Source organism: Paenibacillus arenosi, assembly GCF_014841135.1.
Lineage (GTDB): Bacteria > Bacillota > Bacilli > Paenibacillales > Paenibacillaceae > Paenibacillus_B > Paenibacillus_B arenosi.
This window is the reverse complement of the sequence record NZ_JACYTN010000029.1, coordinates 1-53,341: the sequence shown is the minus strand read 5'-3', so window position 1 is coordinate 53,341 and position 53,341 is coordinate 1. Positions and strand designations below refer to the sequence as shown.

39 protein-coding genes and 1 riboswitch are annotated in these 53,341 nt (G+C 44.9%); of the genes, 4 read left to right on the top strand and 35 right to left on the bottom strand.

Annotated features, from left to right (window positions below):
* Positions 1-547: 547 nt before the first annotated feature.
* The 10 genes from hflX to IFO66_RS21365 form a co-directional block, all read right to left on the bottom strand.
* Positions 548-1,822 (bottom strand): GTPase HflX, encoded by a 1,275-nt coding sequence (gene hflX / locus IFO66_RS21410; protein ID WP_192027072.1) that lies wholly within the window; start codon positions 1,820-1,822, stop codon positions 548-550.
* A gap of 762 nt (positions 1,823-2,584) precedes the next feature.
* Positions 2,585-4,363, bottom strand: a complete 1,779-nt coding sequence (locus IFO66_RS21405) for an adenine deaminase C-terminal domain-containing protein (RefSeq protein WP_192027071.1) — start codon at positions 4,361-4,363, stop codon at positions 2,585-2,587.
* 397 nt (positions 4,364-4,760) lie between these two features.
* Positions 4,761-5,870, bottom strand: a complete 1,110-nt coding sequence (locus tag IFO66_RS21400; protein ID WP_192027069.1) for an ATP-binding cassette domain-containing protein — start codon at positions 5,868-5,870, stop codon at positions 4,761-4,763.
* A gap of 27 nt (positions 5,871-5,897) precedes the next feature.
* On the bottom strand, positions 5,898-6,686 hold the full coding sequence (locus IFO66_RS21395) for an ABC transporter permease (RefSeq protein WP_192027068.1): 789 nt from the start codon (positions 6,684-6,686) through the stop codon (positions 5,898-5,900).
* 6 nt (positions 6,687-6,692) lie between these two features.
* Positions 6,693-7,514 (bottom strand): ABC transporter permease, encoded by an 822-nt coding sequence (locus IFO66_RS21390; RefSeq protein ID WP_192027067.1) that lies wholly within the window; start codon positions 7,512-7,514, stop codon positions 6,693-6,695.
* Positions 7,515-7,698: 184 nt separating this feature from the next.
* Positions 7,699-8,739, bottom strand: coding sequence for a nucleoside hydrolase (locus IFO66_RS21385; protein WP_225445965.1), 1,041 nt, complete (start codon positions 8,737-8,739; stop codon positions 7,699-7,701).
* Between the two features lie 150 nt (positions 8,740-8,889).
* Positions 8,890-9,930: an ABC transporter substrate-binding protein gene (locus tag IFO66_RS21380; protein WP_192027066.1), complete on the bottom strand. Its 1,041-nt coding sequence runs from the start codon at positions 9,928-9,930 to the stop codon at positions 8,890-8,892.
* 141 nt (positions 9,931-10,071) lie between these two features.
* Positions 10,072-11,481 carry an NCS2 family permease gene (locus IFO66_RS21375; RefSeq protein ID WP_192027065.1) on the bottom strand — a complete coding sequence of 470 codons (1,410 nt, stop codon included), beginning with the start codon at positions 11,479-11,481 and terminating at the stop codon, positions 10,072-10,074.
* Between the two features lie 308 nt (positions 11,482-11,789).
* A riboswitch (purine riboswitch) is annotated at positions 11,790-11,890 on the bottom strand.
* Positions 11,891-12,141: 251 nt separating this feature from the next.
* Positions 12,142-13,683 (bottom strand): glutamine-hydrolyzing GMP synthase, encoded by a 1,542-nt coding sequence (guaA, locus tag IFO66_RS21370; RefSeq protein ID WP_192027064.1) that lies wholly within the window; start codon positions 13,681-13,683, stop codon positions 12,142-12,144.
* An 818-nt stretch (positions 13,684-14,501) separates the two neighbouring features.
* Complete coding sequence (locus tag IFO66_RS21365) at positions 14,502-15,278, bottom strand: Cof-type HAD-IIB family hydrolase (protein WP_192027063.1); 777 nt, start codon at positions 15,276-15,278, stop codon at positions 14,502-14,504.
* 335 nt (positions 15,279-15,613) lie between these two features.
* On the opposite strand from IFO66_RS21365, the gene IFO66_RS21360 reads away from it, so the two are divergent.
* Positions 15,614-16,606: a LacI family DNA-binding transcriptional regulator gene (locus IFO66_RS21360; RefSeq protein ID WP_192027062.1), complete on the top strand. Its 993-nt coding sequence runs from the start codon at positions 15,614-15,616 to the stop codon at positions 16,604-16,606.
* A 54-nt stretch (positions 16,607-16,660) separates the two neighbouring features.
* Here the strand turns inward: IFO66_RS21360 and IFO66_RS21355 are convergent, their stop codons facing one another.
* The 4 genes from IFO66_RS21355 to IFO66_RS21340 form a co-directional block, all read right to left on the bottom strand.
* On the bottom strand, positions 16,661-19,279 hold the full coding sequence (locus IFO66_RS21355; RefSeq protein WP_192027061.1) for a transglutaminase-like domain-containing protein: 2,619 nt from the start codon (positions 19,277-19,279) through the stop codon (positions 16,661-16,663).
* Complete coding sequence (locus tag IFO66_RS21350; RefSeq protein WP_192027060.1) at positions 19,260-20,807, bottom strand: DUF58 domain-containing protein; 1,548 nt, start codon at positions 20,805-20,807, stop codon at positions 19,260-19,262. The genes IFO66_RS21355 and IFO66_RS21350 overlap by 20 nt, the downstream gene beginning before the upstream one ends.
* The gene (locus IFO66_RS21345) at positions 20,804-21,976 is read right to left on the bottom strand and encodes an AAA family ATPase (protein WP_192027059.1); all 1,173 of its coding nucleotides are present in this window, start codon (positions 21,974-21,976) and stop codon (positions 20,804-20,806) included. Before IFO66_RS21345 ends, IFO66_RS21350 begins: the two co-directional genes overlap by 4 nt.
* A gap of 308 nt (positions 21,977-22,284) precedes the next feature.
* Entirely contained in the window at positions 22,285-23,742 is a 1,458-nt protein-coding gene (locus tag IFO66_RS21340; protein ID WP_225445964.1) for a polysaccharide deacetylase family protein, read from the bottom strand.
* Positions 23,743-24,120: 378 nt separating this feature from the next.
* Between IFO66_RS21340 and modA the strand changes: the two genes are divergently transcribed.
* Positions 24,121-24,945: a molybdate ABC transporter substrate-binding protein gene (gene modA, locus IFO66_RS21335; RefSeq protein ID WP_192027057.1), complete on the top strand. Its 825-nt coding sequence runs from the start codon at positions 24,121-24,123 to the stop codon at positions 24,943-24,945.
* Positions 24,946-25,069: 124 nt separating this feature from the next.
* Here the strand turns inward: modA and IFO66_RS21330 are convergent, their stop codons facing one another.
* The 11 genes from IFO66_RS21330 to IFO66_RS21280 form a co-directional block, all read right to left on the bottom strand.
* A complete protein-coding gene (locus IFO66_RS21330; protein WP_192027056.1) occupies positions 25,070-25,942 on the bottom strand; it encodes a GNAT family N-acetyltransferase in 873 nt (290 codons plus the stop codon).
* Positions 25,943-25,983: 41 nt separating this feature from the next.
* Positions 25,984-26,931, bottom strand: coding sequence for a bile acid:sodium symporter family protein (locus IFO66_RS21325; RefSeq protein WP_192027055.1), 948 nt, complete (start codon positions 26,929-26,931; stop codon positions 25,984-25,986).
* A 220-nt stretch (positions 26,932-27,151) separates the two neighbouring features.
* Positions 27,152-27,418: a YqkE family protein gene (locus IFO66_RS21320; protein ID WP_192027054.1), complete on the bottom strand. Its 267-nt coding sequence runs from the start codon at positions 27,416-27,418 to the stop codon at positions 27,152-27,154.
* A gap of 122 nt (positions 27,419-27,540) precedes the next feature.
* On the bottom strand, positions 27,541-29,505 hold the full coding sequence (locus IFO66_RS21315) for a methyl-accepting chemotaxis protein (RefSeq protein ID WP_192027053.1): 1,965 nt from the start codon (positions 29,503-29,505) through the stop codon (positions 27,541-27,543).
* 174 nt (positions 29,506-29,679) lie between these two features.
* Positions 29,680-31,644, bottom strand: coding sequence for a methyl-accepting chemotaxis protein (locus tag IFO66_RS21310; RefSeq protein WP_192027052.1), 1,965 nt, complete (start codon positions 31,642-31,644; stop codon positions 29,680-29,682).
* A gap of 312 nt (positions 31,645-31,956) precedes the next feature.
* Positions 31,957-33,924 carry a methyl-accepting chemotaxis protein gene (locus tag IFO66_RS21305; RefSeq protein WP_192027051.1) on the bottom strand — a complete coding sequence of 656 codons (1,968 nt, stop codon included), beginning with the start codon at positions 33,922-33,924 and terminating at the stop codon, positions 31,957-31,959.
* A gap of 684 nt (positions 33,925-34,608) precedes the next feature.
* Positions 34,609-35,082, bottom strand: coding sequence for a thioredoxin-dependent thiol peroxidase (gene bcp / locus IFO66_RS21300; RefSeq protein ID WP_192027050.1), 474 nt, complete (start codon positions 35,080-35,082; stop codon positions 34,609-34,611).
* 93 nt (positions 35,083-35,175) lie between these two features.
* A complete protein-coding gene (locus IFO66_RS21295; protein ID WP_192027049.1) occupies positions 35,176-35,682 on the bottom strand; it encodes a DinB family protein in 507 nt (168 codons plus the stop codon).
* A 184-nt stretch (positions 35,683-35,866) separates the two neighbouring features.
* Positions 35,867-36,652 carry an ABC transporter permease gene (locus IFO66_RS21290; protein ID WP_192027048.1) on the bottom strand — a complete coding sequence of 262 codons (786 nt, stop codon included), beginning with the start codon at positions 36,650-36,652 and terminating at the stop codon, positions 35,867-35,869.
* 3 nt (positions 36,653-36,655) lie between these two features.
* Complete coding sequence (locus IFO66_RS21285) at positions 36,656-37,453, bottom strand: ABC transporter permease (RefSeq protein ID WP_192027047.1); 798 nt, start codon at positions 37,451-37,453, stop codon at positions 36,656-36,658.
* Between the two features lies 1 nt (position 37,454).
* On the bottom strand, positions 37,455-38,480 hold the full coding sequence (locus tag IFO66_RS21280) for an ABC transporter ATP-binding protein (protein WP_192027046.1): 1,026 nt from the start codon (positions 38,478-38,480) through the stop codon (positions 37,455-37,457).
* 208 nt (positions 38,481-38,688) lie between these two features.
* Here IFO66_RS21280 and IFO66_RS21275 point away from each other — a divergent pair, with 208 nt between their 5' ends.
* Together IFO66_RS21275 and IFO66_RS21270 are read left to right on the top strand one after the other, a co-directional pair.
* Positions 38,689-39,702, top strand: a complete 1,014-nt coding sequence (locus tag IFO66_RS21275; RefSeq protein WP_192027045.1) for an LCP family protein — start codon at positions 38,689-38,691, stop codon at positions 39,700-39,702.
* A 102-nt stretch (positions 39,703-39,804) separates the two neighbouring features.
* On the top strand, positions 39,805-41,124 hold the full coding sequence (locus IFO66_RS21270) for a glutamate-1-semialdehyde 2,1-aminomutase (RefSeq protein ID WP_192027044.1): 1,320 nt from the start codon (positions 39,805-39,807) through the stop codon (positions 41,122-41,124).
* A 521-nt stretch (positions 41,125-41,645) separates the two neighbouring features.
* Here IFO66_RS21270 and IFO66_RS21265 read toward each other — a convergent pair.
* The 10 genes from IFO66_RS21265 to bioD all read right to left on the bottom strand — a co-directional run bounded on the left by IFO66_RS21265 (position 41,646) and on the right by bioD (position 52,760).
* A complete protein-coding gene (locus tag IFO66_RS21265) occupies positions 41,646-43,091 on the bottom strand; it encodes a PTS transporter subunit EIIC (protein ID WP_028594734.1) in 1,446 nt (481 codons plus the stop codon).
* Positions 43,092-43,307: 216 nt separating this feature from the next.
* Positions 43,308-44,165 (bottom strand): glucose PTS transporter transcription antiterminator GlcT, encoded by an 858-nt coding sequence (gene glcT, locus IFO66_RS21260; protein WP_192027043.1) that lies wholly within the window; start codon positions 44,163-44,165, stop codon positions 43,308-43,310.
* Between the two features lie 227 nt (positions 44,166-44,392).
* A complete protein-coding gene (ptsP, locus tag IFO66_RS21255) occupies positions 44,393-46,132 on the bottom strand; it encodes a phosphoenolpyruvate--protein phosphotransferase (RefSeq protein ID WP_192027042.1) in 1,740 nt (579 codons plus the stop codon).
* A 56-nt stretch (positions 46,133-46,188) separates the two neighbouring features.
* A complete protein-coding gene (locus IFO66_RS21250; protein ID WP_028594731.1) occupies positions 46,189-46,449 on the bottom strand; it encodes an HPr family phosphocarrier protein in 261 nt (86 codons plus the stop codon).
* 48 nt (positions 46,450-46,497) lie between these two features.
* Positions 46,498-46,983 (bottom strand): PTS sugar transporter subunit IIA, encoded by a 486-nt coding sequence (locus IFO66_RS21245; RefSeq protein ID WP_192027041.1) that lies wholly within the window; start codon positions 46,981-46,983, stop codon positions 46,498-46,500.
* A 449-nt stretch (positions 46,984-47,432) separates the two neighbouring features.
* Positions 47,433-48,440: a methyltransferase gene (locus IFO66_RS21240; protein ID WP_192027040.1), complete on the bottom strand. Its 1,008-nt coding sequence runs from the start codon at positions 48,438-48,440 to the stop codon at positions 47,433-47,435.
* Positions 48,421-49,491, bottom strand: a complete 1,071-nt coding sequence (locus IFO66_RS21235) for an alpha/beta hydrolase (RefSeq protein ID WP_192027039.1) — start codon at positions 49,489-49,491, stop codon at positions 48,421-48,423. Before IFO66_RS21235 ends, IFO66_RS21240 begins: the two co-directional genes overlap by 20 nt.
* A gap of 123 nt (positions 49,492-49,614) precedes the next feature.
* Positions 49,615-50,823, bottom strand: a complete 1,209-nt coding sequence (locus IFO66_RS21230) for an aminotransferase class I/II-fold pyridoxal phosphate-dependent enzyme (protein ID WP_192027038.1) — start codon at positions 50,821-50,823, stop codon at positions 49,615-49,617.
* Positions 50,824-50,929: 106 nt separating this feature from the next.
* Positions 50,930-51,928, bottom strand: coding sequence for a biotin synthase BioB (gene bioB, locus IFO66_RS21225; protein ID WP_225445963.1), 999 nt, complete (start codon positions 51,926-51,928; stop codon positions 50,930-50,932).
* A gap of 49 nt (positions 51,929-51,977) precedes the next feature.
* On the bottom strand, positions 51,978-52,760 hold the full coding sequence (gene bioD, locus IFO66_RS21220) for a dethiobiotin synthase (protein WP_192027036.1): 783 nt from the start codon (positions 52,758-52,760) through the stop codon (positions 51,978-51,980).
* Between the last annotated feature and the right edge of the window lie 581 nt (positions 52,761-53,341).

The window sequence follows — 53,341 nt, the reverse complement described above, 5'->3', positions numbered from 1 at the left end:
CTGAGCCAGGATCAAACTCTCCATAAAAGTGTTTGACTTGCTCATTTGTAATGCTGACGAAATTCATTGCTGAATTTCTTATATCAAACGTTTCACTCGTTGTTCAGTTTTCAAAGAACAATTTCGCTCAGATCACTCATCTTATCGACTCGTTTTCTTTCGCTCTCGTTCGCCGCGTTTCTCAGCAGCAACTCTTATAATATATCATGTTGTTTATTTCGAGTCAAGCTTTTTTAAAAAATTTTTTTGAAGTTTAGTTTCGAACTTAACTTCAGCTTGTTTCTATTAGGCTTGTCTCAACCGCACCTCTCAGTGGCGGAATATAAATATATCACGCTCCCAACAGAAAGGCAACATCTTTTATTAAACCAGATTATTACATTTTGTATAAAAGTAATGAAATAGCCGCATCAGCTAGAGTGTGTTCGCGAGCATTCGAGATACATCTCTTATTCTGCAACATCACCTCTACACTAGAGCGGCCATAATCACTTACCTATTTTCCTTCAATAGATACATTATGCTTTTCAACTATAATGGACCTTATTTATTCACTAACAATAAAGTCCTGAAACTTATTGTAATCACTTTGTCTGCATTCCAACGTCAGTTTCGTACCTTCCTCTTCATAACTTGTCTCGATGACAGTAGCATTTTGATTCAAGTAAGATACCGCGCTGCCCTGATCATAAGGGATAAGCATTTCACAACGTACGTAGTCTTTGAATACATTTTGGCGTATCGCTCGAATTAACTCTTCAACACCCAGCTTCTTTTTCGCAGACATATAGATGTTGCTTTCACTTGTGCTTGGCGTATCTCCTTCATGAAGATCGATTTTATTGTAAGCATAGATCATTGGAAGATCTTCAATACCGATCGCTTGCAGGGTTTCATTAGTAATACGGATATGCTGCTCGTACTCAGGATTGGAGAAATCAACAACATGGATGAGCAAATCCGCTTCTTTTACTTCTTCTAATGTAGAACGGAAAGCCTTCACTAGATGATGCGGCAGCTTGCTTACGAATCCAACTGTGTCCGTCAACAAAAATGACTTATTGTCCTCAAGCTCAATATTGCGGACAGAGGTTTCGAGCGTTGCAAATAGCATATCTTTTTCAAATACAAACTTATCTTTCGTTTCCGTGAATAGTTCCACCATCGTATTCATAACCGTAGATTTACCGGCATTCGTATAACCGACAAGCGCCACAACCGGAACTTCGCTCTTTCTACGCTTTTTGCGCTGCGTCTGACGGTGAGCAACCAACACTTCTAGCTCTTTACTTAAAATACTGATCTTTTCTTCAATTCTACGACGGTCCAGCTCCAGCTTCTTCTCACCAGCACCTTTGTTCTTTGTGCCTACTCCGCCGCCTTGGCGTCCAAGCGACTCACGCAAACCAACCAATCGAGGAAGCATATATTGCAGTTGAGCTACTTCGACTTGAAGCTGTGCTTCTCTCGTCCGCGCACGTTCACCGAAAATATCTAAAATAAGAATCGTTCTATCGATGACTTTACAGTCCAGATCTGCTTCCAGGTTACGAATTTGGGATGGAGACAATTCATCATTGAAAATGACGAGATTTCCATCTTGTTGTTCCATGAGAGCCCGCACTTCTTCTAGCTTACCTGTTCCAATATAATGAGACGTATTTACTCGGCTTAAATTTTGAATGATGCTGCCTACAATTTCGACATTACATGCCGCTGCTAAGTTAGCGAGTTCTTCCATGGAATATTCAAAATCCGCTTGGTGGTTCAGGTTCACACCGACGATCACTGCTTTTTGCTGCTGTTCTATAAGTTCTTTCATATAATCATCTCCCGTTACTTTCAATATAAGTAGCTGTACAAAAGCCATTACTTTTTGAATAACCACAATTATGGAGTAGTTCAAAACAAGCTTTCCCAACTACTCACGCTTTATGAGCAAATAAAAAACACAGGCATATGCCTGTGATCGGAGTAAACGGAATATATACGACAACGCAGACAAGCTCCCCTGTCTCACACTCTGATCATGAGTGGACAGCAAGAAATCGCCTAGCGAAGACGCTGGTCTTCTAGGGAGAACATACGAGTCTCATTGTATATGGTTCACACGCACACACAATAGATCCACTTCACCATACATGAATTCTTCATAGTAATCTATAAAGACATGCAGGCAAGAGGCGGTATGCTCAACACCAGATATTCAATCTATAGTTAAGGGTATAGAAAAAGAGAGTGCATTCGTCCCCACCCTCTTCTTGCGTTAAAGCGATTAGGGTTCCTTAAAAATAGGCAGACCAATCCCGATTACTCTGCATCTAGGCAGAGCCATTGAGCACTATTCAGTTAGTGTCACAAACGTTCAATCGAGTTCTTCCAAATTGGAAGCCTGCCTTGTTAATCATCAGGAACCCTCCGTTCTCTAAAAGTTAAACTTATATTAGCATACCAAGATACGGAAGAGCAAGTGCACTGTTCCATTCCTATTATATGCGCCAGGAAATAAGCACGTGATTAATGATAGGTGGCTTTGGCTAAAGGTCAATGAAACTTGAGCCATTACACCTCATCGTGACGCTTACTACGATTCGACGAGCAAGGGTACAATCGTGCCGGCATGCACATCGATCAGTCCCAAGTCAGTCAGCTTCAAGGCCGGGCTGACCGGCAGCGAATGCGTGCTGATGGACATGATCGGATTGTAGTGTTCGTAGCCGAGCGATTCCATCGCCTCGCGAAGGCGTTTGACCGCTGGGCCGAACGTTTCGAGCGGCTCCTCGGAAAGGATGCCGCCAACCGGCAGCGGTACATGGGCCAAGACGTGGCCATCCGCCACGACGCAGAAGCCACCTTGGTCGGCGATAACGGTGTTGGCCGCAAGCACCATGTCTGCGGCATTATGTCCGACGACAAGCAAATTGTGATTGTCGTGCGAATAAGTCGTCGCGATAGCGCCGCGCTTAATGGTGCTACCTGTAATCAAACCATAGGCGCGATTGCCATTGCGACCGTAGCGCTCAAATGTAGCGACGAGTCCCAGCCCTTCAGCCCACTCCCATTGCAGCACACTATCTTGCACTTCAACTTCGCGATGCAGTTCCTTCGTTGTTGTCGTCCCGTTGGACACTTCCATAACACGGCACTTATGAACGCCATTAGACAGATGCTTAGCCTGAACTCCAGACACATCATCGGCAACATCACCATCACCGCCACTAGCTCCAGCTACAACTACTGTGAAATCATCCTCCAGCAAAGGAGATAGCTGTACACTTTGATAGAAGTGTGTTGGGAATTGACCTTCTACCCGCTTCTGCTTATTGGGTTGGTTCGCATCATATACACAGCAACCGCGTTTATAGACTGCATCAATCTGGAATGTGTTCAAATCAGACAACAGGACAAAGTCCGCTAACTTGTTCGGTGCAACTGTCCCACGATCATGAAGGCGCATACGCTGTGCGGGCGTATATGTCGTACAGTAAATAGCTCGCTCTGGACTCATTCCCATCGCTATCGCTTTACGAACGAGATGATTCAAATGCCCATCCTGCACGAACGAATCCGCCATCACATCATCCGTCACGAAGCAGAACAAATCTGCGACATCTTCTTCTATAAGAATGCGCATAATGTCTGGTCGCATTGCCTTCTCTTGAATTTCTACAAACATACCGTTCCTCATTCGATCAAGCATGCTATCAACTTCTTGCTCCGTATGGTCCGAATCAACCCCTGCAAACATAAAACGCGCCAGCTCTAAATCAACAAGCTTCTTCGGCGTATGCCCTTCGATTACGAGATGAGGATAGTGCGTCCGAACATGTGTTAAAATTTGATTCGTCTTACAATCTGGATCACGCAGCACATCTACGGAATTCATAATTTCACCTAGGCAGACAACACGTTCATCCTGCAAGAGTTTATCGATATCCGCAATCTCTATGGAACCACCTGTCGTTTCCAACGGTGTTGCTGGAACTGAGCTAGGAATGGCATAGAGAATATCAGCTGCGCATTCTTCACTCGCTCGAATCATTTCCTGTACCCCTTCAAGACCAAATACATTAGCCATCTCATGTGGTTCGGACACAACTGTCGTCACTCCATTTTGAATAATGCCATGAGAAAATGTTGCCGGGGTAATCATTGAGCTTTCAATGTGTAAATGAATATCAATGAGTCCGGGAATTAGATGCCGTCCATTGCCTGCTACAACTTCTTGCGCCGCGAATGTCTCTTCTCCTCGAGCACCTACATACAAAAAGCGTCCATCCAGCACAGCAACATTGCCTGCAATAAATTGCTTCATATATACATTGAATATGTGCACATCTGTAATCAACAAATCAATCTTTATTCGTTCCGACATCTTCTACGCTGCCTCCTGTTCACATGCATGAATCTTTGGACTAAACGCCTTTGAGAGTCTTCGAAAATCTATTAACTGAATGTTCTACAAAACTACAATTGAGTATAAAGGGATTCTATTTAGAAGTAATTTGATACAATCTCTCGAACTTAAGCTAAGAAAAAAGGGAAGAGCAAGCTCTCCCCTCGGTCTTCTGCGAGATTATTGCAGGAATGTAGCCCCAACAAAGCAGAATCATCCATTTTGAACTAATATGGATGCACATTTGCATCCTTTTCTCATGTAGCGCCACTATGGACCATAAAAGAATGCAATATTGCAGGTTTTTCATGATCGTCAATCTAAATCGTACATAATAATCGAGTGGTTCAACTAGTTATTAGGTCTATACCTTAGTACGAACAAGTACAACCTTCTCTTTCGGTAGTATGAGCTGAACAGCTGCATTCGTTTCGAACGGCGCTTCCATTTCACGATTTACCGTAAAGGTGCCTAGGGCAGTCTCTACTTCATATTGATAACTGCGACCTAAGAAGGTACTTACCTTAACACGACCGGCAACCACATTCCAACCCGTTTCAAGTTCCGCCGCCGTCAATCCACCAAGCCCGTTCGATAGCTCACTTTGTAAAGCAATCAGCAGATCATCTGGACGAATCGCTGCTTTCATTTGCTCTACTATCGGATGTCCCGAACGATGAACAAGACTGAGCTTCAACCCTTGCGGGCAATCTGCTGTCACTTGCTCCCCATTGACCTTCAGCCCATTAACATCAATAAAGTTATGGAAGCCGATAAAACGAGCAACAAACTCAGTCGTCGGATATTTATAAATTACAGCCGGCGCATCCAACTGCTCAATGACCCCTTGATTCATAATGGCGACTTTATCAGAGATCGAGAAGCATTCTTCTTGATCGTGTGAGACATATACCGTCGTTATGCCTAACTCTTTCTGGATACGGCGAATCTCTACGCGCATATTCACACGAAGATTCGCATCCAAGTTGCTGAGCGGTTCATCGAACAACAACAGGTCTGGTTGAATAACCAAAGCTCGCGCAATCGCAACACGTTGACGTTGTCCACCGGACAGTTCACCAGGGAAGCGCTTCTCGAAGCCTTCCAAGCTAACGACCTTCAACATATCCGTTACACGTTTAGCAATATCGTCCTTGCTCACCTTGCGCAGACGCAAGCCATAAGCGACATTATCGAATACGGTCATGTGCGGGAACAATGCATAGCTTTGAAATACAAATCCAAAGTTGCGCTTGTTCACCGGCACACGCGTGTAGTCTTTGCCTTCGAACATAAAGCGTCCGTCCTTCGCTTCCAGGAATCCTGCAATGAGACGCAGCGTCGTCGTCTTTCCGCACCCAGATGGACCGAGCAGCGAGATCAACTCGCCTTTTTCGATATGAAGATTGAAGTTTTTTAGAATGAGATTTTTTTCATAAGCAACTGAAATATCATTAAGCGATAACAATTCCACGTCCGTAGTCCCTCCGATGTTGAGCCGTTATTTGTTCGTAAAATAAGACAATCCCATCAAGCGCTCGATCATGACCATTAACAATCCTGTCAGCACCATGAGCAGTACCGATATCGCCGCTATCGTCGGGTCGAAATAATTTTCGACGTAAGTCAGCATCTGAATTGGCAAGGTACTCACACCCGGACCCGTCATAAATACGGAAATGTCCACGTTATTGAACGATTCCAAGAAAGCGAGCAGCACACCTGCAATTAGACCTGAGCGAATGTTCGGCAGCACGACCGTGAAAAACGTCTTCAAGCGGCTCGCGCCTAAGCTCATGGCTGCTTCCTCTACCGCGTAATCAAAGTTCGAAAGACTTGAACCGATGACGCGAATAATAAACGGTAGCATTAGCACAATATGTCCGATTAGCAAGCTTGTATAAATAGGAAGATTAAACTGTACGACCAAAAATTTCAGCATCGTGAAGCCCATGACTACACCCGGAATTAATATCGGGGAAATAAAGATCGAATTCAGAAACTCTTTACCACGAAATTGACCGCGGCTTAATGCATATGCTGCCGGAACCCCTAATAAGAGAGCGATTAAGTTACCAAGCAGGGCAACGCCCATCGTTACTTTGAACGTCTCCATAAACATGTCGACTTCGAAAATATTTTTATACCATTTCAGCGAGAACCCCTCTGGCGGAAACTTCAACACAGAGCTGTCTCCAAATGATGTTCCGATAATAATGACGAGCGGTCCGAGCAAAAAGATAAAGACGAGCGTCGTAAACAGAGCGAGACCGCGATGTTTGTCCTTCATGTTGCGCTACCCCTTCGGATTCAATTTGCGGGCAAGACGATTCATGAGCCCAATAATGATAAACGTTATCACGATCATAACGGTCGCTATAACCGAAGCCATGTACCAATCGTTTAGCGTCATCGCATTTTGATAAAGGAATGTCGCGATCACACGCTGCTTGCCGCCCAACAACTGCGGTGTCGTATATGCCGTCAAACTTCCTACAAATACGAGAATGCTGCCTACAATAAGGCCCGGTACACACAAAGGAACGATAATGCTCATGAAGCCTTTCCAACGCGAAGCTCCGAGTGATTCAGACGCTTGCAGCAGGTCGCCATCAATATTCTCCATTACACCAACGAGCGAAATAATCATTAATGGAAGGAACAAATGAATCATTCCTATCATCATCGCTGTCGGCGTGTACAAAATTTTGAGTGGATCATCGATAAGACCGATGCCAAGCAGGAACTGATTCACTAAGCCATTTTTCCCAAGGATAACCATCCAACTGAATGAACGCACAATCGCACTTGTTAAGAGTGGGAACAGTGCCAACATCAATAAGATGCCTTTCGTTCTCGCTTTCGTTTTCGAGATATAGTAAGCTGTCGGGAATCCTAGCAAAATACAAACAAGCGTCGTCACGAAGCTCACTTGCAAGGTTGTCCCAAGAATCTTCAGCATGTAGGGATCGCTGAGCAGCTTCACGTATCCATCAACCGTAAACTCGCCTTCATGATAGAAGGTGGAGCCAATCGTCATAAAGATTGGAATAATCATAAAGATTGTCAAAAATAACAGTCCTGGCAGTAGTAAGAGCCAGAGGTGTACTTTCTTCATCGCTGCTTATCTCCCATTTGCTATCATAGTAAGTTGCTTAAGATGACTTCTACCTCTTCTAATTCTTCTAACCTCATATCTCTTTCATATCGATATATTCTCTGTTCTATTCTTCTATTTTGTTATTCTATTATTAGTCGTGAACAATCGTTTCGAACAAAGCTTCACTGCGTTTCGATCTTCACTATCTCTTTAGTACATGTAAGAAACGCTCAATAAATGCTTCTTGGTTAAGGTCCATGCAGACATGCACGTTAGCTTCCTTGTTCCAGCGCCCTTGGAAATCCGCCACTGTCTGTCCATCACACAAGTTGCTGTTCACTTCCACATCAACATACAAATGCTCGGTAGTTGCTACAGTACGATCAATTGCTACAGCTACTGCAAATGGATCATGCATCGCGCAAGCAGGATGCCCGTAACGCTTCGCGTACATGTCCATATAATCGCGAGTACAGTCATACACCAGTGGAGCTAGCGGAGCATCGCCCATCGATTCAATATGCTCTCGAGTCAACAGCGCTCGCCGCGTTACATCAAGTCCAACCATCGTAATATTGAAGCCAGCTTGCAGAACGTTGCGTGCCGCTTCAGGATCAACGTAGATGTTGTACTCTGCCGTAGGTGTAACGTTACCGAATGAGGTAACAACGCCTCCCATGAAAATAACTTCCTTCACGAGCGTTGGCAGCTCAGGACATGCACGCAGTGCCAATGCTAGATTGGTCAACGGCCCTGTCATAATGAGCGTAATTTCGCCTGGACGTTCCTTAATCATTTCTACCATAATAAGTGCAGCCTGCTTCGAAGCACGCATTGGCGGCAGTTCTAGATCAGCCAACGCACCACCAATACCGTCATTACCATGCACGCGATGTTCGAAATATTGAGGGCGACGCAATGGACGATCCGCTCCCGGAATAACGGGAATGTTCGCAATGCTTTCTGCTTCTTCATCGCGCCCCTTCTGCTTCGCTTCCTCCGCTAGTACATGAAGCACTTTCCGCGTATTTAACGTCGCTTGAGATAGTGATACGTTGCCATTCACAGTCGTGATGCCGAGCATATCGAATGCTCCGCTTTTTACTGCCAACATAATCGCAAGCGCATCATCCACACCTGTATCTACATCAAGGAAAATCGGTGTACGCGGCTGTAAACTTCCTGTTTTAACAGCTCCTGTTGCGATTTCCTCTGCTCGTGTTTCCGTCATTTGTTCGTTCATTTTGTTTCGCCTCCTATGTCGTATCTCTATCGACAACTTTCGCTGCCATTCGACCATGCACGGTCGCGATGATTATACATGGAAAAGAGGCTCGTGACCAATGAATTGAAAATATTTACACTTTGTTCACTCTAGTACATACACCGATTGCTACTCTAATTCACGATTCCAACGATCAATCCAAGATGCCATCTGCTCGTTGACCATTTTCAAATCAAGTGTCTTCAAATTCTCAACAACTTCTGCCCCATATGTCATTCCAAATGCTTGCTCTTCAGTAAGCTTTACATTTTTATTAGAAGGAGCATCGACTTTATCGAGCGCATTTGCTTTTTGAACTTCCTCACTCATATGCCAATTGATGAACTTTTCAGCTAGCTCTTTATTTTTAGATCCCTTTACAACATTGACCGTGTTCAATAATGCATATGCGCCCTCTTTCGGTGTAATGAACGCTGCACTTGGCACAGCCTCCTTCGCACTACCGAAGAACGTATCCTGCATTGGAGCAATAATAACTTCACCCTGCGCAAACATATTAGACAAGTCCGCTGACTTCGAATAATACTTCACAACACCTGGGTTAATTTCTTTTAGTGCTTTGAACGCCGCATCTGCATTCATATCTGTGCTGCCTGCATGCTTGGACGCCATATCCATCAACATCGGCCCACTCGTAATCGTAATGTTCGGCAGTGCAATCTTGTTCTGGAATTCTGGCTTCCACATATCACTCCATGATTCTACTTTCATTTTCACTTCTTCCATGTTTATTACTAAACCTAACTGCGCTACAGTGTGTGCCGGTCCCCAGTCCTCACCAAGAGGTGCTTGGGCAATGTTGTACAGTTGATCAATATTCGGAATATTCTTACGATCGATCTTCTCAAAAAGTCCCTCTTCAATTCCTTGCATTGCATAGTAATCAGACAAATAAATGAGGTCTACTTTGGAGCTACCTTGACGAATTTTATTTAAACGGTCGGTGTTATTCCCCGTTTCCACAACGATTTTGACGTTATGTTCCTTCTCAAATGGCTCGTACACATTTTTCTTCATTACATCTTCTGAGAAGCCCCATGTCGAAATGACTAGCTCAGTCGGCTTATTCGCCGCAGAATCATTCGAACAAGCCATCAACATCGTGCTTAGCGCAAGTACAAGTACAAGAATAGAAGCGATTTTTTTCATAAGTAGAACCCCTCCTGGATGTAGTAAAATTTGTTAACGATATCATACATACGGAATGATAGATTATGTTATCGGTATCACACTAGAGAAAAAAGTGAGATTGCAGCTTTAGACCTAAAGTTGCAATCTCGCTTCCCGTTCTTAGTGACCACCTTGCATAAATACGTAACGCGCTAGTACGAGAACAAACAATACCCACATCAACCAGTGAATCTTGTATTTTTGCTCTCCTCTACCCGAAACGTTGGCAACGAATGCAAGCAGCACATAGGATAAAATACCGAACGAAATACCATTTGCAATGCTGTATGTGAAAGGCATAAACGTAACTGTCAAAAAGGCCGGAATACCAATAACCAAGTCTTTGAAGTTAATTTCATTTACAGACTGCATCATAAGTACACCGACAACGATCAATGCAGCAGCTGTAGCAGAACTCGGAATAATCGCAATTGCTGGTGCCAAGAACAAGGCTAGCAAGAAGCATACACCCGTAGATACTGCTGTTAAACCTGTACGTCCACCCTCAGCGATACCAGCCGAACTTTCTACATAAGCCGTTACCGTTGACGTGCCCAACATCGCACCACCACTTACTGCGATGGAATCTACGAACATCGCTTTACCGACACGTTTCTTTCCTTCTACTGGATTTTTCATAAAACCAGCACGGTTTGCTGTTCCAATCAAAGTTCCGAATGTATCGAACAATTCTACGAATGTGAATGTCAAAATGATAGACACGATACCTACACCCATAATGCCAGCGAAATCAAACTGGAACATTTGCAACTCTGCTAAGTTAGGAATCCATGGCGTCTGCGAAGTATCTGACAGACTGCTAAGGTTCACCTCACCCATGAAAATACCAACTACCGTTGTACCTAATATTCCGAAGAGAATAGCACCCGGTACACGAAGCACCATAAGAATCGAAATGAGAGCCAAACCAATTATCGTAAGTAGCACTGGACCCGATGTGAATTGACCAAGTCCGAATACTGTTTCAAATCCTAATACAGGAGTGAATGTTCCTGCCGGAATATCTTTCACCGATTCAACGGACACCGTTAGCAATCCGCTATTTTTCAAACCTACTATTGCAATAAATAATCCAATACCAACTGTAATTGCATGTTTCAAACCATCTGGTACTGCATCAATTAACATCTGTCTAATTTGCGTAATCGTTAATAAGAAGAAGATAATTCCCGAAATAAATACGGCGGTTAGCGCCATCTGCCACGTTACAGGTTGTCCCGTCGATGCGGTCGACACTACGATAGTAGCAAAGTAAGCGTTCAGGCCCATACCAGGTGCTACTGCTACTGGGAAGTTAACGAAAATACCCATCGCAATCGTAAATACTCCTGCAGCGATCGCTGTTGCCAAGAAGACTGGGTACCATTCCATACCTGTCTTACCGAATGCCGTTAAAATGTTTGGATTGACGACGAGTATATAAGCCATCGTCATAAACGTCGTAATACCTGCCATAATCTCGGTTCTAACCGTTGAGCCGTGCTCCTTGATCTTGAAGAAGCGTTCCATCCGAGTTACATCCTCCCCATAATACCCCTGTTTTGTGTACTGTCCCTCTTGTAATGCTCCCCTGACAAACAAAAAAGAACTTGAGATGAAGCTCTCAAGTTCTGACTACGCAACAGATACACTTATCCACTCCCATGCTGCGCAAATATATGAAAAACATACATTTGTGTGCACCCTGTACATGTATATATAGCTAGCACGCATGTACAGACAATTCGCCTATTCAAAATTGCAGGAATAGACAAAGGAGACAAAGAGTAAGGTGAGGTGAACTAACGCTGCATCCACATCATGTGAACCTGCATGACGCGTACACCTGTATCTTTCGTAGCCAGATCATTTACGGTAATCTTGTAGAAACTTCCGGGCCAATTCCCGAAATTATACGAAAAAACGATATGAAATTATCTACTCCTATTGTACGAGCGACTACGATTTATGTCAACGCAAAATCCGAACATTATCAAAATTTAAAATGTTTACGTTCGTGTTTTAGATTCACTTATCCGTTAAACTGACAAGTTTCTACACTTTTTCATCGCTTAAATATCTATGAATGGAATGCTGATAAGCCGTCCACATTCCGTGACATTTCTACAAAAAGACAAAAAAACCGCCGAATACCTACATAGGCATCCAGCGGTTCTATTGTTGTTATTCCTATTCCCACTCAATCGTTGCAGGTGGCTTGGACGTTACATCGTACACGATACGGTTGACGTTCTCAACTTCGTTAACGATACGTACGGAGATCTTCTCAAGAATATCCCACGGAATACGTGCCCAGTCAGCCGTCATACCGTCAATGGATGTTACTGCACGAATACCTACTGTGTAGGAATACGTACGGGAGTCACCCATAACGCCGACGCTCTTCATGTCAGGCAACGCCGTGAAGTACTGCCAAATCTCGTTATCAAGACCTGCTTTTGCGATTTCCTCACGAAGGATCGCATCAGATTCACGAACGATTACCAGCTTGTCCTCTGTTACTTCGCCCAATACGCGGATCGCAAGACCCGGACCTGGGAACGGCTGACGCCATACGATTTCACGAGGAAGACCAAGCTCTTCGCCCACTTTACGAACTTCGTCTTTGAAGAGTGCGTTAAGAGGCTCGATAAGTTGGAACTTCATGTCCTCTGGCAATCCACCTACGTTATGGTGAGACTTGATTGTCTCAGCAGTAGCTGTACCGCTCTCTACGATATCCGTGTACAACGTACCTTGTGCCAAGAAGTCGAATTCGCCAAGTTTCGCAGACTCTTCATCGAAACAGTAAATAAACTCGTTACCGATAATTTTACGTTTTTGTTCAGGGTCAGAAACGCCTGCCAATTTGCTCATAAAGCGTTCACGAGCGTCAATTTTGATAACATTCATATCAAACTTGCCTGTGAATGTCTCCATAACGCCTTCAGCTTCGCCTTTACGCAGCAAATTATGATCGATGAACATACAAGTAAGCTGATCGCCGATAGCACGGTGAATCAACGCAGCAACTACAGAGGAATCTACACCGCCGCTCAATGCGCAAAGTACTTTACGGTCGCCAACTGTATCACGGATTTCGCGGATTTTGTCCTCTACGAACGTTTCCATGCTCCAGTTGCCTTCACATTGACATACTTCGTATAAGAAGTTGCGGATCATTTCATTTCCGTACACAGAGTGACGCACTTCAGGATGGAATTGAACAGCATAGAAATTTTTCTCAGGATGACTCATCGCTGCGATTGGCGCATGCTCTGTGCTTGCGTCAACACGGAAACCTGTTGGCGTTTCCACAACGAGATCACTGTGGCTCATCCAAACTGTTTGGTTAGACTCCAAACCTTTAACAAGCGCGCTGTCCGGTTGGAACACGACATCTGCTTTACCATATTCGCGCTTCCCTGCACGCTGTACTTTACCTTCAAGCTGATGAGACATCAGTTGCATGCCGTAGCAAATCCCCATAATAGGAAGACCCAAGTCATAAATAGCCGTATCAACAACTGGGGAATTTTCTAAGTAAACGCTCGCCGGACCACCGGAGAATACGATACCTTTCGGATTCAATTCCTTGATTTTTTCTACTGGAGTGTTAAACGGCATCAACTCGCTATATACGCCTAGATCGCGGATACGACGAGCGATAAGTTGGTTGTACTGACCACCGAAGTCAAGAACGATAATCATCTCTTGTGGCTTGCTGCTCATTCATGTGCCCCCTCAAAAATAATGTTTACTATTATAATAAAATGCCGGTACCAGCGTCAATTGTTTGTCCTGTGACGCGATATGTTTCCAGTAGTTACTATGCCATAACTTACCCGTTCGCATTCCCTGCATTATGTTGATGGTACTCTTTCTTCCTTCATTCGTCAAAGATAAATGTCCTGTTGAAAAATGACAGATATACCTTTTCCATAAACAAGAAAATTCAATCATGAATGGAACCATCACATATTCAGTTAAAATTAGTTGAATGAGGAATTACGCAATCAAACATTACGAGGTTATCGATAACACCAAAAACTGCGACTGTACAAAATGACTATATCTTTCAAGCATACAAAAAATGATGACGTCAACTTCATTCTAACCTGTTGAATTACTACATGAATCATAGCACAATTTGTACACTCCAAAAAGACAATTATTATAATTGTCCATGCAAAGGTGGACATCAAACAGCCAATCAACAATGGTTCATACCCATTACAAAGCATACAATATATAGTGAAAAATTTTCACCAGCAACTATATATGCTAATCCCCCTTTGAAGAGTGTGTATATTCTTTTAAAAAAAGGTGTCCACTTTTGGAAGGACACTTTTCGTCATTTTCCTTCTTAAGAGGACACTCAGTATTGATTTAAAATGTAGCATGTAGAATAAAAAAGAAGAATATCCATCAATGTTTAGATTTAGATTTAGATTCAGACCCGGTCTATATGCTCATCGATAAAATGAAATGCGATAGGATGGTCGCCAACGCAACGCCCTATGCCATGCGCCATGCCACACTTCCTACGCCTACGCTTCGATAAGTTGTAAATCGATTAGCCCTTTGCGGATACCATCCTCATGGGCAGCTGCCGTAAGGCGATGCGCCACCTGCTTTACTTCATCCTTCGCATTCCCCATTGCAACGCCCGCTCCTACGAACTGAAGCATCTCCAAATCATTCAATCCATCACCGAAGGCAGCGGCTTGCTCAGGTTGTAATCCTGCTACTTGCAAATAGGCTGCGATGCCTGAGGCTTTCGAGCAGCCCTCATTCTGAATATCAACAGCTAGCGGATGCCAACGAATGAAGCGCAGCTGCGGGAATTCCTCTACATAGTCGCTCATTTCCCCTTCTTCACAAAATAACAATCCTTGATATACAGCATGCTCATGGTAGTATTCTGGCATGACTAAAGGGATCTCAATGCCGAATTCCGTAAACGAATCCGTTACTCGCTCATTAGCAAGTGATACTGCGGTATTATCGGTTCCAACCATACCAAGTGCATGTCCTCTTGCACCAGTAGAACGGCTTATTTTATCCAACATTTCAGCAGAGACTGGGTCATCAATAATAATGTCCCCATTTCGAACGACGTAACTTCCGTTCATGCTAACGTACGAATGAATATTCAGTTCTTCTCTTATCCATTTGAAAGCATATGGGGTCCGTCCCGTTGCGATAACCGTCTCTACTCCCTGTTGCTGTAAGCGCGCAATGCTTTCTTTGGCCGATTGTGGAATACTTCCTTCCGAATTCAACAGCGTTCCATCTATATCAAAAAATACAACTTTATACATCATTTATTCCTCCTTTATCTAACGACCACGAGCCAAGAGAAAAACAAGGCCGTCACGCCGATCTGAACTACAAACACGAACGTCCAAATCGTAACGCCAACCTCGCTCTTCTCGTCTTACATGTTCAAGATAAAGGATGAAACGCGTTTCAGAGCAAGCGTTTTTCATAATATTTTTTTAAAAACCGATGTTTAGCGATGGTTGCGATCACAATGTACAAACACTCATACTATGATAATTTGAGGCGTTAGCAGTACTTGGTATACAATGAGTAAAAGATTAATCATCGAACATAAAAGTAGTATAGTGTTTAACGATACATAGCAGAGGTGAATGAATTGGCTAACATTCGTCAAATTGCAAAAGAAGCAGGTGTTTCGGTGACGACGGTATCACGTGTACTTAATGGCCATCCCTATGTGCGAGAGGACAAGCGCCAAGCAGTCATAGAAGCGATGGATCAATTGCAATATACCCCGAACCGAAATGCTATTCATTTGGCGAAAGGACGAACTTTCATGGTCGCGGTTATGCTTCCTTTTGCAAATCACCCTTACTTCTCTGGACTTGTCGACGGGATTGCTTATGAAGCATTACAGCATCAATATCGGATTATCCTGTGCCAAACCGACTACAATATAAGTGAAGAAGAGCGTGCTCTTCAGTTGCTGCGCGATAAATTGGTAGATGGCGTTATTATTTGCTCACGTCAATCTTTTTGGCATGATATCGAACCCTATAAAACATACGGCCCTATCGTTGCTTGCGAATATACAGAAGTACCAAGTTTTTCGAGTATTTATATGGACCACTACCAGACAATGAAGCATGCGCTGGATGTTCTCATGGATTATGGGCATGAACGGATAGGGTACTGTTTAGGTCGCCCTGATAGCTACAACAGCGACAAACGCTTACTTGCTTATCGCGAAGCACTACAGCAACTTGGCGAACCATTTCGTCCTGAATGGGGATTCCACCATTGTTACAATGTTGAAGATGGCGCAGAGGTTATACGTACATTGTTGCAAATGGAAGAACGTCCAACTGCACTGCTCGTTGCAGGTGATCAGTCAGCAGCCGGCATGATGTTGGAACTGCGTAACCACAGCGAAGCAGACATACAGTCCTTTTCTATTATCGGGTTCGATAACTTGCCAATTGCCAAAGTGCTCGGCCTGACTACGTTTGATCTTTCAAGTTATGATATCGGACGGAAAGCTTTTGAACTGTTCAAGTATCAACTCGACCATCCAGATGATCCGCCTGAACATCATGAACTGCCGTTTCGCATGATTCATCGCTCCAGTATATATCGGGTGAATACATAAAATGCAAGCAGCCTATTTGGGCTTCCCATCATTAGAAAAGAGTAGCAGACACCATTAAAAGTCTGCTACTCTCCGCTTTTTAGTAGGAAATAATTCAGAGCAAATACGCCCTAGTTCATCATGGTGATTCAGACGCTTATCTACGGCCGCATACAACATTTCATTGCTGCATGAGATAAAGCGTTTTAATGCATCACGCTCACTGTGCGTAAGCTTATTGCCCAGTTTCTCACACCCCGCCTGTACATAACACTCCAATGTCATACTAGGCGCCCGTTCACCTAATCGGCTTTGCATGATAGACCAAGCCAGCTCACCTATACGCAGTGCACGACTTCTGCTGTAGTTTCGCTGCTGTTTGCGCAGCAAGAAGCGCAGCGTCCAAAGTGGGGATTTTCGCGAAATACTTACCGTAAGCCATCGGGCTAAACCTCCTATCGCAATCAGCAGCACAACTGCTGCGATGCTCACAGATATCGGATAAGCGCCCCATAGTCGTCCCCAGCTATTTCCTTGCAAAAACGTAATTATTGTTGCTAGCCAATCTGTCCAAAATGCTTGATGCTGCCAAGCTTCAAGCTCCGCCAACAGCTGTTGCCATAAAGCAGTAGTATTCATGAGCAGCTTCTCTCCGCCCGCTTTCATCGCTGAAAAAGTGGATTCCCATATCGGATTTAGCCACTTTTGAATATGTGTTAGTATAGAATCTACTGTCATTGCAGTACCTCCGAGCGCTCTATTGTACAACTGCGCATTCAGCTCGTACGATGCATTTTCACCTTGTATAACATCTGCTCTTGCAGGAACCGCCACAGCCTGCTCCACATCCTGAACGATACCTCTCGCAGGTGTTGGATCGAATGGTACCCAACCCACTTCAGGTATGAAAACTTCCACCCATGCATGTGCGTCTGAATGACGTACCGTATAGGTGCCATCTGCTTCTTGCTCTCCTGGTGCAAAACCTTTGACCCATCGAGTAGGAATGCCTTGTGTCCGCAGCATAACTGCCATCGCAGTGGAGAAATGTACACAGTAGCCTTGCCTCTGCTCAAACAAGAAATGGTCAACAAAATCAGCTTCCTCTTCTGGAACAGATGTGGCTTCCGTTGTATAGACGTAATTCTCCAACAAGTAGCGTTGAACACGCTGCACTCGTTCATATCGGTTAGAGGCACCTACCATCAGTTTTGCTGTAAGTTCCTCAATTCTACTCGGCAAGTGCGCAGGCAGTTCTGTATATTTTCGCTGCAATTGTTCTGGATCATCCGCATCTATTAATCCAGCAAACAACGCTGGTGTTCCAATAAAATGACTTACTTTGACGGTGTAATCCATCACTTTAGTATCGCTTATGTTGACTGGTTCCCGATTCACTTGAATGAGCCGTCCACCATGCAGTACAGGCATGCCTGCAGGAATTTGTTCAAACCGTACATGCTGTTCAAATGGTTCTGTCCATGCATCTGCCATGAAGTTAGATGAACTGCTGTTATTCGACGAAACCAATTGAATCATTTCTTCTTGCTCCCTATCATCGAGAGCATCCCAGCCTTGTCCCGTATATATTCGCTTAGATTCAGCTCGCCAATAAGTCGGGTACGGGGTCGTTGCACGAAACAACACTGCTTTGTTCAGCCGAATTGGCATACCAAGCTGACGATCATCCTGTCCGTATCCTGTCATGCCAACCGAAGCGATAGGGCGGCCGTCTTTGTTTGCCTGAGCTTGCATTCGATCATCATTGTCTATCAGCTTCTCGAACTTTTCTTGCACCCATGCCTCAAGGGCAGGCCATACAACAGGGCTTCTACTAGTAAAGGTCATCGCCCATAGTGTGTAAGCCACTACTAACACAACAGCCAGTGATATCGTTGCCAGCCACCAACGAGCAGGCCATGACGCTGTGCTCTGATCGCTTCCCTCACGCTGGCGCTGCAATTGCAGCCATGAGATAGCAATCATCGTCCAAATGAATGCTCGAACAAGTCCATCGCCTGTGTCGAGTCCCATGATTTTTTCCATCAGCAGCAAATATACGATGGTCGCGGTACTGAACAAACTGACCGAATAAGAAGAAGTCATCAACGACTGGACGAGCAAGCTTAACAGCATAATAAACACCAAAATTACTGCCATCTCACCTGCATCTGAATAGCGAAAGTGCTCTCCTGTTATGAAATACATGGCCATCCCTTCTACATCTATAGCCCAAGAATGAATCGTCACCACGAGCTGTCGTGGCATGGAAAGTACATTTGTTAGCCACGTTTCTTCTCCTAAACTTGCCCATGCACTGACGAATAGAACGGTTAAGCAAACAAGCCCACCCCGCAACCATTTGGAAGAACAGCATAGACCGATCATCAGAGCAGCACCCATAGGTATGAGCCATGTGCTTAAATGAATGGACATACTTAAATAGGTTGATTGATAGAAAGGAAGGAGCCATTCTACAAACAATCCCATCAACAGCAAGTTGCAGCCTAGCCAACTCCACCAATGAATTAGTGATGTAGTACGTTTGTCACTTAATCGAGTAGCCTGCATGCCGCCATTGAAGGGAGCACTCCGGCTTGTAGATACATCGATTGCTTCTATGGCTATCTGTCCACTCCGCTCTCCATTTGCGAGAGGCGATAACCGTTGTCGTTCAGTTGTGAAAAGAAACATCGCCGTTTCCTCCCGCATGTTTATTCAAGGGATCTCCCATCCGTATTCGTTCTGACAGCTGCTGGGCCGCAGCGTCTGTCTGCATGTCCAAATTCGGCGCCTGATCCAGTGTAAGTATCTTCTGCTGGATCGAGGCTTGAATCCAACACGAAATGCTGGATATTTGATAGTCAGACTGAATCGATGCTAAACGAGAGGACGCTTCATAAGGACTAATAACGATTACTGACGCCTGAGTAGAAAAAAAGCGATGCGCTGCTAATGATGACTGAACTGTACTTCCTACGCCCGTGCCTTCCTCCCCTAGCCTCCTACCTGCTGCAAGATGAACGATGACCGATTCATAGCCACGAACCCATGTTTCTGTGCATGTTCGAAATAGCTGTATTGGTCCACGATAGCCGCTCTTTTGTAGTCTCCATACCCACTCTAGTGTTGTGTCAATTAACGCTGCAAAGGGTTCCTTACTCAACGGATTCCCTCGTACTGAACAATCATCGAACAATATAATCATCTCTGTCTCATCCATAGCTTGATGAGGGCGAACAACTAACTGGCGATTTTTTGCATAGTTTCGCCACTGAATGGAACGCCAAGCATCCCCCTTCTGATAGGGACGAAGCTCCATCGAGGCTATCATCGCTTGAGATGTATGCCGCGGCTTCAAATTATCTATAGATTCCATATAAGCCTCCGTACCATCTGCTCCCTTGGACATCGTTTCTGCCCGTAACATTTGCATAAGCAGTTGCTGCAAGCCGTCATCGTTAATCCATCGAACAGCAGAAGGAACGACAATCGCGTGACTTGGATCTATTGCCTTGTGTCCGACTGCATGTGGTTGTAATGCAGCGTCAGCATGCTGGCAATGTTGTAAAACTAACGCCTGTTCTAAGGGTTGGATGAACCGCCCTCTGCGCCACCATCCAAGCAAATCGCCTGTTACGATATGCGTGCCTCCATGGCGATACATGCCTAGTGTCACGGCAGGCAAGCTCATCTTACAGATAAGGCGGCGCTGGCTGCCTGGGTAGAGCATGCGGGTGCAGGACAACTGCTCCAGCACCTCACCTTGCTCGTCTACCCGCAGCCACACTTCTGTGACTTGCAGCCACATTCGCGGCAGGCGTGACCGCGAATGTATAGTTGTTGTCCAGACGAGCTCTGTCTCGACAGGACCGATCTTGTGACCGCACCGCGTTGTGGCTGTGCGAATAAGCCGCAGCGGTGCGGTCAGGCAGCTCCACGCGGCGAAGAGCCAATAGCCGAGCAGCGCGGAGCCCATGAAGCTGAGCGCTCCATGTCGCTCAGCTATGCCCCATGCGAGCAGGACTAGCGCTAGCAGTCCGGCTGCCGTTGGGCGCAGCCATGCAGCGCCAAGGTCTGTTCCGCTTGCCTCAAGCGGCTGCGGCTTCGTATGCTCTACGCGAAGCTGCTCGTGGTGAAGCTGCGGGTTCGCACGCTTCAGGTGGAACTGCTTATGATGAAGTTGCCCCTTCGGGCACGGCTGCAATAGCGGCGGCTTCATCGGAACAGACCCCCGAGCCACGAGTGGTTGGCTCGGCGCTGCTTGCGCAGCATAGCAGGCAGCTGCTCAGGCACGCTGCTGCCTGCATAGGCCGGGCGTCGGAGCAGCTTAGCTGCTCTGCGCGCCTTGCGGCCCCCTTGACTGCCGCTACCGCCCGCACTCGCATGCGTGCGCGGCAGCTTATGGCCGAATGTCGGCACCGGTGCGCTCAGCAGCAGTTCCTGGATTATGGACGCCTGCCGCTCAGCGGCATCCTCCCCACCACGGAGCTGCAGCCGATGCGCCAGCACCGGCACCGCCACGGCCTGCACGTCCGCAGGTATAACATAGTCCCGGCCGTGCAGAAACGCTTCCGCTTGGCTCGCTCGCAGCAATGCTGCTGAGCCGCGCGGACTAACACCAAGACGTACGTCGGCGTGGCTTCGCGTCGCCTGTACCAACTCTACGATATAGCGACAAATGGCCGCATCCACATGCTGCTTGCGAATCCGCTTTCGTATTAAAAGCCACTCCTCTGGCGTTAAGACAGCACGCACTTTTCGAGTGTAGCCTTCGTAAGCCAACTGCTGAATAAGCATATCCGATTCCATTTCTGGATCTGGATATTCAATCGTTAATCTCATCAGAAAGCGATCCAGCTCTGCTTCTAGCAAACGGTACGTACCTTCAAACGATAACGGATTTTGAGTCGCGATAAGCATAAATGGCTCTGGCAGTTTACGTGTAATCCCATCAACCGAAATCGTCCCTTCCTCCATCGCCTCCAGCAAAGCTGCCTGTGTACGCGTCGATGCTCGATTCAACTCATCCGCAAGCACAATATGTGCATCCAATGGACTTCCGCTGTAACGCAGTTCGCCTCCCTTTGGATCAAATACCATACTCCCTGTTACATCAGCTGGCAGCATATCAGGCGTCATCTGTAAACGACGATAATCGGCGGCAGTGACTTGCGCTAACGTACGCGCAAACAGAGTCTTCCCTACACCTGGGGCACCTTCCAGCAGCAAATGACCGCCGCACAGCATCGTAATGCAAGCAAGTCGAAATACCTCTGGCTTGCCAACTACAATCTGCTGAAGCTGTTCCAGCAACTGTGGAAAATCATGCTGCACAAAGCTCGACGTCCAATCCGGCTTGTCCTTTATATTTTCATAACAATCTATCATTGCAGTGATACCTCCATCCCTTACATGCTTGTCGCACAACACTAGATATTGATGTAACATCGCCTACTAGCTTACTAGTCTCAGTCTCGCCCAATTCTATGATTTGTAAACAAATAGACAGCTAGACTAGAGCATGAAAATAACAAAAAAACCTTCTACCTCACGAGGAAACACAGCCTTAGAACAAGATGCCTATTTTTAAGCATCTCTATCAGTTAGTGTCCCTTGTTTGTGAAATAGAAGGTTTTACATTGGCACGTATTTATGCGTAATCAAGTTTCAATAAATCCATTACTACTACATTATAGTTAAGCATCGATCTTCCCCAATTCTAGAGGAATAAACTCATGCTTTAACAATGGAATGGTTATTGTATCTAGCACTGGACGAAGCGGTATCCACAGCACCCCACTTTCTTCGATCCCTTTCCAAGTTAAGCGCTCACGTTCATTCTTACCAACCTGCCAAACAGCATCACCTGTCGTCCGATTAACAGTAATGGTTCCTTGTTTAAAATGAAGCTCAATTGGGCTCGAATGATCGTTGATGATAATTTCTCCATCTAAATGGGTAGTCAATATACGCGCAGGAATATACGTATTTTGTTGGATACGTTTGTACTGTCCCGGCTGCAAATTGAGCATTCCTACTTCTGTTGTTGCCTTAAAACGCATCGAGCTTTCTTTTTGATTGTCGAAATGTTTTTGTGGCTGTTTTTCCGGTCGCTTCTCTGGACGTTGTTCACCTTGGCGTTCTGGCTGCTTCTCACCTCGTACATCTACTGCCTTTACGTGCTGGTCAATCCAGGCCTGTGAAACAGCCTTACGTTCCCAACGCTTGCGTGTCGCTACTTTAAATTGCACGGGCTCTAAGTCTGAAGTCATGATCTCAAAGGTATAGCCTTTATCACGATAAAAGTTAATAATATCTGGCAGCGCCTTAACCGTCTCACCATGCCCTGCACTATCATGCATAAGCACAACCGTATGTGGCAATCTAGCACCAGCTCGGATCGACTTCATAATCTCGCTTTTTGGTACATTTGCCCGCTTGGAATCCCCACTATCCACATGCCAATCATGTACGATATAACCAGCTTGACTTAACAGTTCAAAATACTGTTTATCAAAATTCAAATATGTTCCTCCTGGAGCACGTACAAGGCGCGGCTCATAGCCAACTACCTCTTTGATCGCTTGTCCCGTATCTCGGATTTGCTGCCAAAAATTCCGGAAGTCGCTGTACAGCTTTTTATATGCATGATTATAGGAGTGATTCCCAATCGCATGACCTTCTGCATCAATCCGCTTCAACAGCTCTGGATTCTCCTTTACTTGCTTACCCAGCACGAAAAATGTGGCTTTTACCTTTTCACGCTTCAATATATCCAACACATCAGCGGTATGCTTACTAGGACCGTCATCAAATGTTAAATAGACAACTTTGCTAGAAGATGGAACAGATTCCTTAACAGCAATAGCTGGATTAGCAAATTCATTAGTGATAGAACGAGTAGGTATTGGTGCAGATTCTTGCTCACTTAGATGGAATTGCTTGTCCAGCAAATCCTTAGCGTCTCTAGTATCACCCATGTGCTCCATCCACGATTGAAGCCTGCTTCCCCCTGCTTTATTGGCATCAATAGGATCAAGCCCTGTCCCAAATAAGAAGACGACTGTTAACACTAGCACCAGCATTTTGCTTACTATATTGGACCATCTCTTTCTTCGTGCGTGTGGACTCCTTCTCACAAACACTTTCATCATTAGCATCCTCCTTCAGCAGTACATCTGATCGGATTTAAGAATCCGCAAGCTTACATATTCTCTATCAGTTACATCAGGAACCTAGCTGTTAGAGCTAAAATAATGTTGCGCACTTTAATTGGGTAGGGGCAACTTCCTTGCATGGACATCAATCTAAATCTGTAGTTCAGCTTATGATAGATTGCTATGATTCATGACGGTTTCTAAGATAAATAGAATAAGATCCGCTTGTATTTATTTTCAAGGGATATTTAATAATTCCATTTCATCTATACTTCTTAAATTGAAAGTATGAACCGATCCTTCTATAATAAAATGGATATGCTTGGGCATCAATTCGAATCTACTATGATTAAGGATGAGTGAGGAAATAAACGAATGAAGGAATCGATTCTGAAGCGCAGCAAAGTCCGCGCGCTAATCGCATATGTATTACTGCCTGTGTTATTGCTGCATTCCTGCAATCTGTTACCCTCAACACCGCCTAATGAGAACGATCCTGCACAAGGAACATTAGTCGTCTCGGCAGATACTAGCTTGCAAACCGTGCTAGTAGAGATACAAGATAACTTCGAGCGAAAATACCCGCATGTAGAGGTGCAGCTCAATTTCGGAGCTTCTGGAACTTTACAGAACCAGATTGAACAAGGCACAGCAACGGATATATTTATGCCTGCTAGCAGCAAGCACATGAACAGTCTGATCAAGTCAGGATTCGTCACTGCCGACCAACAGCAACATTTACTAAGCAATGAGCTTGTTGTTATCGTAAACACAACGAACAAACAAACTTGGTCAAGCTTGAAGAAGCTAACTTCAAGCGACATGGAGCGGATTGCGATCGGCGCTCCTGAGACCGATTCCGCAGGTATGTATGCGGAACAAACGTTACAACGCTTACATTTTTGGAATGACATTAAAAATAAAGCGGTATTCACAAAAGATGTTCGCCAAGTTCTCTCTTATGTAGATACCGGCAATGTCGACGCTGGCTTTGTTTATCGTACGGATGCGTTAGTAGCGAAAAACTCCAAAATCGTTCACTTTGTAAGTCCAAAGCATCATGATCCAGTCGTCTATCCGATTGGTATCATTCAGCAAACACGTAATGTAGAAGCTGCACAGCTATGGATGGCATATGTGCAACAGCCCGAGGCACAACAAATTTTCAAGCGTTATGGATTTAAAATAGCGGGCGAATAACCGTTTACATGAAAAGGTAGCTGCTTGTAAACAGCACAATTAAGTTCATGGATAAAATAAAGGGATCTGCATATGGTTCATCCCCAAGATGCAGATCCCTTTATTGTTTAGTAAACGATGTTCATCATTCTTTGTAATAGAAACATAAGTCATGGACATGCTGGAAACCGACCTTTTTGTACAACGGAATAGCTTTATCATTGTTGGCATTTACACACAACGTAATCGCTTCAATCGTTTCAAAAGCAAACAACCAAGTTAGTGCAGCCGTCAATAAGCGATTGCCTATGCCTTTCCCTCGCTCGGATTCAGTCACTCCAAAAAACTCGATGCTAGCTTCTCCAAACTCTGGTTCAGCTTCAACATAAATATACCCCGATAATTCCGCTCCATTTGTAATGATGAACACTTTTCTATGTTCATTTACACGCTCTACAATTTGTTGACCGCTGTAATACGTATTCGGAAATACACGATTATGTAGTTCAATCATTTCAGTATAATAGGATTCTGTTAATTCGACAGCTCCTGCTTCTGTTAACTTGCAACGATCCGCCCGTTGAAACTTAAGAATGGCTTGTTCGCTTTCTTTAGAGAAATCAAAATATTCGGCTAGTTGAATAACAGGTGCATTCTTTTTATTTGGAAATAAGCTTAGCGAGTGGATTTCTTTAGGAAGCAGATCAACCATTTGACTCCACAACTTATCAACATGTTCCCACTTGTCTACCTTCACAAATGGTCCCCATATTTCAGCGCAATGTTGCTCTAGATCTGCATCGAAACCCAGCACGCCAATCAATTCATCATTCTCATAAGCGAGTACGAAACCTTCATTGTATGGAACATCGGTTACATCCTCTATAAATGAATGTGCAATCACTTGATACTCTTTGCCACAATAGCCAATATGTGACTCTTCGATCTGATTTAACGCCGCGATAAAGCGAGAAACCTGGTCTACATCGGCTGCATTCATACTGCGAATCTGTACCATGCCTTGTACACCCCTATTTTAAAATGGATCGACTTATCGTTCTATTCCTTCATCTCCGACTTAGACTTCATTCGACTATAAATCATTGCTACGATCGGGCCAGATATATTGTGCCACACGCTAAAGATCGCACTTGGCACAGCAGCGAGTGGTGAGAAATGAGCTGTTGCTATGGCTGCACCTAGACCTGAATTTTGCATACCAACTTCGATCGAAACGGCTTTACATGCTGCAAGATCCAGCTTAAGCAGCTTCGCAAACAAGTAACCCATCAGAAGCCCTAAACAATTGTGAAGAATAACAACAGCAAAAATAACGAGCCCTGTCTCTGCTATCTTCTGCTGACTGCCTGCTACTACAGCAGCTACGATTGCTACGATTGCTACTGTGGAAACTAGCGGCAAAGCCTTAATTCCTACTTGTGCAGGCTTCTTAAGCAATGTTTTAAAAATAATACCGAGTATGATTGGGATAATGACGATCTGTACGATAGACCATAACAATGCTGATGCATGAACAGGAACCCATTCACTAGCTAAAAATAAAATAAGTGCTGGTGTGACGATAGGAGCTAATACGGTCGTAATCGATGTAACGGTTACGGATAACGGCACATCTCCTTTTGCCATATACGTCATAACATTGGATGCGGTACCTCCAGGGCAGCAGCCAACGAGAATAACACCTACTGCGATTTCCGGCGGAAGCTGAAGTCCCTTCGCAAGTAAGAAAGCAAGTGCCGGCATAATAAGAAACTGCCCAGCAACTCCAATGATAACGGCTACAGGACGGCGGAGCACCTCTTTGAAATCTCCTAAGGATACCGTTAGCCCCATACCGAACATAATAATACCGAGCAGAGGCGTAATGTATGCACCAATCCATTTAAATAAGTCTGGCCAGATAAATGCTAAGCATGCTGCGATCATCACCCAGACCGCAAATGTTTTTCCTACAAATTGTCCTAACTTCTCCATAATGTCCTCCATGTATGTACAAATGTTTTTATGTAAAACACATTATATATCCTAATTTAGGTATTTGCCACATAAAAATATGAAAATCGAACCAATTTATATGGACAAATTTTCAAGCATTGAAGTAACCTACGCTAAAATGAGCAAATAAAAAACAATGGATAGCGCATCATCAGGGCTTGCTGCCACTGATAACTCTATCCATTGTTTACGTTAGTGAAGCGTAAATGAATTAAGATTTATATTTACGCCAATCCATTTTGTCGTTGTTCAATAAATACTCAAAATCATTATCAAGACGTTTCTGTTCCGCCTTGCGTGCTTCTTCTTCCTTCTTGCGCTCCACTTCTTTGCGTTCAGCTTCAGCTGTCTTCAAATCTTCGCTTTGCGCCTTCAGTTTGCTTAGCACATCCGCACTCAATAAGTCTTTCAACGTAGCTGGCTTATCCGCGGATAGGTTGGAAGAAGGCGTTGGTTGCTGTTTTCTTTTCTTAGCCATCCTATTCACCTCGGTTTCTCCTTCTATTATAACAAGGATAACGCAGCAGGTGAACTGAGCCGCCAAAAGCAACTAGCATTCCGTTGGTAGCTAGCCATCTATCAGGCTATGCATGGTCATCGTTATAGCTTGAACTTCGAAATACTTTCCTCAAGACGCTCAGCCATGCGAGACAATTCTTCCGCTGAATTGCTAATTTCCTGCATGGAAGCCAACTGCTCTTCCGTTGTAGCAGATACCGTTTGCGTACCTTCTGCCATTTTGAGCGTGACAGACTTCACTTCTTGCATGTAGCCGGACATTTCTTCTGTGCCTACAGACATTTGTTGAGCCGAAGCGGATACTTCTTGGATTTGTGTCGCTACAATTTGCACAGCTTGCTCAATACGTTCAAACGCAGCTCCTGCTTCGTGCATGACTTCAATACCAAGGGATACCTCTGATACGCTTTGCTCTGAATTGCGAACCGACTTCTGCATTTCAGACTGAATATGCTTAATCGTCTCTGCAATTTCCTTCGCCATCGTCGAAGATTGCTCAGCCAGCTTACGTACCTCACTTGCAACCACTGCAAAGCCTCTGCCATGCTCACCAGCACGAGCTGCCTCGATGGAAGCATTAAGGGCCAACAAATTGGTTTGTTCAGCGATCCCTGTAATGGCTTTAACGATATCATTGATCTTTTGCGTTTGCCCGCTGAGATCTTTCATCGATTGTCCCATGCCGCTCACACTGCTATTAATGGACTCCATCTGCTGGATCGCTCGCTGAATCGAGCGATTCCCCTCTTCTACCATATCAGACGATTCAAGTGCTGCATGACTAACCGTCTGTGAGCCGCCAGCAATTTGTTTTGCACCCACTGTAATCTCTTGAACAATGCCTTCTGCTTCATTCATATTCGATACTTGCGTTTCTGAACCTACTGCCAGTTGGTTCATGCTCTCCGCTGTATATTGAGATGCTTGAGCCGATTGCTCAGAAGCAGCCGCAAGTTCTTGTGAAGAGGAAGACAAGTGCATCGAAGTATCTGTTACTTCATTGATAACACCACGCAATGAATTCGTCATCGTATCAAAGCTATAGCTTAGTTTACCGAATTCATCGTTCGAGCGAGAGTCAATTTTCACAGTCAAGTCGCCTTTGCTCACTCGATTGGCAGCTCTCATTAATCTTTGCAATGGGTTGAAAATAGAACGAATTATAAAGAAGATAACGACAGCACCAATAATGACCGCAGCGGTTACAATAATAAATGTCGTTCGGAAAATAGGCTGTGACGCCTCTCCATACTCCTCGGTGAGCATCATACCTGCAATTTTCCAACCTGTCTCTTCATTCGTCGTATACGCCATATCTTTTGATTCGCCGTTCAGCATATAATGATGGCGTCCAGAAATTTGACCGTACACTTCGTCCATCCATACTTCCTTAGCTTCGCTTCCTAGTGGCAGCGTTGGATGCACAACATATTTGCCAGTCTGATCGAGGATGATGATATATCCATTCGTTCCGACTTTTACTTGATTCGTCATCGCCATCAGTTTCTTCAAATCTAGATCTACGGCAACAACACCATTACCGTTATCGATAGCACGAGAAATGGTAACTACTTCTTTGCCTGTTAATGCGTCACGATATGGAGGAGTAGTAACGACATCCCCCTTCTTATCCAACGCTAGTGTATACCACTCACGTTTCCTTGGATCAAAGCCTAAGTCTGTCTTAAATTTCGGTGCCTGAATCATGGCACCTTCCTTCGTACCTATATACGTAGAAGCTAGTTCAGGATGAGTAAACTGGAATCGATTTAACAGATCAAAGATTTCCGAATGATCTTGACCCTTCTCTACTAAATCCAGTACAGATCCAGCCAAAAACTCGACATTGCTTTTGCTGTCGGAAACCATCCCGCTTATTTTATCATCCAACAGCATGACACTAGCTTCGGTTGCAGAGTATATTTCTTCTTGTACGATACCTTTAGCCGTATCGTATGAAAACATGCCAATCGACAAACTCGGCACTAACAATATCAATACAAACGCTAAAATAAGACGCGCCCGCACGGATAATTTCCACTTCATATTGTTCCCACCTTGTCACAAAATGTGTATCCTATCTCCCTTACATATCGGCATTTCGGGCCTAAAAATACATGCATAAATATTAACAGGGAAAAGAGCCCATTGAGATTCACTGGGCTCTTTCCTATTACGAATGATTCTATTTAAATAGGCTACTTGTTTGCATAAACTAACCTACACCTTAAACCTTGCAATTAAAGACTCTAGACGCTCTGCCATGCTGGACAATTCCTCTGCTGAGTTGCTAATTTCCTGCATGGAAGCCAGTTGCTCTTCTGTCGTCGCAGATACACTTTGTGTACCGTCTGCCATTTGTACAGTGACGGCCTTAATAGACTGCATATTGCTCGCCATCACTTCTGTGCTCGCAGACATCTGCTGAGCAGCCGCAGACACTTCTTGAATCTGTGTCGCCACGATCTGAGCCGCTTGCTCAATTTCTCCGAATGCCATGCCCGCTTCATGAATAACATCAATACCTCGCGCAACCTCTACTGCACTCTGCTCAGAACTAGATGCCGACTTCTCCATCTCAGCTTGAATATGCTGAATCGTCTCCGCAATCTGTTGCGCCATCGCAGAAGACTGCTCAGCGAGCTTGCGCACTTCACTTGCTACAACAGCAAATCCTTTGCCATGCTCACCAGCCCGTGCTGCTTCAATAGAAGCATTCAATGCCAACAAATTCGTCTGGCCCGCAATCGCTGTAATGGCCTTAACGATATCGTCAATGCTCCGTGCTTGCTCTCTTAAACCTCGCATCGACTGACCTAGCTCACCTACACTGCTATTGATCGACTCCATTTGTTTAATCGCTCGCTGGATGGAATGATTGCCGCTGCCAACCACTTCTGACGATTGCATAGCTGCTTCGCTAACCGTACTAGAACTACTAGCAATCTGCCTCGCCCCAACTGTAATTTCCTCTACAATCATCTCCGCAGCATCCATGCTCGCTACTTGGCTGTCCGACCCTTCAGCCAACTGCCCCATGCTGTCAGCTGTATACTGAGCAGCTTGCGCGGATTGCTCAGAAGCAGCCGCAAGCTCCTGCGAAGAGGAGGCCAAATGCATCGATGTGTCGGACACTTCATGGAGCACGCTGCGAAGCGACTCGGTCATCGCATCAAAACTGTTACTTAACTTACCGAATTCATCATTCGATTTGGAATGAATCCGCACAGTCAAATCCCCCGCACTAATCAACTGCGCAGAGTTCATAAGACGCTGCAATGGGTTCGTAATAGAACGAACAATCAAGAAAACAACCAGTGAACCAATTAGCAAAGAGATAGCGATAACAATTACGGCACTCTTAAAAATAGGAGCCGAAGTCTGCTCAAACTCCTTCGTGTACATCGTTCCGATTATTTTCCAACCAGTCGTCTTGTTAGTTGTAAATACTAATGCTTTAGGTTCTCCCTCAAATGTATAGCTGATCGTACCCGATTCTTTGCTATACAGCTCATCTATCCAATCCGCCTTAGATTCAACGCCTAATTTTTCAGTTGGATGCGCTACATACTTGCGCGTTTCATCCATGATGATTGTATAACCTTGCTCACCAATCTTAATATTTTTCGTCATCTCTAAGATGCCTTTTAAATTCAAATTCATCGACACAACACCTGAGCCATCGTCAATCGTCCGTGATATGGAGACTACTTCTGCCCCTGTTGAAGCCGTATAGTAAGGCGCAGATACGATTACTTCTCCCTTATTCTCCATCGCTTGCTTATACCAATCCCGCTTCCTCGGATCATAGTCTGCAGCCATTTTAAACTTAGGAGATTGAATCATTGCACCATCTTTCGTTCCTACATATGTACTAACAAGCTCAGGATTTTGCGCCTGATAATGAGTAACTAGCTTTCTAGTAGGAGATCCCTCTTCTCCCTTATCCCCAGTTGCCTGAACAATTCCTGCCAAAAATTGAACATCGCTCTTTCCATCCACAATCATCGTTGTGACTTTATCATTCAAGAGCATAACATTTTCTGTAGCTGCATCAACAATCTCTTCCTGTACGATAAACTTAGCCGCATCATAGGAAAATAGACCAATTGACAAGCTTGGAACGATCAAAATAAGTGCAAAAGCCAAAATAAGACGTGTACGTACTGACCATTTGATTTTCATGTTGTCCCCCACTTGATGAAGTTTGTCACCATCTAACAACCTAGTAGTTTTCCCCTCAGTAAATCTCTTTGACACCTATTTCGAGTTGCTCATGCACTCACCTCGCGCCGCTCTCCTCTTAAAATAGTAGCTATACGATAATTTGTTCCATAAATATTATAAATGACATATCAATTTAATGACATAATTTACGATAATTTTGTTGAAAAATGGATCATTATAACTAAAAAAGCTGCCTTGTCAGTACCTGACAAAGGACAGCTTAATTAGAACTTTATTCCTGTTATAGCACAATTACATTGAACTGTATCATTACAATTTGAACTTTGAAATAACAACACCTAACCGCTCTGCCATGCGGGATAGCTCTTCAGCTGACGAACTAATTTGCTGCATGGAAGCCAACTGCTCCTCGGCTGTTGCCGATACGTCTTTCGTATGATCCGCAGCTTGTTCCGTCACAGCCTTCATTTCATTAATATAACCACTCATCTCATCCGTACCAGCAGCCATTTGTTCGGAAGATGCCGATACTTCTTGAATTTGTGTAGCTACAACTTGCACCGCACTCTCCATACGTTCGAACGAAGATCCTGCTTCGTGGATTACTTTAATGCCAAGCTTAACCTCAGCAGCACTGTTCTCTGTATCTTGTGCGGACTTCAGCATTTCAGCTTGTATATGTTGAATCGTCTCCGCTATTTGCTGAGCCATCAAGGAAGATTGCTCCGCTAATTTACGAACTTCGCTTGCTACTACTGCAAATCCTCTGCCGTGCTCACCCGCACGTGCTGCCTCGATCGAAGCATTTAGCGCCAACAAGTTGGTTTGGCCAGCAATGCCAGTTATAGCTGTTACAATATCATCAATACTGCGCGCTTGCTCGCTTAATCCGCTCATCGATTGACCTAGCTGAGTTACACTGCTATTAATCGATTCCATTTGTTCAACCGCTTGCTTAATAAAGCGACTTCCTTCCACAACTACATCGGATGAAAGCGTCGCCGCTTCTGCCACAGATTGCGAACTGTTTGCAATTTGACGCGCTCCTACAGCCAACTCTCCAACAATCGTATCCGCTTGATTCATCTGGCTTACTTGCTGCTCTGATCCTGCAGCTAACTCCGTCATACTTTCCGCCGTATATTGCGAAGCTTGCGCAGACTGCTCAGAAGCAGCTGCTAGCTCTTGAGAAGAAGAGGACAAATGCAGCGAAGCGTCTGACACTTCATTTAATACGGAACGCAATGAATCCGTCATCGCATCAAAGCTACGGCTCAACTCGCCGAGCTCATCCTTGGATGAAGAATTTAGGCGCATCTGCAAATTGCCACCACTTACAGCCTGAGCAACGCCTCTTAGACGATTAAGTGGGATCAGAATAGAACGAATAATATATACGACGACAACCGTGCCAAGTGCTACAGCTACGGCAATAACAATCATCGTTGTGTTCAAAATAGGTTGTGATGTGTTGCCATACTCCTCAGAATACATCGTTCCTGCTACTTTCCAGCCTGTCGCTTCATTTGTAAGGAAGCCCATTTCTTTGGAATCGCCCTCAAACTCATACGTGAACATACCTTGCTTATCTGCAAACATAGGATCAACCCAAGATTCTTCACTTACATCCGATCCTAACTGCCGTGTTGGGTGCACCATGATTTTCTTATCTTTACTTAGCATAATAATATAGCCTTCATGGCCGATCTTCACATCTTGTGCAATATCCATTAAATGCTTAAGCTTTAAATTCATTGCAACTGCTCCCGAACCGTCTTCCAAGGAGCGTGCAATGGTTACGACCATTTCTTTAGTCGAATCCGTCATACGAGGATTTGTAATAACAACTTTGCCTTTGTTCGCCATCGATTCTTTATACCAAAAGCTGTTCCTCGGGTCATAGTTTTCAGGTAGCTTCATTTTAGGAGACTGGATCATAACTCCGTCCGTCGTCCCAACAAATGTACTTGCCAAATTTGGATGAAGCTCTTGGAAATCATTCAACAATTCACGAACAGGTGAATGATCTGATCCGTTATCACCTTTAGCGTTAATGATTTTGGATAAATATTTGATGTTTGCATCACTTTCGTCAATCGCTGCATCAATCTGATCATTTAGCAGCTTAATACTTTGAGCAATAGCAAGCTCCATTTCATGCTTTACGATAGAACTCGCACTATTATAAGAAATTACTCCAATCAAAATGCTTGGAGCAAGCAAAATAAATGCGAATGAGACAATCAATCGCACTTTTACGGATGAAAACTTATTCATGTTGGCCCCCTAAATGTCTTGTTCTTTATGTATCTACTGATTAATTATCGGAAAATGAATGTAAATGCAGTAGAGTTTCACCGTTATTTTCAAAAACCTTTTTATTCCAGTAAATAATTGTATGTACAGATGGTCTTTTTCATCAGTGACTGAACCCTATAAAATAGGTGAACTCGGTTAGAAGAAAGCCATTACTACCTTCCACTGCTGCTAGATCTTCTTCCTCGCACAACGTTTAATTCGCCCTTATGGCTGTTGGAACTTATATTTGAATTTCCATGTGAATTTGAGTTTGTATCCGACTCAACGCTCATACCTTAGAAATTGATGCGATTATGCATCAATTTGCTCCCTTTTTAAGAAGTCGTGGACAAATGCCTGCGATTATGCAGTTATTTAGCCTCCCTTACCTTTATTAACCTTCATTCGCTAATAAAGATTGCACTTTCGCATCAATTTCTTTTCACCGCTCGTTTTCAGCTTAAAATAGATGCATTTTTGCAAGATTGGAGACAAGCTTGGAAAATAGTACGACCGAATAAACACTACAAACCGCTGAACAACACAAAAAGCCGAGTTCAGGCTTATAACTAACCCTAACTCGACCTTGTTCATCATTTTAAATAGAATGCTCGCTCAGTAATTAAACTACTTCAAAGACAGCCTCTCCTACCTGTCGATCGCCTACAGTTGCGCTGCCTGTACCGCTTCTAGCACATCCTGCGTATGTCCGTTCACTTTAACATTGCGCCATTCACGCACAAGTCTACCTTCTTCATCTACTAAGAAAGTAGAACGAACGATACCGTAATACTCGCGACCGTACATTTTCTTCAACTGCCAGACGCCAAACTGTTCGGCTACCGTCTGTTCCGTATCCGACAACAGCAAGAACGGCAATTCATGCTTCGCAACAAACTTGTTGTGAGATTTCAGATCATCAGGGCTAATGCCAAGTACAACTGTATTATACTTCTCAAAGTCACCATGATAATCACGGAAATCACAAGATTCCTGCGTGCAGCCAGGTGTCATATCTTTCGGGTAAAAATAAATAACGACCTTTTTGCCGCGATAGTCTTGCAAACTCACTTGCTCCCCGTTCGATGCCGGAAGTGTAAAATCTATTTGCTGCCCTAGTTGAGCTTGTTCTGTCATCGTGAACCACCTCTTGTCTTTTTACCATCATATAAACCTAGCTTATCACGCTGAATCATCTGCGACAAACAATCGTACGGGATAAACGACTTATTATTTATTTTCAACAAGATAGTGCACATAGTCAGTTGAAATACCTTTATACCCTAACTGCCTAAGCATCGCTGTTATATTTCCACGGTGATACGTTGCATGATTGACCACATGCATAATCAATTCGGCATAGGTAGCTGTCAATGTTGGAAACACAGGATGAGTATACACTCGAGTCTCATCTAAATTTTGTAGCGCTCCCACATGAGTACGATACTGTACAGCTACGTCCGCATAACGCTGCTGGAGCTCTTCAAGTGAAAGCTGTGATAGCTCTCTTATTTTCGATTCGAAATCTACTTTCATCTCTGCACTAAATTCACCTGAAAATGCAGTCATCCACACCTCATCCACCAAACAAATATGCGAAACCACATCATGCAATGTCTTAAATACACTTTGTATTTCTTGCTGTAATACTCCTTCGGGCAGTGTCAATAGATGATTCAATGTTCTCTCATTAGCCCACACATGATAGTCGTACATACTTTCTGCAAAATGCTTCATTAATATCCTCCTCTTACTAGTAGGCGCGTAGTCGACATGCACAAAAAAACGGGTCAGATAGCATTTCTGCTGTCTGACCCATTGTGTGATGGAATTTATTATACCCGAGTGAAAATATATATGGCTACTGTGAACCTTGAGCATCACAAGATATCCTATTGATTCAATATCAAGCTAGATCGTTCTAAGAACCTGCTCCGCGATATCGTTTAACACCAACATTCCACATCGTTAGACCGATCGTAAAGGCAATAATGCCGACGACAGGTGTTAACAACGCCATTTGCTCCATTCCCTTGTCCTCCAAGAAGCGAGATGCCGGCACAATGCCCACAAAAGCAAACGGAAGAATCCACGTCAGCAGCACTTGAATAAAGCGGTTATAGATCGTAAGCGGATAACGGCCGTAGTTCTGAATATTCCATACAAGCGGTAAAATACCTGTCGGCGCATCCGAGTAGAATGAAATAGACGTTAAAGCCGTGTATATACCGAAATAAATGAGCACAGACCCTACAATCATAATAAGTAGCAGAAGGATGTCCAATGCACCGAAATCGATCCCTAGCTGCGAACCTGCGGTGATCATCAATATCGCTCCGACGAAGGAACCAATTATGGATGGGGGATCTACATTTTCCAAAAGGATTTGAAACAGATTATGTGCAGGACGTGTCAATATACGGTCCATCTCACCCTTAACAATGTAACGCTCGCTAAATCCCCACATATTGAAGAAGCAGCTGAAGATCCCGTATGGAATCATAAAGTACCCATAGACGAACACCATCTCATCCCGCGTCCAACCTGCCAAGGTCGGCGTGTGCATGAATACAACGAAGATAAAGATCAAGTTCGTAATTTGGAACATCAAATCGGAAATCACTTCTATCCAAAAGTCTGCCCGATAGGTTAGTCGGGTTTTGGCGTAATTTTTCAAATATTCTGATACAAGCCCTACATAATACATTCGTTACCCTCCTTGCACGAACAAGCGCTGACGCGCTGCACGCCACAGCAGCATAATAGGCACGATCAGCACAGCGAACCAAATCAGCTGAATCGCTAGCACGCCAAGCAGTTCTCCGTCAGGGATACGCCCTGTAAATACGGAGCTTGGAAGATACGTGATCGCTTGGAACGGCAGCCATTCATTTAACGTAATAAGCCAGCCTGGGAAGAACGAGATCGGCACGATTACGCCGGAGAACAAATCCACGATAACCCGCTTCAATCGCATCATCCCTTGGTTATTTTCAATAAAGAAGGCTGTAAGTCCTGTAATGATGTTGATCTGCGAGTTAATAAGGAAGCTCATAAATAACATCCACGCAAATACAAGCCATAGCTTCGGATCAGTTGGCAGCTGTACTGGGAACAAGATACAGGCTAAGATCATTCCTGGGCCCATAAACAACAGCAATCGGAAAATACCTTCTCCGAACCCCTGCATCATCTTCACTAGGATATAGTTGTACGGACGAATAAACTGAATCGCAACGCTGCCATCCCGTATTTCCCTCGATATTTCTTGATCGAGATTGTTAAAATAAAAGGCGCGTGCCATCCACGATACCGCAATATACGTCGTCATTTGTTCGACTGTAAAACCCGCTAGCGTCTCCTGCGAGCCGTATATCGCCTGCCATGTAAAATAGTAAACCCCGATATTGAGCGTATAAATTAATATGCCTGAATAGTAGTTCACGCGGTACGCAAGCATCATGAGGAAACGCATCCGTATCAAATCCAAATAAGCGCTATTTCTCATGTTACGATACCCCTTGCTTAGTTGGCTGCTCCGCATTGCCTGTACGATAAATCTCACGTACGATATCGTCCGTGTTCGTCTCTTCGATGCTCAAGTCAGAAATCGAAACCCCACTCGCCACCCGCGCGATCACATCGGAAACGTTCGCATCCTGTGGCACAATAACACTGGCTTCATATTCAGACTGCACTTCCAATACAACCGGAAGACCCGCTGTCAGGATGCTGAGCTTCTCTTTGGATACTTGTTCTGCGAATTGGAATTTCACTTCCCGACCTTTTCCCCATGTCATTTTCAAATGATCAAGGCTTCCATCATAAATGATGTTTCCGTCATCCAGCATGACAACGCGCGAACATAACGCTTCGATATCTTGCAAGTCATGTGTCGTCAATAGAATCGTCGTACCATGCTCCTTATTCAGTTGCAGCAGGAATTCGCGAATTTCTGATTTCACGACGATATCGAGGCCGATTGTAGGTTCATCTAAAAATAGAATCGACGGTCGATGGAGCAAAGATGCAACTAGCTCACAGCGCATTCTCTGCCCTAAGCTTAATTTTCGTACAGGACGATTGAGCAAATCCTGCAGCTCAAGACGCTCCACCAACTCATCCAAGCGGTGCTTGAAGTCCTGTTCCCCTACTCGGTACACTTTACGGAGCAAGCGGAACGACTCAATGACACCGATATCCCACCACAGCTGACTCCGCTGTCCAAACACGACACCGATATGCTGAACGAACTTCTCACGCTCTGCATAAGGCACATAGCCGCCTACCTTCAAATGACCCGAAGTAGGTACGAGAATGCCTGTTAGCATTTTAATTGTCGTTGACTTACCAGCACCATTCTCGCCAATGTATCCACAGATTTCACCTTGAGGGATGGTGAAAGAAATATCCTTTACAGCCATAACTTCGTTATATTCACGCTTGAACAGGTCCAGCATCGCACCCTTCAAGCCTTCTCGATTGCGCTGCACTTTGAATGTCTTGCGCAGTTTGTTTACTTCGATTGCATTCATTCGTTGAAACAACCACCTTTCTGCTTAACCTTTAACAGTGTAACGCAACTGGGCTTGTCAGGGAAGACATGATGCTTCAGCTGTGAGTACATTCATTGATAAGGCCCTGAATTCGACCTATAATGATAAAAAGCAACAGACACAACTCCATATCGGAATTCACCATGAATAGGCTCTCTTTCTCCGATCGCAGAAAGGAAGAAATGAAATGACATGGTTGAAACAAAAGTGGAAATGGATCCTGCTCGGGGTACTCATTATCATCCTTGCAACTGCCAGCCTGTACACATTGTCGCTCTATCGCAGCTTGGATGGTTTACACAAACCTCCTGACAGCAGCTTGCTGCCTAAACCTAAAGATCCTGCTCAGCCAACCTATGAGCCCCCAAAATGGGAAGGCACAGAACGAGTCAACATTCTGCTGCTTGGAGCTGACTCCCGCGGTATAGATACAGGTGAAGTCCCTCGGTCAGATACGATGCTTATTGCTTCCATTGATCCGATTACCAAGCAAGCGACACTACTATCCTTGCTGCGGGATACGTACATTCCGATTCCCGGACATGGCGACAATCGAGCCAATGCGGCACTTGCATTAGGTGGACCAGAATTAGCCATGAAAGCGATAGGTGATTATACAGGACTACATATCCAATACTATATTTATACCGATTTTCAAGGCTTCATCTCGCTCATTGATGAGCTCGGTGGCATTGAATTCAACGTAGAGAAAGATATGAAATATCGAAGCAGAGCAGATGGGCCCGAGTATGATATCAATCTCAAAAAGGGATTACAAACCCTTGATGGCAAAAGCGCACTGCAATATGTCCGTTTCCGGCATGATGCGATGTCTGACTTTTCCCGAACACAGCGACAACGTGATCTCATGGTTGCCGTCGCAAATAAGATGAAGTCTGTATGGTCGATCATGAAGCTGCCCCAGCTTATCGAAAGTATCTCACCTTACATGGACACGAACTTAGAGGTTAGCGATATGCTGAAGCTTGGGTCATTAGCACTTGATATGAAGGTAGGAACCACACATCAAGTTCCTGGACAAGATATGATATACGACAGAATGATTGGTTCAAGCTCTGTCATCGATCTGCGGCAAGGTTATGACGTACCTACCTATGTGCAGCACATTCTCGAAGGTTCGACTACGTCCGAATCAGAATCGAATACAAAGGCGAGAGCAGAAACAAGCGAAACCCGTTAGCATCAAAGTGTCTTCACATGAAATTCCATATGAGTTCAAGTTGTCAGAGAGAACGACATTTTACAAATGAACACCACTATGACAAACAAGGAGATGATATACATGACTCACCAAAATAGAACTCGTTCGTCTGAGCTATATGAAGAAGCATTACAGCATATCGTAGGCGGTGTAAACAGCCCTTCTCGCTCATTCAAAGCCGTAGGCGGCGGAGCACCTGTATTTATGAAGCGCGCTCAAGGTGCTTATTTCTGGGATGTAGACGGCAATCAATACGTGGATTATCTTGCCGCATACGGCCCTATTATAACCGGACATGCTCATCCCCATGTAACGGAAGCTATCACCCGTGCTGCACAAAACGGTACGTTGTATGGCGCACCTACGGAGCTGGAGATTCAGCTTGCTCGCATGTTGAAAGAAGCGATCCCATCTATGGATAAAGTGCGCTTCGTCAACTCAGGTACTGAAGCGGTTATGACTACTATCCGTGTAGCTCGTGCCTATACGAAACGTAATAAAATTATTAAGTTTGCCGGCTGTTATCACGGCCACTCTGACCTTGTACTTGTCGCTGCAGGTTCTGGCCCATCCACACTCGGCATCCCCGACAGTGCAGGTATCCCTGCAAGCATCGCGCAAGAGGTTATTACCGTGCCATTCAATGACTTAGACAGCTTAAAGCTTGCTCTAGAGCGTTGGGGCGACGATATCGCCGCTGTAATGGTTGAACCAATCGTAGGTAACTTCGGTATGGTTATGCCAGCAGAAGGCTTCCTTGAAGGGCTATGCGAGATGACACGCGCCAATGGCTCGCTCGTTATCTATGATGAAGTGATTAGTGCATTCCGCTTCCACTACGGCTCCACGCAAACATTCCGTGCCTTCCCGAATCAGGCTGCTATCGAGCCTGACCTGACGGCACTGGGCAAAGTCATCGGAGGCGGATTACCAATCGGCGCCTATGGCGGACGCAAGCATGTTATGGAGCAAGTCGCTCCACTAGGCCCTGCTTATCAAGCAGGAACGATGGCGGGTAACCCAGCCTCCATTTCAGCAGGTATCGCTTGCTTGGAAGTGCTGCAAGGCGAAGGCGTATATCCCCGCATGGAGGAACTCGCGATTCGCTTGACGGCTGGCATCGAGGAAGGTGCGAAGCGTTATGGGGTTCCGTTGACGATTAATCGCATTAGCGGTGCATTCTCCACTCATTTCTGCGATCATCCAGTCACGAATTATGAAGAAGCGCAGGACACGGATACAGAAGCGTTCGCAGCGTTCTTCCGTCATATGCTCGATCAAGGCTTCTACCTTGCTCCATCGAAGTATGAAGCGTGGTTCCTAACGACAGAGCATACAGAAACGGACATTGATCGTACGATTGAAGCTGCGCATGAGAGCTTCCGTAGGATGACGAAATAGCGATACTAAATAAACATCAATAGCCCGAACACCCCGTAGATGAAGCTTTAATCAAAGTGTTCATTTACGGGGTGCTGTCGATTATTGTCGATTAGACATGAAAGATTAATAATTTGCTTCAGCGCACACCTGTAATTAATCGATTTATAAACAGTTAGGACTCGGATGTGATTCAACGTTAAGCCCTCAATTTTCAGTATACAGCTTACAGTCTTCAGTCTGTAATACGCCGCGAGACAACCTGAGATCTTTTTCTAATGGGCGCCAGAGAGGTTAATTTCGTGAAATGGCGCATTGTAAAAACGTAACGGGTAGGCGAGCTTATTTGGGCTTTTATTATGATTAAGATCACTATAAGTAACAAATAAGCTCTCTGACGCCCTTTACATTTCAAAACAAGCCAATTTAAGTTGAATAACCTCTGTGGCAACCGCTAGCGCATTGGAACCTACGAAATTAAAAATAGCGGTGCAGGAGTCTTCTCCTACACCGCTATTTTCTATTCCTATTTAAAGCCTAACTTACAGCTTATTAATCTCTTCCTTCAGAAGCTCAGATTGTGTACCGAATACGATCTGTACATTACCAGAGCCAAGCTTCATGATGCCTGCTGCACCTAGAGCTTTCAAGCCAGCCTCGTCTACTACTTGGTCGTCTTTCAACGTCAAGCGAAGACGAGTAATACATGCTTCGTTAGAAACGATGTTGTCTTTACCGCCGATCATGCTAAGCACCTTCTGTGCCTTTTCAGACAACGGGGAGCTTGCATTTGTAGAACCAGCAGAGTTACCAACAGCTTCATCGTCTTCACGTCCAGGTGTCTTCAAGTTCATCTTCACAATAAGGAAGCGGAACAAGAGGTAGTACACCGCGAAGTATGCAAGACCAATTGGAATAATGAGTAACGGTTTCGTCGCCAATCCGAAGTTCAAACCGTAGTCAATAAATCCTGCCGAGAAGCCGAATCCATGCTTAATCCCCAACATGTACGTGATCGCGCCAGACAAACCTGCCAATAACGCGTGAATTACATATAGGAATGGAGCTACGAACATAAATGCGAACTCAAGCGGTTCTGTAATACCTGTAAGGAAAGAAGCGAATGCCGTACCGATAAAGATAGAAGAAACCATTTTGCGTTTCTCAGGCTTCGCTGTGTGAATAATCGCCAAAGCCGCACCAGGAAGTGCGAACATCATAATCGGGAAGAACCCTGTCATGAACATACCTGCGGACGGGTCACCATGGAAGAAGCGCTGAATGTCTCCACGGAATACTTCGCCGCCTACTTCCCATGTTCCAAGCTGGAACCAAGGGATGTTATTCCATACGTGGTGCAAACCTGTTGGGATAAGCAAGCGGTTAATCGTAATGAACATACCAGAACCAACTGCACCCAAGCCTGTAATCCAAGTACCAACCGCATCAATTTGCGCTTGCACTGGACCCCAGATCATACCCAATGGAATACCGAGAAGCAAGATTGCTGCTGCTGTTACCATCGGAACAAAACGTTTACCACCAAAGAATCCTAACCAATCCGGCAGCTTAATGTTGTGATATTTCTTGTACAACCCAGCTGCTACTAAACCTGACAAAATACCACCGAGTACGCCCATATCGAGCTTTACAGAATCATCTACGAACGACCAAATACCCGGAGAAATGGCTAACACTTTCATAAGAATTGCATGTGCGATAACTGCTGCCAATGCTGCTACTGCATCACCGGCCAAACCAATAGCTACACCGACTGCAAAGATAAGTGGTAGCTCCGCAAAGATTGTACCACCCGCAGCATCCATGAATGGTGCGATATAACTGTTGAAAAATCCACCGACTGTTTCGCCAAACTTGAATTCGTTGACGTAGTCAATTGCACCTAACCTCATGAGAATTGCTGCCGCTGGAAGCGTTGCCACAGGAAGCATCAATGCGCGACCTATTTTTTGCAAAAAGGCTAACATGAGAGGTATCCCCCTTTAAAAGATATATTAAGTATGGATAAAAGGCGGGCGCAATATTCTCTGCACCCCGGCCTGTCATCACCGCTAAGGATGATTAAGCAAACGAACAAGTAAAAAAGGCATGAACTTGCGACGAGTCGCATCCTTGAACATCAAGGATGTGTCTCATGGCAAGCTCATGCCTAGTCGAACTAGTAACACGCTTATGGTATAAGGTTAATCTAAGTCTTTATTGAATAAACGATACAAATGCATCGCGATGTAAGCTGTCTCATCATCCGTTACTGACTTGTTGAGCTTCTTCTCCATTAGGTCTGCTGCCTCTCTCGCAACCGAGTATTCATGAGGCACCATATCCTTCAGCTTATCGCGGAATGGATTCGGTGAATGCTCGCCCTGCCTAATACGCTCAATCGCAAAACGAAGATGCGTAATTAAACGCAAGTAGTCAACACTTTCCTTCGGAATCGGCCCACCTCGTCTGTGCTCGATAAGTGCCACCAAGTCTTTCAGCAGGTGATTGTACTGTACAACATTACCTACTGGAACATGTGCAGCAGCAGATTGAATATGGATCGTTAAGAAACCGATCTCATCTTCAGGCACCTCTACACCGAAGCTGTCGGCAATCATCCCAGCAGCTCGTGCGGCAATTTCGAATTCCTTCGGATTCAGCGTCTGCAATTCCCACAAGAACGGATTCTCAATCGCTATTTCATGACGAATACGATATAAAGCGTACTCAATATGACTCGGCAGAGCCAAGTGAATATGCTCATTGAGATTCGGCGTTAGTTCCTCCGATACCATGGAAATAATGCGTTCTGAAACGGTGATGACATCAGGATCAATCTGATTCAGTAACATTTGATATTGGGATAAATGCTGCTGGCTTTCAAGCGTAAACGTCTTCTCAATCCGACCATCTGAAGCGGGTATAGATCCATTAGGCTTAGCCCCGAATCCTATTCCTTTGCCCATGAGAATAGTCTCTTTGTTCGTCAACACATCGTTCGCCAACACGACATTGTTGCTTAATGCGCGTATGATTTCAAATCGACGCTCGTCGGACAACGGTATACTCCTCTCTCATCGGATTGAAAACGTTTTCGCCATCACAGCGGTCAATCTAATGATTATATTAGAAGAATCCTTGATAATTGTCAATGAAGATATGCGATATTATCGCGTTTATCCAACTATTACACTAAATTAGAGAACAACATCATAATTATACTATAAATGTAAAAAAATACAGACTAGGAGTGCTTTCTAAACTTCCCTAGCCTGCATTGTTGTGTCTAGATCGTAAGTTCCTGAATCGCAGGTACACGGTCAACAATCAAGTATTGAATTTCTTCTGCTGTTTCCAAGTTCAACGCTTCTTCAGCCAATTGCTTCATCTCTTCACGATTCAAGCGGCTCAGCAATACGCGAACGGAAAGTACAGAACTTGCACTCATACTGAACTCGTCTAAGCCAAGTCCAAGCAAGAGCGGAACAGCTTTCAAGTTACCAGCCATCTCGCCGCACATACCAGCCCATTTGCCTTCTTTGTGCGCTGCATCAATAACCATTTTAATTAAACGAATTACTGCCGGATTAAATGGTTGTGTCAAGTGCGATACGTTCTCGTTCATGCGGTCAGCCGCCATCGTATACTGCACCAAGTCGTTTGTTCCGATCGAGAAGAAGTCTACTTCTTTTGCCAACTGATCAGCGATAATCGCTGCAGCTGGAACTTCGATCATCATTCCGACTTCCATTTCCTTATTGTATGCAATACCCTCTGCATCCAATTCCGCTTTTGTTTCGGCCAACAATTCGTTAGCTGCACGAAGTTCTACAATGGAAGAAATCATCGGATACATCAACTTAACGTTACCATGAGCGCTTGCACGCAAAATAGCACGAAGCTGTGTCTTGAACAGATCTTTACGATCCAAGCAAAGACGAATAGCACGGTAACCCAAGAACGGGTTCATTTCCTTAGGAAGTTCCAAATATGGAAGCTCCTTATCTCCGCCGATATCAAGCGTACGGATAACAACAGGCTTTTCAGCACCCAATGTCTCGCACACTGCTACATAAGAGTTGAACTGTTCTTCTTCAGATGGGAAGTTGTCACGTCCCATGTAAAGGAATTCCGTACGATACAGACCTACACCTTCAGCTCCGTTGTTACGGGCACCGAGTGCGTCTTGCGGGTTACCGATGTTAGAAACGAGTTCGACCTCATGTCCGTCAGCTGTAATAGATGGTTTGTCTTTGTACAGCTTCATCGCTTCTTGACGTTTCATGTACTTCGCTTGCTTCTCTTCGTAAGTCTTGATTGTATCCTCATCAGGATTAACCAAAATAATTCCGCTTGAACCGTCCAAAATGACGATGTCTCCCGTTTTTACAGCTTCAGAGCCATTTTGCGTACCAACGACAGCTGGGATTTCCATAGAACGTGCCATAATTGCAGAGTGCGATGTACGGCCTCCGATGTTCGTTGCAAATCCAGCTACTTTGCTGCGATCAAGCTGAGCTGTATCCGAAGGAGTCAAATCATGTGCGAACAGTACAACTGCCTCTTCGAAATCATTTAAAGATGTGCCTGATTGGCCAGATAAAGCAGTCAATACACGCTTGCTCACGTCACGGAAGTCCGCTGCACGCTCACGCATATACTCACTGTCCATACTGGAGAAAATATCAACAAGCATTTGCGTTACTTCTGACATTGCAAATTCTGCATTAACAGACTCGTCACGCACTTTTTGTACCGCTTGACCGATAAACTCTTCGTCCTGAAGAACGAGGATATGTGTTGCAAAAATTTCTGCCTCATGTTCACCAAGCTTAGCTGCTGTTTTTTCTTTGATCTGTTCCAGCTCTGCCATCGCTTGCTGTACCGCCGCCTGTAGGCGGGCTGCTTCTGCTTCTACTTCACCAGCAGGCAATTCACGACGTTCAATCTCAGTATGTTGCTCTTCCATAATGAATGCCGGTCCGATTGCATAACCAGATGCTGCTGCGATTCCTTTAAGTAGCATGAAGGATTCTCCACTCCTTTACGATTGCCTAGACGTTGCTTCGATAACGTACAAAATTAGTCAAGTACAGATTCGATAACTGCGCCTACTGCTTCAACCGCTTGCTCTGCTTGATCGCCTTCTGCGCTTACTGTAACTGTATCTCCAGCTTTCATTCCAAGTGTCAATACGCCTGTGATGCTTTTCGCGCTGATTTTGCGACCGTTAAGTTCAAGAGAAATTTGAGTAGCTGCGAACTCGCTAGCTTTTTTCATGATTGCGCCTGCTGGACGAGCGTGAATACCTTGTGGGTTTTTAACTGTAAATTGTTTTTCCATGATGAAATGGCTCCTTTATTCGTTATATTCGAAAATAAATATATCTCTCTATTTCAATGTAATTTCAATAACCGGGCTGGAAGCTGCTGTTACATTGCCTTCAAGTGCTTTCAATTCAGCTACAATGTCACCATTAGCAATGATAACAGGTGTAATCGTTGGAAGACCTGCTTCTTTAATTTGAGCGATGTCGAACTCGATAAGCGTATCGCCTTTTTTCACTTTGTCGCCAGACTTCACGTGCGGTGTGAATGGCTTACCTTGCAAGGATACTGTGTTAATGCCGATGTGAACAAGAAGTTCAACACCTTCATCACTTGCCATAACCAAAGAATGGTGGGAATCGATCAAATGAACGATAGTTCCGTCAAATGGAGCTACGAAAACGCCCTCAGTCGGCTCGATTGCGATACCATCACCGATAATTTTTTGTGAAAATGCTGCATCAGGAACTTGATCCAATGCTACCGCCTTACCTGTAATCGGAGCTGTGATTGAAACTTGCTTTTTTTTCTTGCCAAAAAGACCAAACATGAGAATTCCTCCTTCAAGTTATCTAGCTGTCAGCGTATCGACTGTATGGATCCGTCAAAGACGGCTTTTTATTCATATCAAGCTGGAAAATATACCACTGAATGTCAAAAAAGGCATAAGCTAAAGCTGCAGTTCACCCTAATGAACAGCTGCTTAGCTCATGCCTAGTCGTACTAGTAACACGCTATTGCATTCCACTTAAAAACTATATAAGTCATTTTAACATTTTGAATCAGCGGATGCAAGCAAGCAGAGCACTGCAACATATTTTCCAATGATATGCTGAAAATCGGCCGGTCACTAGCGATAGCCGCTCTTATAAGATGCACTGCAAACAACCAATTCATACAGATTAGCAACGTCAATTCTCATCGCATATTGAAGTAATTACCTACCAAAAAGTTCATTGAAACAAGCAAGCTATTCATGCTTACATGTATGCTTCATTCTTAATTTCTCCAATTGGAGATCTGTTCGTTGCTGATGTATCCGAATCCTGCTCGATAGGTTAAATAAACCGTACCGTCTTCCCTACTATAATGCTCGTTGTAATATTCCTTCATATAATGAATCCATTTTCGTGTTATAGGGGCAGGCTGCTGTTGAAGCGCATTGCTCGCTCCAATTCGACGAACATGTTGAAGCATGTCATCAATGCTGGCATAGGTCAACGTCCATTGTTGCTCCATCCAAGCTGAAGAAGCTGCGCATTCTCCCATCCATGCTTGCCAGTCCGCTGCGTGCACATAGGCTTGTCCACGTGGGCACACTTCATTATTCAGTTGGCTATCTGCATGGGCACAAGCATCGTGCAATTGATGCAGCGTACCTGGCAAGAAGGTCGCAAATGCGAGCATGCCTCTTGGTCTTAACCGTTTATAAAGTGCTTGCAGTGTCGATTGAGGCTGATTGAACCATTGAAACGCAGCACTCGATAAAATGATGTCGTAGCTGTCTTGACTCGATGTTTCGATAACATTACTACGATTGCATTTCTTGCTCGATTCAATGTCAACAACAGCCCACTTCTCAGCATCCGCAACGATAAGGTCAAGTTGCTCAATATCATACCCTGTAAGCATTAGTTTCCGTTGTGCTTCTTGCAGCATCCGTGGTGATAAGTCCAGTAACGATAGTCGGGTTGATGATGGAACAGCTGAGGTTGAGATCGCAGTTTGTGTCAGTGCTCCTGTACCACAGCCGATGTCGAGCAGCTTTACTGGTTCTTGATTGTATAAATGTTGATTACCATTCCGGTCTGCAACAACTTGCATACGCTGCTGCACAGGCTGCCACCTCAGCAATGTTTGAATCATTTTTATTTGAACGTCAGCATATTGATCATATTCATGAGCATGGCGATCAAATCGCTGCCCTACGATCTCTTTGTTAATGTCAGGCGCTATCGTTCTTGTTGTCCCCATTAAAGGGAGCTTGCTAGAACTGGAATTGTTCATGCCAGCGGCTCACCTCCTCCTCCCATTCGCGTGGATGGGTCAAGAATGGGACATGCCCTTGTCCGGTCAGGCGTCGATATTCGACGGACCGGACGTCGGGACCCGCTAGGCGGCGCGCTTCTGCTTGCGCGCCTATAGGCACTAGCGGGTCTAGCTCCCCGTGGAGCCACAGCACGGGGAGCTGCGCAGCGATTAGCTGCGCCCATGCATCCGTCAAGTTAGCGGATGCTAAATAGGCTAAGCCCGCGTCCAATCCCGCGGGCGTGAAGCCGGGCCGTTGGAAGCGCTCGATAAGCCTCGCTTCCAACGGCTCATGCTGCTGCCGCTCCGCCGGAGCTAGCAAGCGCACCGCGAATTCGCGGAGCGTTTGCTCTGGCGCGGCGGCCAGCCGCTGCCGCATGCGCTGCAATACGCGCGGCGGCCACCCCTCCGTGCTGGTAGGTGCGACGAAGCGCAGCGTCGAACCTACCAGCACAAGGCTCGCGAGCAGCCCAGCACTAAGCTGCTGAAGCTTCATTTCTTCTCGGCTCATGGCACTGCTTGTGCTTACCGCTTTCCGGAGCTTTACATTTTCCCTGCTTGGCATATCATTTCTCGCTTCCCGCAAATCCAAGCTTTCTCCACTCCGCATATTGCTTGCCATTTCAGACAACCTTTCATCATCCACGCTGTGCGCAGCATCCCCCGCTTCGCGTTGCCTCATATCCATCCCGCTTCGCGCATCACGTCCTGCATCGTTAAGCCCTATGCTTTCCAAGCTACGCTCAGCATACCTAGCTCCGTGTAACCACTTGGCAGCCGCTTCAATCGCCAGCATGCCGCCCATGGACCAACCCACAAGATGACAGCGCTGGGAACTCGCAGTAGCCGTAGCCAACTGTCCCATAATCACTGCGACCATCTCATCCGATGAATCGCATTCCATAAAACTGACATAATGATGAGCAGCATCAGGAAGCGACTGTGCCGCTTGCTGCCACAGCTGTTCACTGGCCCCCCAGCCGTGAATCCATATGTAACTGTCATTTACACTGCTTGGGCTTCCGCTCATTGGCTCCAGCGCTCCTTTCTCGCTCATCGCTCATTAAGGCTTACCATTTTACTCCTCGTCATCTATGCATTACTCGTAAATGTATATCAATCACCACAGCGTGCAGAGTACTGCTGCCACCCATTACGTTTCTCGAACCACCTTCACAATAATAGACAACGCTTTGCGCAGCTCTTCTTCCGACTGAGACGCCATCGGTGTAAAGCGAATCCGTGCCGTACCCTCCGGAACGGTTGGCGGTCTAATTGCAATACCAGCTATGCCTGATTGAGCAAGCTTGCGACTAATCGCCACAGCCCTGTCATCTGTACCAAGTATAAGCGGCACGATATGACTGCTTCCCACACCTGTGTTCAGTCCCGCTTCTATGAATCCATCACGTAGTAGAGCCGCGTTTCTCATCAACGCTAACCGCGAATGATCTGCTTTTTTTACTTGTTCCAAACGCATAAGGATTAGTGCAGCCATTAACGGAGGCAATCCCGTATTGTATATCAGCGTACGAGCGCGATTAATCATATAGCGAATTACAATGTCATCCGCAGCAATGTAAGCCCCCACTGCTCCAAATGCTTTACCAAATGTGCCCATCACGATATCGACACGTTCATGCAAGCTTAACTTATGGCATATGCCTTGCCCTTCAACACCATATACGCCACCGCTATGCGCCTCATCAATAAGAAGGAGCGCATTGTAGCGCTCCTTCAGCAACACCAGATCTCGTAATGGCGCAACTGTGCCATCCATACTAAATACCGCATCACTTACAATTAATGCATGATTCTGCTTCCCTTCTAACGTCTTGCTCCACTGCTGCAACTGATACTCTAGCTTGTTCATATCAAGATGCGAATAGCGATACATGTGAGCGCGGCTTAACAACGCACCATCCACAATGCTGGCATGATTCAATTTGTCGCTAAACACAGCATCATTTCGTCCTACTAATGCAGCAATGACACCAACATTGGCCATATATCCGCTCGTGAATACAAGTGCAGCCTGCCGTCCTTTAAACTTAGCTATCTCTCGCTCTAACTGTGCATGCACACCATCATGACCGGAAATAAGTCGTGACGCTCCCGAACCAATTCGCACGCCTGACTCACCATACTGCCGGCACCATGCTTTGACCTGCTCCCAACCGTCGTCATCCAACCATGGATTCAATCCCAAATAATGATTAGATGCAAGATTCAACATACGAATACCATCTCGCTCCATATAGCCATCGTCCAGCCAATGGCTCTCTATCATATTTCGCAAACGTTCTCCTGCTTGCAGTCGCTCCAAATCCTGATGCATCCAATCATATTTTTTCGAACACATTGTTTGAGGAAGAACCTCCCCGCATCCCTATTTCTGCCAGTGCATACAATAAAGTCTGTTTTCATCCATACCTTTACCTTACAATACAAGCCTTACCATGCTTTCCTTACAATGCACATCTTTCAATCTCAAATCCGATATCTTCAATCATGGCATGATCAGCAGATGCCTCTTGTCCCTCGGTCGTTAAATAGTCACCAACAAACACCGAGTTAGCCGCATATAGCGCCAACACCTGCATCGATCGCAAATTAATTTCACGGCCGCCAGAAGCGCGAATCTCCTTCGTCGGACATACAAATCGGAACAAAGCTAATGCCTTCAAGCAGCGTCTTGGATCCAAATTAGACAGCTTCTCCAAAGGAGTCCCTGGAATTGCATTCAAAAAGTTGACAGGAATGGAATCCGCATCAATGTCACGGAGCGCAAAAGCAACATCCACTAGCTGCTCATCTGATTCTCCCATGCCAATAATGACGCCTGAACAAGGTGACATGCCAGCATACTTCGCTGTCTCAACCGTTTCAATTCGATCCTCATAGGTATGTGTGGAAGTAATATGCGAATAGTGGTCGGCGCTCGTGTTGAGATTGTGATTGTAGCGATCCACGCCTGCTTCTTTAAGCCGTTTTGCTTGCTCTTCAGATAAAATACCGAGACAAGCACATATTTTCATCGGCATCGTCGACTTAATTTCCTCCACGGCTTCAATCACTTGATTCAATTCACGATTCGTCGGCCCGCGTCCGCTAGCAACGATACAATACGTTCCCACCTGCATTTCCATTGCTTTACGTGCACCATCCACGAGCACACCTTTTTCAAGCAACGGATATTTAGTAACAGGCGTATCCGCAACACGAGATTGTGAGCAATAACCGCAGTCTTCTGGACATAATCCACTTTTCGCATTAATGATGAGATTGAGCTTTACTTTTTTACCGTAAAAATGCTTTCTTACACGGAAGGCAGCATCCATAATCGCCAATACTTCATCATCGTCCGCTCTAATGACACTTAAAGCTTCTTCACGTGTAATGGACTCCCCCGCAATTGCTTTACGCGCTAGCCCCAACCAATCTTGCTCCACCATCATCATAGACATCTTCTTCCCCATCCTCTCACCTATGTATCGAATGTATCGAATTTTTCATTCATAGTCGTGCATTAAGCCAATCGTGCAAAGTTGTTAGATGAGCTGTTTCGCGCAGCCAATCCTTGCGCCAGTTGATCCACAGGTCCTCATCTATCCTATTGGGGTGCGGAAGATATGGAACAGCTCCTACTACCGGGACTTCAGCTAACAACTCGATCATCTCGGTGTTCTCGTGCAACTGCTGCTCGTAAGCAGCCTTGTTCCACTCAGCAGTTGGCTTGAACAACATCGCACCAAACACAACAGCCACATCCTTTACCCCCCTTGAGCGTGCATATTGCACCGCTGTAACCGTGTGACTTACCGTCCCCAACAGCGGCGCAGCTACGATCAGCATAGGCAATTGCAGCGCCGCAGCCAAATCCGCCATCGTATGTCGAGCCTGTAAAGGAACAGCCACACCACCTGCCCCTTCGACAACAAGCCTGTCACTTGCTTGCAGTCTGCGCTCCCCTTCGACAACAAGCTCACTCATGCTAATTTCTAGCCCCTCCCGCTTAGCAGCGGCCCATGGGGCTAACGGTTCACGTAAAGTCCAAGTAACAAGTTCGCGTTCCCCTACATTCGTTAACCCGGATCCTTTTAATAAACGGTAACTATCAGCCTCTACCGTCCCTAGCTCCACACCGCTTTGTACAGGCTTCCATAGTGCGGTTGCACCTAACTTATGTATATGCATCCAATGAGCAATTCCTGAAGCTAATACCGTTTTCCCCAGTTCTGTTCCAGTAGCTGAAATAAATATCCCTTTGCCAAAACGTCCATCAAGAAGTGCCATCATCCACCTCTTAGCCTACTATTTATACCTTTTTATTTGTTAACCTATTATAATTAAATTATGGTTAACACTTTACGCAAGTTGTATTGTATATGAAACTATCTCAATCATCAACTGCTAAAGCTAATTTCATTCCAATCCATTTGATTAAGTGTAAACACGCTTAAAATATGAGCATCCATACTGCTTATACGAAACAAAGCTATAGGCACGAAGATTCTGTCGAAGCATTTTGAAAATGAGAAGTACATACTCATGCAAACTTCCTATGACGGTTCTGGATTCGGGGGTTCGGCAGGTTATGATATGAGGCATGATGTGAGGTTATGATGTGAGGGGGATTCAACGAACGATCCTTTAGCTGCATTACTGCAAAAGTGCAGGCTTTTTCAGCCAAAAATAGTTATGTAAGGAGAATTGATGCTAATATGCAGTTTTTTATTTCATTTTTAAGCTACAAGGAGTTGAGTCCGTATAATTGTGTAAAATGGTGAACAAAAAAAAGAGCCATGAAATAGAGCCTCGTCTAGAATGAAGTTATGCAGACCCATTCAGAGGAGGTACTATTTATGACTCAATATCAT

Bases quoted from the DNA above. Each gene is read 5' to 3' on its own strand.
- IFO66_RS21240 (WP_192027040.1), bottom strand. From the start codon at position 48,440: ATGAACAATTCCAGTTCTAGCAAGCTCCCTTTAATGGGGACAACAAGA.
- IFO66_RS21265 (WP_028594734.1), bottom strand. From the start codon at position 43,091: ATGTTAGCCTTTTTGCAAAAAATAGGTCGCGCATTGATGCTTCCTGTG.
- IFO66_RS21250 (WP_028594731.1), bottom strand. From the start codon at position 46,449: ATGGAAAAACAATTTACAGTTAAAAACCCACAAGGTATTCACGCTCGT.
- IFO66_RS21390 (WP_192027067.1), bottom strand. From the start codon at position 7,514: ATGAAGAAAGTACACCTCTGGCTCTTACTACTGCCAGGACTGTTATTT.
- IFO66_RS21305 (WP_192027051.1), bottom strand. From the start codon at position 33,924: ATGAATAAGTTTTCATCCGTAAAAGTGCGATTGATTGTCTCATTCGCA.
- IFO66_RS21295 (WP_192027049.1), bottom strand. From the start codon at position 35,682: ATGAAGCATTTTGCAGAAAGTATGTACGACTATCATGTGTGGGCTAAT.
- IFO66_RS21235 (WP_192027039.1), bottom strand. From the start codon at position 49,491: ATGAGCGGAAGCCCAAGCAGTGTAAATGACAGTTACATATGGATTCAC.
- bioB (WP_225445963.1), bottom strand. From the start codon at position 51,928: ATGTCTATGATGATGGTGGAGCAAGATTGGTTGGGGCTAGCGCGTAAA.
- bioD (WP_192027036.1), bottom strand. From the start codon at position 52,760: ATGATGGCACTTCTTGATGGACGTTTTGGCAAAGGGATATTTATTTCA.
- IFO66_RS21280 (WP_192027046.1), bottom strand. From the start codon at position 38,480: ATGAATGCAATCGAAGTAAACAAACTGCGCAAGACATTCAAAGTGCAG.
- IFO66_RS21330 (WP_192027056.1), bottom strand. From the start codon at position 25,942: ATGGTACAGATTCGCAGTATGAATGCAGCCGATGTAGACCAGGTTTCT.
- IFO66_RS21375 (WP_192027065.1), bottom strand. From the start codon at position 11,481: ATGGAACGCTTCTTCAAGATCAAGGAGCACGGCTCAACGGTTAGAACC.
- IFO66_RS21345 (WP_192027059.1), bottom strand. From the start codon at position 21,976: ATGATAGATTGTTATGAAAATATAAAGGACAAGCCGGATTGGACGTCG.
- IFO66_RS21385 (WP_225445965.1), bottom strand. From the start codon at position 8,739: ATGAACGAACAAATGACGGAAACACGAGCAGAGGAAATCGCAACAGGA.
- IFO66_RS21395 (WP_192027068.1), bottom strand. From the start codon at position 6,686: ATGAAGGACAAACATCGCGGTCTCGCTCTGTTTACGACGCTCGTCTTT.
- IFO66_RS21270 (WP_192027044.1), top strand. From the start codon at position 39,805: ATGACTCACCAAAATAGAACTCGTTCGTCTGAGCTATATGAAGAAGCA.
- modA (WP_192027057.1), top strand. From the start codon at position 24,121: ATGAAGGAATCGATTCTGAAGCGCAGCAAAGTCCGCGCGCTAATCGCA.
- IFO66_RS21365 (WP_192027063.1), bottom strand. From the start codon at position 15,278: ATGATGTATAAAGTTGTATTTTTTGATATAGATGGAACGCTGTTGAAT.
- IFO66_RS21380 (WP_192027066.1), bottom strand. From the start codon at position 9,930: ATGAAAAAAATCGCTTCTATTCTTGTACTTGTACTTGCGCTAAGCACG.
- IFO66_RS21350 (WP_192027060.1), bottom strand. From the start codon at position 20,807: ATGAAGCCGCCGCTATTGCAGCCGTGCCCGAAGGGGCAACTTCATCAT.
- guaA (WP_192027064.1), bottom strand. From the start codon at position 13,683: ATGAGCAGCAAGCCACAAGAGATGATTATCGTTCTTGACTTCGGTGGT.
- IFO66_RS21285 (WP_192027047.1), bottom strand. From the start codon at position 37,453: ATGAGAAATAGCGCTTATTTGGATTTGATACGGATGCGTTTCCTCATG.
- IFO66_RS21340 (WP_225445964.1), bottom strand. From the start codon at position 23,742: ATGATGAAAGTGTTTGTGAGAAGGAGTCCACACGCACGAAGAAAGAGA.
- IFO66_RS21315 (WP_192027053.1), bottom strand. From the start codon at position 29,505: ATGAAGTGGAAATTATCCGTGCGGGCGCGTCTTATTTTAGCGTTTGTA.
- IFO66_RS21310 (WP_192027052.1), bottom strand. From the start codon at position 31,644: ATGAAAATCAAATGGTCAGTACGTACACGTCTTATTTTGGCTTTTGCA.
- IFO66_RS21230 (WP_192027038.1), bottom strand. From the start codon at position 50,823: ATGTGTTCGAAAAAATATGATTGGATGCATCAGGATTTGGAGCGACTG.
- ptsP (WP_192027042.1), bottom strand. From the start codon at position 46,132: ATGCTACTTAAAGGAATCGCAGCAGCATCTGGTTATGCAATCGGACCG.
- IFO66_RS21325 (WP_192027055.1), bottom strand. From the start codon at position 26,931: ATGGAGGACATTATGGAGAAGTTAGGACAATTTGTAGGAAAAACATTT.
- IFO66_RS21355 (WP_192027061.1), bottom strand. From the start codon at position 19,279: ATGTTTCTTTTCACAACTGAACGACAACGGTTATCGCCTCTCGCAAAT.
- IFO66_RS21275 (WP_192027045.1), top strand. From the start codon at position 38,689: ATGACATGGTTGAAACAAAAGTGGAAATGGATCCTGCTCGGGGTACTC.
- IFO66_RS21245 (WP_192027041.1), bottom strand. From the start codon at position 46,983: ATGTTTGGTCTTTTTGGCAAGAAAAAAAAGCAAGTTTCAATCACAGCT.
- IFO66_RS21320 (WP_192027054.1), bottom strand. From the start codon at position 27,418: ATGGCTAAGAAAAGAAAACAGCAACCAACGCCTTCTTCCAACCTATCC.
- IFO66_RS21290 (WP_192027048.1), bottom strand. From the start codon at position 36,652: ATGTATTATGTAGGGCTTGTATCAGAATATTTGAAAAATTACGCCAAA.
- hflX (WP_192027072.1), bottom strand. From the start codon at position 1,822: ATGAAAGAACTTATAGAACAGCAGCAAAAAGCAGTGATCGTCGGTGTG.
- bcp (WP_192027050.1), bottom strand. From the start codon at position 35,082: ATGACAGAACAAGCTCAACTAGGGCAGCAAATAGATTTTACACTTCCG.